Annotated in this window: 53 protein-coding genes and 1 pseudogene (2 of these 54 cut by a window edge); 37 read left to right on the forward strand and 17 right to left on the reverse strand. The window is 74.4% G+C overall.

From position 1 onward, the window contains the following. The 4 genes from ACFYMP_RS12595 to ACFYMP_RS12610 all read left to right on the forward strand — a co-directional run. On the forward strand, nucleotides 1–686 hold the 3' portion of the coding sequence (locus tag ACFYMP_RS12595) for an iron-siderophore ABC transporter substrate-binding protein (protein WP_388854955.1). Its footprint begins 289 nt before the window's first position; the window shows 686 of its 975 coding nt (coding positions 290–975); the start codon falls outside the window, past its left edge; its stop codon occupies nucleotides 684–686. Between the two features lie 2 nt (nucleotides 687–688). Beyond that, nucleotides 689–2833 (forward strand): iron ABC transporter permease, encoded by a 2145-nt coding sequence (locus tag ACFYMP_RS12600; protein WP_388854958.1) that lies wholly within the window; start codon nucleotides 689–691, stop codon nucleotides 2831–2833. A gap of 425 nt (nucleotides 2834–3258) precedes the next feature. Next, on the forward strand, nucleotides 3259–3999 hold the full coding sequence (locus ACFYMP_RS12605; RefSeq protein WP_388854961.1) for a hypothetical protein: 741 nt from the start codon (nucleotides 3259–3261) through the stop codon (nucleotides 3997–3999). A 702-nt stretch (nucleotides 4000–4701) separates the two neighbouring features. Then, nucleotides 4702–5274: a hypothetical protein gene (locus tag ACFYMP_RS12610; RefSeq protein WP_388854964.1), complete on the forward strand. Its 573-nt coding sequence runs from the start codon at nucleotides 4702–4704 to the stop codon at nucleotides 5272–5274. 196 nt (nucleotides 5275–5470) lie between these two features. On the opposite strand, the gene ACFYMP_RS12615 is transcribed toward ACFYMP_RS12610, so the two are convergent. Both ACFYMP_RS12615 and ACFYMP_RS12620 read right to left on the reverse strand, forming a co-directional pair. Further along, nucleotides 5471–5605 carry a hypothetical protein gene (locus ACFYMP_RS12615; RefSeq protein WP_388854967.1) on the reverse strand — a complete coding sequence of 45 codons (135 nt, stop codon included), beginning with the start codon at nucleotides 5603–5605 and terminating at the stop codon, nucleotides 5471–5473. 102 nt (nucleotides 5606–5707) lie between these two features. Further along, nucleotides 5708–6337, reverse strand: coding sequence for a hypothetical protein (locus ACFYMP_RS12620; protein WP_388854970.1), 630 nt, complete (start codon nucleotides 6335–6337; stop codon nucleotides 5708–5710). Between the two features lie 581 nt (nucleotides 6338–6918). Between ACFYMP_RS12620 and ACFYMP_RS12625 the strand changes: the two genes are divergently transcribed. From ACFYMP_RS12625 to ACFYMP_RS12645, 5 genes are read left to right on the forward strand one after another with little or no spacing between them, the layout of a single operon-like run. Beyond that, on the forward strand, nucleotides 6919–8529 hold the full coding sequence (locus ACFYMP_RS12625; protein WP_388854973.1) for an ABC transporter substrate-binding protein: 1611 nt from the start codon (nucleotides 6919–6921) through the stop codon (nucleotides 8527–8529). Next, nucleotides 8526–9500: an ABC transporter permease gene (locus ACFYMP_RS12630; RefSeq protein ID WP_388854976.1), complete on the forward strand. Its 975-nt coding sequence runs from the start codon at nucleotides 8526–8528 to the stop codon at nucleotides 9498–9500. Before ACFYMP_RS12625 ends, ACFYMP_RS12630 begins: the two co-directional genes overlap by 4 nt. Beyond that, nucleotides 9497–10411, forward strand: coding sequence for an ABC transporter permease (locus ACFYMP_RS12635; protein WP_388854980.1), 915 nt, complete (start codon nucleotides 9497–9499; stop codon nucleotides 10409–10411). Before ACFYMP_RS12630 ends, ACFYMP_RS12635 begins: the two co-directional genes overlap by 4 nt. Then, the gene (locus tag ACFYMP_RS12640; protein ID WP_388854983.1) at nucleotides 10408–11490 is read left to right on the forward strand and encodes an ABC transporter ATP-binding protein; all 1083 of its coding nucleotides are present in this window, start codon (nucleotides 10408–10410) and stop codon (nucleotides 11488–11490) included. The genes ACFYMP_RS12635 and ACFYMP_RS12640 overlap by 4 nt, the downstream gene beginning before the upstream one ends. After that, nucleotides 11487–12533: an ABC transporter ATP-binding protein gene (locus ACFYMP_RS12645; protein WP_388854986.1), complete on the forward strand. Its 1047-nt coding sequence runs from the start codon at nucleotides 11487–11489 to the stop codon at nucleotides 12531–12533. Before ACFYMP_RS12640 ends, ACFYMP_RS12645 begins: the two co-directional genes overlap by 4 nt. A 143-nt stretch (nucleotides 12534–12676) precedes the next feature. Here the strand turns inward: ACFYMP_RS12645 and ACFYMP_RS12650 are convergent, their stop codons facing one another. Continuing rightward, nucleotides 12677–13888 carry an amidohydrolase family protein gene (locus ACFYMP_RS12650; protein ID WP_388854989.1) on the reverse strand — a complete coding sequence of 404 codons (1212 nt, stop codon included), beginning with the start codon at nucleotides 13886–13888 and terminating at the stop codon, nucleotides 12677–12679. A gap of 140 nt (nucleotides 13889–14028) precedes the next feature. Then, nucleotides 14029–14700, reverse strand: a complete 672-nt coding sequence (locus ACFYMP_RS12655; protein WP_388854992.1) for a GntR family transcriptional regulator — start codon at nucleotides 14698–14700, stop codon at nucleotides 14029–14031. A 573-nt stretch (nucleotides 14701–15273) separates the two neighbouring features. On the opposite strand from ACFYMP_RS12655, the gene ACFYMP_RS12660 reads away from it, so the two are divergent. The 3 genes from ACFYMP_RS12660 (at nucleotide 15274) to ACFYMP_RS12670 (ending at nucleotide 17085) form a co-directional block, all read left to right on the forward strand. Continuing rightward, a complete protein-coding gene (locus ACFYMP_RS12660) occupies nucleotides 15274–16227 on the forward strand; it encodes an NUDIX domain-containing protein (RefSeq protein WP_388854995.1) in 954 nt (317 codons plus the stop codon). A 76-nt stretch (nucleotides 16228–16303) separates the two neighbouring features. After that, on the forward strand, nucleotides 16304–16558 hold the full coding sequence (locus ACFYMP_RS12665; RefSeq protein WP_388854998.1) for a hypothetical protein: 255 nt from the start codon (nucleotides 16304–16306) through the stop codon (nucleotides 16556–16558). A gap of 113 nt (nucleotides 16559–16671) precedes the next feature. Then, nucleotides 16672–17085: a helix-turn-helix domain-containing protein gene (locus ACFYMP_RS12670; protein WP_388855177.1), complete on the forward strand. Its 414-nt coding sequence runs from the start codon at nucleotides 16672–16674 to the stop codon at nucleotides 17083–17085. Between the two features lie 158 nt (nucleotides 17086–17243). Here ACFYMP_RS12670 and ACFYMP_RS12675 read toward each other — a convergent pair whose 3' ends face one another. After that, a complete protein-coding gene (locus tag ACFYMP_RS12675) occupies nucleotides 17244–17420 on the reverse strand; it encodes a hypothetical protein (protein WP_388855001.1) in 177 nt (58 codons plus the stop codon). 332 nt (nucleotides 17421–17752) lie between these two features. Here ACFYMP_RS12675 and uraD point away from each other — a divergent pair. The 5 genes and pseudogenes from uraD to ACFYMP_RS12700 all read left to right on the forward strand — a co-directional run. Continuing rightward, a pseudogene (uraD, locus tag ACFYMP_RS12680) lies at nucleotides 17753–18256 on the forward strand (2-oxo-4-hydroxy-4-carboxy-5-ureidoimidazoline decarboxylase); the annotation flags it as partial. Between the two features lie 134 nt (nucleotides 18257–18390). Next, on the forward strand, nucleotides 18391–18819 hold the full coding sequence (gene uraH, locus ACFYMP_RS12685) for a hydroxyisourate hydrolase (protein ID WP_388855004.1): 429 nt from the start codon (nucleotides 18391–18393) through the stop codon (nucleotides 18817–18819). A 4-nt stretch (nucleotides 18820–18823) separates the two neighbouring features. Continuing rightward, entirely contained in the window at nucleotides 18824–19783 is a 960-nt protein-coding gene (pucL, locus tag ACFYMP_RS12690) for a factor-independent urate hydroxylase (protein WP_388855007.1), read from the forward strand. A 119-nt stretch (nucleotides 19784–19902) separates the two neighbouring features. Next, nucleotides 19903–21312 carry an 8-oxoguanine deaminase gene (locus ACFYMP_RS12695; protein WP_388855010.1) on the forward strand — a complete coding sequence of 470 codons (1410 nt, stop codon included), beginning with the start codon at nucleotides 19903–19905 and terminating at the stop codon, nucleotides 21310–21312. 270 nt (nucleotides 21313–21582) lie between these two features. Then, complete coding sequence (locus tag ACFYMP_RS12700) at nucleotides 21583–22920, forward strand: nucleobase:cation symporter-2 family protein (protein ID WP_388855180.1); 1338 nt, start codon at nucleotides 21583–21585, stop codon at nucleotides 22918–22920. 51 nt (nucleotides 22921–22971) lie between these two features. Here ACFYMP_RS12700 and ACFYMP_RS12705 read toward each other — a convergent pair whose 3' ends face one another. The 5 genes from ACFYMP_RS12705 to ACFYMP_RS12725 form a co-directional block, all read right to left on the reverse strand. Next, on the reverse strand, nucleotides 22972–25215 hold the full coding sequence (locus tag ACFYMP_RS12705; protein ID WP_388855013.1) for an alpha-N-acetylglucosaminidase: 2244 nt from the start codon (nucleotides 25213–25215) through the stop codon (nucleotides 22972–22974). 217 nt (nucleotides 25216–25432) lie between these two features. Further along, the gene (locus tag ACFYMP_RS12710; RefSeq protein ID WP_388855016.1) at nucleotides 25433–25858 is read right to left on the reverse strand and encodes an acyl-CoA thioesterase; all 426 of its coding nucleotides are present in this window, start codon (nucleotides 25856–25858) and stop codon (nucleotides 25433–25435) included. Between the two features lie 85 nt (nucleotides 25859–25943). Next, a complete protein-coding gene (locus ACFYMP_RS12715; protein ID WP_388855183.1) occupies nucleotides 25944–26636 on the reverse strand; it encodes a hypothetical protein in 693 nt (230 codons plus the stop codon). A 113-nt stretch (nucleotides 26637–26749) separates the two neighbouring features. Beyond that, complete coding sequence (locus ACFYMP_RS12720; RefSeq protein WP_388855019.1) at nucleotides 26750–27313, reverse strand: hypothetical protein; 564 nt, start codon at nucleotides 27311–27313, stop codon at nucleotides 26750–26752. 64 nt (nucleotides 27314–27377) lie between these two features. Next, a complete protein-coding gene (locus tag ACFYMP_RS12725) occupies nucleotides 27378–27776 on the reverse strand; it encodes a VOC family protein (protein WP_388855022.1) in 399 nt (132 codons plus the stop codon). Between the two features lie 63 nt (nucleotides 27777–27839). On the opposite strand from ACFYMP_RS12725, the gene ACFYMP_RS12730 reads away from it, so the two are divergent. Further along, on the forward strand, nucleotides 27840–28826 hold the full coding sequence (locus ACFYMP_RS12730) for a helix-turn-helix transcriptional regulator (RefSeq protein ID WP_388855025.1): 987 nt from the start codon (nucleotides 27840–27842) through the stop codon (nucleotides 28824–28826). 7 nt (nucleotides 28827–28833) lie between these two features. Here the strand turns inward: ACFYMP_RS12730 and ACFYMP_RS12735 are convergent, their stop codons facing one another. Continuing rightward, on the reverse strand, nucleotides 28834–29712 hold the full coding sequence (locus ACFYMP_RS12735) for an SDR family oxidoreductase (protein ID WP_388855028.1): 879 nt from the start codon (nucleotides 29710–29712) through the stop codon (nucleotides 28834–28836). A gap of 268 nt (nucleotides 29713–29980) precedes the next feature. Further along, nucleotides 29981–30910, reverse strand: a complete 930-nt coding sequence (locus ACFYMP_RS12740; RefSeq protein ID WP_388855031.1) for a polysaccharide pyruvyl transferase family protein — start codon at nucleotides 30908–30910, stop codon at nucleotides 29981–29983. 261 nt (nucleotides 30911–31171) lie between these two features. On the opposite strand from ACFYMP_RS12740, the gene ACFYMP_RS12745 reads away from it, so the two are divergent. The 12 genes from ACFYMP_RS12745 to ACFYMP_RS12800 are packed head-to-tail and all read left to right on the forward strand — an operon-like array spanning nucleotide 31172 to nucleotide 43514. Then, nucleotides 31172–32140, forward strand: a complete 969-nt coding sequence (locus ACFYMP_RS12745; RefSeq protein ID WP_388855034.1) for an NAD-dependent epimerase/dehydratase family protein — start codon at nucleotides 31172–31174, stop codon at nucleotides 32138–32140. Nucleotides 32141–32191: 51 nt separating this feature from the next. After that, on the forward strand, nucleotides 32192–33829 hold the full coding sequence (locus ACFYMP_RS12750) for a carbamoyltransferase (protein WP_388855037.1): 1638 nt from the start codon (nucleotides 32192–32194) through the stop codon (nucleotides 33827–33829). After that, complete coding sequence (locus tag ACFYMP_RS12755; RefSeq protein WP_388855040.1) at nucleotides 33826–34827, forward strand: glycosyltransferase family 2 protein; 1002 nt, start codon at nucleotides 33826–33828, stop codon at nucleotides 34825–34827. Before ACFYMP_RS12750 ends, ACFYMP_RS12755 begins: the two co-directional genes overlap by 4 nt. Continuing rightward, nucleotides 34824–35399 carry a D-glycero-alpha-D-manno-heptose-1,7-bisphosphate 7-phosphatase gene (locus ACFYMP_RS12760; RefSeq protein ID WP_388855043.1) on the forward strand — a complete coding sequence of 192 codons (576 nt, stop codon included), beginning with the start codon at nucleotides 34824–34826 and terminating at the stop codon, nucleotides 35397–35399. Before ACFYMP_RS12755 ends, ACFYMP_RS12760 begins: the two co-directional genes overlap by 4 nt. Continuing rightward, a complete protein-coding gene (locus ACFYMP_RS12765; protein WP_388855046.1) occupies nucleotides 35399–36403 on the forward strand; it encodes a glycosyltransferase family 9 protein in 1005 nt (334 codons plus the stop codon). Before ACFYMP_RS12760 ends, ACFYMP_RS12765 begins: the two co-directional genes overlap by 1 nt. Then, nucleotides 36400–37362, forward strand: coding sequence for a glycosyltransferase (locus ACFYMP_RS12770; RefSeq protein ID WP_388855049.1), 963 nt, complete (start codon nucleotides 36400–36402; stop codon nucleotides 37360–37362). Before ACFYMP_RS12765 ends, ACFYMP_RS12770 begins: the two co-directional genes overlap by 4 nt. Next, nucleotides 37359–38615 (forward strand): glycosyltransferase, encoded by a 1257-nt coding sequence (locus tag ACFYMP_RS12775; protein WP_388855052.1) that lies wholly within the window; start codon nucleotides 37359–37361, stop codon nucleotides 38613–38615. Before ACFYMP_RS12770 ends, ACFYMP_RS12775 begins: the two co-directional genes overlap by 4 nt. After that, complete coding sequence (locus tag ACFYMP_RS12780) at nucleotides 38612–39271, forward strand: SIS domain-containing protein (RefSeq protein WP_388855055.1); 660 nt, start codon at nucleotides 38612–38614, stop codon at nucleotides 39269–39271. The genes ACFYMP_RS12775 and ACFYMP_RS12780 overlap by 4 nt, the downstream gene beginning before the upstream one ends. Continuing rightward, entirely contained in the window at nucleotides 39268–40725 is a 1458-nt protein-coding gene (gene rfaE2, locus ACFYMP_RS12785) for a D-glycero-beta-D-manno-heptose 1-phosphate adenylyltransferase (RefSeq protein WP_388855058.1), read from the forward strand. Before ACFYMP_RS12780 ends, rfaE2 begins: the two co-directional genes overlap by 4 nt. Then, nucleotides 40722–41705 carry a glycosyltransferase family 9 protein gene (locus ACFYMP_RS12790; protein WP_388855061.1) on the forward strand — a complete coding sequence of 328 codons (984 nt, stop codon included), beginning with the start codon at nucleotides 40722–40724 and terminating at the stop codon, nucleotides 41703–41705. The genes rfaE2 and ACFYMP_RS12790 overlap by 4 nt, the downstream gene beginning before the upstream one ends. Then, nucleotides 41698–42615, forward strand: coding sequence for a glycosyltransferase family 2 protein (locus ACFYMP_RS12795; protein ID WP_388855064.1), 918 nt, complete (start codon nucleotides 41698–41700; stop codon nucleotides 42613–42615). The genes ACFYMP_RS12790 and ACFYMP_RS12795 overlap by 8 nt, the downstream gene beginning before the upstream one ends. Beyond that, nucleotides 42612–43514: a glycosyltransferase family 2 protein gene (locus ACFYMP_RS12800; protein ID WP_388855067.1), complete on the forward strand. Its 903-nt coding sequence runs from the start codon at nucleotides 42612–42614 to the stop codon at nucleotides 43512–43514. Before ACFYMP_RS12795 ends, ACFYMP_RS12800 begins: the two co-directional genes overlap by 4 nt. Before the next feature lie 70 nt (nucleotides 43515–43584). Here the strand turns inward: ACFYMP_RS12800 and ACFYMP_RS12805 are convergent, their stop codons facing one another. After that, complete coding sequence (locus ACFYMP_RS12805) at nucleotides 43585–44034, reverse strand: SsgA family sporulation/cell division regulator (RefSeq protein ID WP_388855070.1); 450 nt, start codon at nucleotides 44032–44034, stop codon at nucleotides 43585–43587. 303 nt (nucleotides 44035–44337) lie between these two features. Between ACFYMP_RS12805 and ACFYMP_RS12810 the strand changes: the two genes are divergently transcribed. From ACFYMP_RS12810 to ACFYMP_RS12840, 7 genes are all read left to right on the forward strand, one after another. Continuing rightward, nucleotides 44338–46563: a catalase gene (locus ACFYMP_RS12810; RefSeq protein ID WP_388855074.1), complete on the forward strand. Its 2226-nt coding sequence runs from the start codon at nucleotides 44338–44340 to the stop codon at nucleotides 46561–46563. A 166-nt stretch (nucleotides 46564–46729) separates the two neighbouring features. Further along, entirely contained in the window at nucleotides 46730–48208 is a 1479-nt protein-coding gene (locus ACFYMP_RS12815) for an aminotransferase class I/II-fold pyridoxal phosphate-dependent enzyme (protein WP_388855077.1), read from the forward strand. A gap of 258 nt (nucleotides 48209–48466) precedes the next feature. After that, nucleotides 48467–50278, forward strand: a complete 1812-nt coding sequence (locus ACFYMP_RS12820; RefSeq protein ID WP_388855080.1) for a thiamine pyrophosphate-requiring protein — start codon at nucleotides 48467–48469, stop codon at nucleotides 50276–50278. An 81-nt stretch (nucleotides 50279–50359) separates the two neighbouring features. Further along, nucleotides 50360–51556, forward strand: a complete 1197-nt coding sequence (locus tag ACFYMP_RS12825) for an aromatic acid exporter family protein (protein WP_388855083.1) — start codon at nucleotides 50360–50362, stop codon at nucleotides 51554–51556. Nucleotides 51557–51693: 137 nt separating this feature from the next. Then, the gene (locus ACFYMP_RS12830; protein WP_388855086.1) at nucleotides 51694–52860 is read left to right on the forward strand and encodes an ABC transporter ATP-binding protein; all 1167 of its coding nucleotides are present in this window, start codon (nucleotides 51694–51696) and stop codon (nucleotides 52858–52860) included. Further along, nucleotides 52857–53555 (forward strand): ABC transporter permease, encoded by a 699-nt coding sequence (locus ACFYMP_RS12835; RefSeq protein ID WP_388855089.1) that lies wholly within the window; start codon nucleotides 52857–52859, stop codon nucleotides 53553–53555. Before ACFYMP_RS12830 ends, ACFYMP_RS12835 begins: the two co-directional genes overlap by 4 nt. Continuing rightward, nucleotides 53552–54217 carry an ABC transporter permease gene (locus tag ACFYMP_RS12840; RefSeq protein ID WP_388855092.1) on the forward strand — a complete coding sequence of 222 codons (666 nt, stop codon included), beginning with the start codon at nucleotides 53552–53554 and terminating at the stop codon, nucleotides 54215–54217. The genes ACFYMP_RS12835 and ACFYMP_RS12840 overlap by 4 nt, the downstream gene beginning before the upstream one ends. 154 nt (nucleotides 54218–54371) lie before the next feature. On the opposite strand, the gene ACFYMP_RS12845 is transcribed toward ACFYMP_RS12840, so the two are convergent. The 4 genes in view from ACFYMP_RS12845 to ACFYMP_RS12860 are tightly spaced (at most 40 nt apart) and all read right to left on the reverse strand, a layout consistent with a single transcriptional unit that may run on beyond the window. After that, the gene (locus ACFYMP_RS12845) at nucleotides 54372–55031 is read right to left on the reverse strand and encodes an ATP/GTP-binding protein (protein ID WP_388855095.1); all 660 of its coding nucleotides are present in this window, start codon (nucleotides 55029–55031) and stop codon (nucleotides 54372–54374) included. After that, entirely contained in the window at nucleotides 54994–55407 is a 414-nt protein-coding gene (locus ACFYMP_RS12850) for a DUF742 domain-containing protein (protein WP_388855098.1), read from the reverse strand. The genes ACFYMP_RS12845 and ACFYMP_RS12850 overlap by 38 nt, the downstream gene beginning before the upstream one ends. A gap of 40 nt (nucleotides 55408–55447) precedes the next feature. Continuing rightward, complete coding sequence (locus tag ACFYMP_RS12855) at nucleotides 55448–55915, reverse strand: roadblock/LC7 domain-containing protein (protein ID WP_388855100.1); 468 nt, start codon at nucleotides 55913–55915, stop codon at nucleotides 55448–55450. After that, nucleotides 55866–56849, reverse strand: partial view of an ATP-binding protein gene (locus ACFYMP_RS12860; RefSeq protein WP_388855103.1) — the 3' portion only. The gene runs 1584 nt beyond the window's last position; 984 of the gene's 2568 nt are visible here — the last part of the coding sequence; its start codon lies beyond the right edge, outside the window — the gene reads right to left on this strand; it ends in the stop codon at nucleotides 55866–55868. Before ACFYMP_RS12860 ends, ACFYMP_RS12855 begins: the two co-directional genes overlap by 50 nt.

Genomic DNA, 56849 nt, shown 5'->3' on the forward strand with positions numbered 1-56849 from the left:
CCAAGGACATCGGCACCCGCGGCGAACCGAGCCTCGGCACCGTCGCCGCCCTCAAGCCGGATCTGGTCGTCGCCACCACCGACCTGTCCGACTCGGCCATCAAGCAGCTCTCCAAGGTCGCCCCCGTCCTGGTCACGAAGTCCGCCGACGCGAGCCGGCAGATCGACCAGATGCTCGACACCATGGACCTCATAGCCAAGGCCACCGGCAAGGAGAAGGAGGCCAAGGCGGAGACCGCCTCCTTCCGCGAGGCGATCGAGGACGGCCGCGAGAAGCTCGACAAGGCCGGGCTCAAGGGCCAGAAGCTCGCCTTCGCGGACGGCTGGAAGGAGGGCAATCAGGTCTCGGTGCGCCCCTTCGCCAAGGGCTCGCTGCTCTCCGACATCAACACCGAACTCGGCCTGGTCGACCCGTGGACGGTCAAGGGCGACAAGGCGTACGGCCTCGGCTCCACCGACGTCGAGGGCCTCACGAAGATCGGTGACGCGCGCTTCGCGTACATCTTCAACTCCGTCGACGGCAAGGACCCCTTCGCCGACGGGCTCAAGGACAACGCCGTGTGGAAGTCGCTGCCCTTCGTCAAGAAGAAGCAGGTCTACCGACTGCCCGACGGCGTCTGGATGTTCGGCGGCACCGCCGCCGCCAAGGACTACATCGACGCGCTCGTGGGCGCGCTGACCGACTGAGCATGAGCACACCGACCCGTACCCCCCGCCCGGCCACCGCGAGCGGCACGGCGGCCCCCGGGCCCGGCCCGGACACCGCCGCCCCGGCCGTGTCCGGGCCGCGCCGCGGCGGCCGTACGGCCCTGCTCGGACTCGCCGCCCTCCTCGTGCTGCTCGCCCTCTCCGTCGTGCACATCAGTCAGGGCACGGCGCCGGTCAGCCTGCACACCCTGTGGCGCACGATCGTCACCCTCGGATCGGACCGTGAGGGCTCCGACCAGGCCGGGGCGGTGCTGGTCGCCTCCCGGCTGCCCCGGCTGTGCGCGGGGCTCCTCGTCGGCTGCGCCCTCGGCGCGGCCGGCGCGGCCCTCCAGTCGGTGTCGCGCAACGTACTGGCCTCGCCCGACACGCTCGCCGTCAACGCGGGCGCCTACCTCGCGGTCGTCGCCTTCGCCGCCTTCGGTGTCTCGCTGCCCGCGCTGCCCGCCGGGGGCACCGCCTTCCTCGGTGGGCTGATCGCCGCCGCGATCGTCCTCGGCCTGTCGCGGGCCGGCTCCGGAGCGATCCGGCTCGTCCTCGCCGGGTCCGCGCTGACCCTCGCGTTCAGCGGACTGAGCCAGATGCTGCTGCTCCTGCGCTCCCAGGAGACCACCGGCCTGTTCGCGTGGGGCAACGGCAGCCTCGCGCAGTCCGGGATGAGCGGCGTGGCACGGCTCGCCCCGGTCGCCGCCCTCGTCCTGATCGCCCTCGTCGTCCTCGGCAGGCGGCTCGACATCCTCGCGCTCGGCGACGACGGCGCCGCCGTGGTCGGCGTCAACCCGCGCGTCACGCGCGCTGTCGCCGTCGTTCTGGCCGTGCTGCTCTCCGCCGTCGCCGTGACCGTCGCCGGGCCCATCGGCTTCGTCGGCCTGTGCGCCCCGGCCGTCGTCCGGCTCCTGGGCGGCTGGGCACCCGGACTGCTGCGCCACCGCGTCTTCGTCCCGGCCTCGGCGATCGCCGGTGTCCTCGTCCTGCTCGGCGCGGACGTCCTGATGCGCGCCCTGTTCGGCGCGCAGAGCGGGGCGGCGGTCCCGACCGGCATCGTCACCTCCGTGTTCGGCGCCGTCGTCCTCGTCTTCCTCGCCCACCGCTCCCGCGACGCGGGCGACACCGGCAACTCCACGGCCTTCGCGAAGCTGCGCGGCCGCCGCGCGTACGTCGTGACACTCGTCGTCGCGAGTGTCGCGTTGATCGCCGCGGTGATCGCCGCGACCCTGCTCGGGGACGCGACGCTGCGCCTGGGCGACGTCGGCTACTGGCTCAGCGGCCGGTCCGGCCAGTTCGTCACGTACCTGCTCGACACGCGCGTACCCCGGGTCGCCGCGGCCCTCCTGGCGGGCGCGGCGCTCGCCGTCGCGGGCACCGTCGTCCAGGCGGTGTCGCGCAACCCGCTCGCCGAACCCGCCATCCTCGGCGTCGTCGGCGGAGCGGGCGTCGGCGCCGTCGTCACGATCACCGCCGTACCGCTCGCGAGCTTCTGGTTCGTCAACGGCGCGGCCCTCGCCGGGGCCGGGGCGGCGGCCGTGCTCGTCTTCGGACTGGCCGCCCGGCACGGACTGGAGCAGAACCGGCTGGTCCTCATCGGCATCGGTGTCTCCACCGGCACCTCGGCCCTCGTGAGCCTGCTCATCACCCTCACCGACCCGTTCAACAGCACCAAGGCGCTCACCTGGATGTCCGGTTCGACCTACGGGCGCAGCTTCCCCGAGATCGTCCCGGTGCTCGTCGTCCTGGCCCTGGCGCTCCCGCTGCTGCTGTTCAGGCGCCGCGAACTCGACCTCATCGGCCTGGACCCCGACACTCCGCGCCTGCTCGGCATCCGGCTCGGCACGACCCGCCTCCTGCTGCTGACCCTCGCGGTCCTGCTGACGGCCTCCTCGGTCGCGGCGGTCGGCGTGATCGGCTTCGTGGGCCTCGTCGCCCCGCACGCCGCGCGCGCCCTCGTCGGCCAGCGCCACTCCCGCGTACTGCCGGTCTCCGCGCTGCTCGGCGCGCTCCTCGTGGTCGTCGCCGACCTGATCGGGCGGGCCGTCATCGCGCCCGCGCAGATCCCGGTCGGCCTCGTCACCGCCGTGATCGGCGCGCCCTACTTCATGTGGCTGCTGTGGAGGTCGCGCCGGGAGGCATGAGCGCGTGAGCGGGGGAGGGGAAGCGAAAGCGGTCCTGCCCCCGGGACGGAGGGAGGCGGGCACCGACGCGGAGCCCCGGAAACGGCCGGCGGCCGAGGGGCTCCGGTGCGATGCGCGGTGCGGCGGGAGCCCGAGCGGCTCCCCGTGCGACGGGGGCCCGAGGCGTTGATCCGGGAGCCCGCCTTCGTGGGTGCTCCGTCCCCGGCGGCGACCGCACCCCGTCGGTCCCCGGGTGCCGAGGGGAAGAATGGCCCCGTCCGGCGGAACTCCGCTGCCTGCCAGGGGAATTCACGCGGAACGCCGGGCCGACCCGGGCTCCCCGCCATAGGCTTCGGGGCATGCCAAGAGGGGTGGGAAGTGCGACAGGACCACCGGACGGAGCGCGCCCTGTCCATCTGGGACCGCTGGCCAGGTGGGAGCGGCCGGTGGCCGGGGTGGCCGGAAGCCTGCTCGCCGGGGCAGGCGTGGCGGCGGTGTTCGTCTCGAAGAATCAGGTCGGCAGTGCGACTCTGGTGGTGATCGGGGCGCTGTTCCTGCTGATGGCCGTGAGCGGCCGCACCATCGAAAGCGTACGAATCGGCGACTGGGAGTTCACGATGGCGGAATTGCGCAGGCAGGCGGCTGAACAGGCCCGTTCCGGGCTGACGGATCAGGCTCAGGCCACTTTGAGCGTCCTCAGGAAGATCAATCCGGACTCGGACCGGGACCCAGAGGTCCACGCCGTGGAGATCTCGGTCTTCGAGAACCGGGTCGTCGAGGCTGTCGAGGCCGCACGCGCCGAGGGCGAGCAGACGGAGCGCCACCTCGGAGCCGGGCTGGGCGAGCCGCTCGCCGTCCTCGTGGCGCAGCCCGGCGGTCTCCGGGTCGGGGTCTTCGCCGCGTACGCCCTGGACGCCTCCGGCCACATCGCGGAGACCTCCTCGGACAGCTTCGCCCGGCGGGCCAGGGAGGTGGACTGCGTGGCCTTTCTTTTCGTCAACGGCACTCTGCATCAGGAGGATCTCGACCGCCTGGTGGAGGGTATCCAGCGCGACGGGGGCCAGCCGGTGGGCATCGAGACCTGGGAGTCCACCGCGCGACCCGCTCCGCTGCGCCCCGCCATCGACCGTCTGCTGGCCCGGGTGCGCGATGCGCAGGACGGGACGGCGACGATCCCCCGGCAGTGATCGAGTGACGCTCCCGGCCTCCCACGGGCCGTGCGCGGCAGCGACGTCCGGCCGGTGACGGCGCGGGCGGCCCGTGTTCGCCTCAGGTGCGGGCGGGGGCCGGCCGAGGGCGTGTCGCCGCGCGTTGTCCGCAGGCGGAGGAGCCCTGGCCCGTCCCGGACTGCCGTGTCAGGACGAGGCGGGCGCACTCGTCCCGTCCTCGGCCTCCCCGGCCGGGCCGCGCGTCTCCCGGGCCGCGCCCGGGTCCCCCGGGGACCAGCCCTCGACGGTCGGTGAAGGAGCCGGCGGCTCCGGGACGGCCGGTCGTCCACAAGTTCCGGCATCGCGTCGGCACCGGCACCACCGGCCGGACCAGCCCCCACACGCCGCGGCAGCGCGGGAGGAAGTACGCGCGCACCACGCCTCACCGCCCGGGATCAGGTGACGACCGCTCCCCGCCGCGGCGGTGTTCGCGGAAGCGGAGTACGTGGGAGGCGCGGGCCCGCGCGGCGTGCCGGGCGGGACCCCGCCATGCGTGGCACGTCCGCACGGGTGCGTGCCGGGCCCGTCCGGGTGCGCGGCGCACACGGGGTGTGCGCGGGCGGGGGAGGAGTGCGTGCCGCCCGGACGGGCCATGGCGAGCCGGACAGGCGGGGACGACAGTGACAGTCGTGATGCGGACGGCAGCCCGCCGCCCGCACGCGGAACGAGGGGACAACTCCCGTGCGCACTCTCCCCGTCAAACCGTCACCGTCCTCACGGCCCCGCAGAACCCTCGCGGTCCTGTTCGCCGCCCTCGCGCTGGTCCTCGGCGGACTGCTCACCGCCCCCGCCGCCCAGGCCACGCCCGCCGCCCTCGGGGATCTGGTCTGTCCGGCGGGCAACCAGACCGTCTCGTACTCGCCGGGCCTGACGAACACCTCGAAGTCCACGACCATCGCGTACAACGCCACGCTCGGCGTGTGCGCCTCGCTCACGCACCCGGAGATCACGAGCGGCGGCAGCGCCGGCACCGTCGTGGCGCCCTACTCGTGCCTCGACCTGCTCAACACCTCCACCGGTACGCAGACCTTCACCTGGAACACCGGTCAGAGCAGCGTCCTGTCCTTCACGCGGACCGTGACGATCCTGAACGGCCAGACCGTCATCACGCTCACCGGCACCATCACCTCGGGGCTGTTCACCGGGGGCCACGCGGTGTTCACGGTGGTGGAGCCCGCGCTCCAGCTGACCGCCTGCGAAACCCCGCAGGGGCTGACCAGCCTGGCCGGGGTGACGACCCTCGTCATCACCTGAGACCAGGCCGGGGCCCGGGGTTCCCGCCCCGGGCCCCGGCCTGGCTCTCCCCTCAGCCGACCGAGCCCGCCTCCACCGCTCCGAGGAACACGCCCCAGCCGAGGTCGCCGAACAGAGGGCGGGTGCGGTGGGGTTCCTGTCGCGGACGGGGGTGCGGCCGGTGAGCCGGCCGATGGCCGTCTCGACACGGTCGCTGTTACCCGACCGCGTCCATGCCGAGCGTGCGGAACATCTGGCCCGCCCGGACTCCGAGGTCCTGGAGTACGGGCGGGCCCGGGGGCCCGGCGGGGCGGATGGGCGCGGGCATGCGCGTGGGCATGGGCATGGGCATGGGCGGTGTCTACGAAGACCTCGTGCTCGCGGTCCGGGCACGGGGCGGGAACCGGTGGCGGCTCGGCAGGGGGAACCGCTCGCCGAAAGCCGCTCCCGAAGGTCACTTCCCGCCCGAGGCCGCGAGCCGGTCGGCGGGCGGATTGCACGGGCGCGCCTCTCCGGAGCGCTGGAGGTGGAACAGGGGCACCCCCAACTCCTCGGCGCTCTGTGCCGCTTCAGGGCTCGGGCCGCCCAGGGTGAAGCCCACCGGGGTGACCGAGGCGGCCAGGCTCGCGAGCCACAGGCACTCCACGTCGCGGCCCCGCACCTGCCGGGGCGAGGGCTCGACGTGGGCGAGCAGCCCCTTCGCCGCGAGCGCCACCCCGTGCGGGGGCGGCTCCTCGGCGCGGCGGATCTCGCCGTACCCGAGCCAGCCCAGGTACAGCGCGGCAGCCGTCACCGCGCCCCTGGCGTCCGTGATCGGCACCGGGCGGAACGGCGTACGCGAGGGCACCGGGCCACCGCCCCGCTCCCCCTCCTCCACCGCGACCCGCAGCAACAGGCCGCAGGAACAGGCCAGTTCGGGATAAGGCCAGTGGCCGGTGCGATCGCAGGCGCGGCAGCGCACCGCGATCCAGTCCTCGGCCCAGGTCCGGTGCTCCAGTACGGTGCCCTCCGCCCCGTCCACGAGCGCCGGGGCCACCGGCTGCCCGCAGGCGCAGGGCAGAGCGGGCGGAACATACCGGCCCACGCTGCGGCAGACCGGACAGCGGACCGACACTCCGGCGGCCATGACGCGCTCCAAGACCTCGGGAACAGACCCCTCCATCATCCCGCACCCACCCGGCGCGCGGACGCGGGTTGGTCAGACCCGGGGGCGAATACCCCGGCCTCCGGCGCCCTCTCACGCCCCGGTACGCGGCGGGCGGGGCCGCCCCGGGCGCGACATCCCCAGAGCCGAGCCGAGTCGGACAGTACCGAGCCGTAACGAGCCGAGCCGTACCGTCTCCTCTCGGCCACACGCACCGCCCCGTCCGCGCCTTCGGCCACTCTCCGGAGGCTGACGGAGGCTGACGGAGAACTGGGTGGAGGACAGGGCGGTGGACCCCACGCGCCCCACTCGGTATACCAAGTAGGTATCGGGCGCGAGGGCGCCGCGGGGCGAGTTGTGCCGGACTGCCCGCCTTGAGCTGCCAAGTAGCCCAACATTTGGGGCAATACGACATGGACGGCCCGCGCGGGCTCCGGCGGCTTGGTATACCGTGTCGCCTCAACGCGTACCGGCCGCCGGTCCGCGTCCTCCCCTGCCGTCCCGAAGGAGGTCCCTTCGCCGTGCGTCGTATACCGGCCACTGTCGTGGCGGTCGCCCTGTTGGCGATCACCACCGCGTGCAGCACCCTCTCCCCGCCCGGCGAGGGGACCGTCGCCCAGCCGCGCCTCGCCGACACCCGCCCCGTCAAGGACGGCGGCACACTCACGATCGCCCTCAAGTCCGATCCGGACATGCTGGACCCGAGCCTGACCTCGACCCTCGTCGCCCGGACCGTCTTCTCGTCCATGTGCGAGCAGCTCTACGACGTCGACCAGGACAACAAGTTCGTCCCGCAACTGGCCGCCTCGATGCCGAGGATCACCAACGGCGGGAAGACCTTCACCTTCACCGTCCGCGAGGACGCCCACTTCAGCGACGGAACCCCGCTGGACGCGCGCGCCGTCAAGACCTCCCTCGACCGCCACCTGCACCTGCGCGGCTCCGGGCGCGCCTCCGAGATCGACTCGGTGAAGAAGGTCAGCACCCCCGGCAAGTACACGGTGCGGCTCGACCTCAAGCACGCGGACGTCCCGCTCCTGGGGCGGCTCGCCAACACCGCCGGGCTGATCATGTCGCCCAAGGCGATCAGGACCTACGGCAGGAAGTTCGCGAGCCACCCCTCCTGCGTGGGCCCCTTCAAGTACGTCAAGCGCGTCATCGGCGACCGCGTCGAACTCACCAAGGACCCGCTCTACTACGACGCGGACAAGGTCCACCTCGCCGGAGTGACCTACAAGACGATCACCGACGGCAACATCCGGATGGCCAACATCAGGTCGGGAGACGTGCAGATCGGCGACCAGATGGGCCCGGTGGAGGTGCGCGGCTCCCTCGGCGAGAAGGGCATCACCCTCCTCAACACCCCCTCGCTCGGCTACATGGCGCTCACCCTGAACGTCGGCAACGTCCACGGCATCGACAAGAAGCCCGGCCGGGTCGACTCGCCCTTCGGACGCGACGTCCGGGTCCGGGAGGCCTTCGACCTCTCCCTCGACCGCGAGCTGATCAACAAACTCGTCTTCCAGGGCATGTACGCCCCCGCCTGCGGGCCGGTGCCCCCGGGCACCCCGCTCAGCTCGCCGGTCACCTGCCCCGGGCGGGACCTGCCCAAGGCCAGGCGGCTGCTCAAGGCGGCCGGGGTGAAGACGCCCGTGCCGCTCGAACTGATGATCAACACGACGCCGGACGACAGCCGCCTCGGCCAGGTCGTCCAGGCCATGGCCGCCGAGGCCGGTTTCGACGTACGGCTGCGGCCCACCGAGTTCGCCACCGGACTGACCCGCACCCTGGCCGGGGACTTCCAGGCCAGGACCGGCGGCTGGGGCGGACAGCCCGACCCGGCCGGCAACATCGACAGCCTCGTCGGCACCACCGGCAGCAACAACCAGGGGAAGCTCTCCGACCCGGAGGTCGACCGGCTGATCGTGGAGGGCCGCAGCACGACGGACATCGCGAAACGGCGTGACGTCTACCGCCGGCTCACCCGGGCGATCAACCGGCTGCACGGCGTCATCTACCTCTACCGGCCGGTCAACTACGTCTCCGCGTCCACGGACGTCAGCGGCGTCAAGCTCTCCGGGGACGGCCTGATCAAGGCGAAGGAAGCCGGATACGTGAAGGGGAGCCGGTGAACCACCTCCGCAAGCTGCTGACCTCCTACATCAGCCGCAGGCTCGGCATGTCGCTGATCACCATGGGACTCGTCAGCATCGCCGTCTTCCTCGGCGTACGCGCCATGCCCGGCGACACCGCGCAGGCCCTCGCGGGCGAACAGACCTCCCCCGAGGTGCTCGCCGCGATCCGCCAGGAGTACGGGCTGAACGACAACATCGCCGTGCAGTACTGGCGGTACGTCAGCAACGCCGCCACCGGCGACTTCGGCACCTCCGCACGCACCGGGCTGCCGGTGCTCGACTCGATCACCCAGGCCCTGCCCATCACCCTCGAACTCGCGGCCCTGTCCCTGGTCCTGGCCGTCGTCGTCGGGATCGGCGCCGGTGTGCTGGCCGCCGTACGGCGCGGGAAGCCCGAGGAGTGGCTCGCCAATGGCATCGCCCTGCTCGGCATGTCCGTCCCCTCCTTCTGGCTCGGCATCGTCCTCCTCCTCGCCTTCGCCATCGCCGTGCCCGTCTTCGCCGCCTCCGGCTTCGTGCCCTTCGGCACCGACCCACTGGAGAACCTGCGGCGCCTGACCCTCCCGGCGATCGTGCTGGGCTCCGGACTCGCCGCCGTCGTCATGCGGCAGACCAGAGCCGCGATGATCGACTCCCTGTCCTCCGACTACACCCGCACCGCCCGCGCCAAGGGGCTCGCCCCGCGCACCGTCATCGGCCGGCACGCCCTGCGCAACTCACTCGTCACCGTCGTCACCGTGCTCGGCCTGCAACTCGGCCAGCTCATCTCGGGCGCCGTCGTCACCGAACAGGTCTTCGTCCTGCCCGGCTTCGGCAAGCTCACCATCGACGCGGTCTTCACCCGCGACTACGCGATGGTCCAGGGCGTGGTGCTCTTCACCTCGGCCGCCTACATCCTGATCAACCTGCTGGTCGACTTCCTCTACTCCGTCGTCGACCCGCGTATCCGGCTCGGAGGTTCCCGATGACCGTCGCCCCCTCCCCGGCGCCGGCCGCCCCCGCCGTCACCGCGCCCGCGCCGAAGCCGGGCCCCGGGCGCGGCCGGTGGCGCTCCGGACTGCGCCGGCTGCGCCGCAACCGCCTCGCCCTCGTCGGCGCCGTCCTCGCCACGCTGTTCGTGTGCGTGGCCCTCCTCGCGCCCCTGCTCGCCCCCTACGACCCGGCCCGGCCCGACTTCGGCGCCGCGCTCGCCGAACCGTCCTGGTCGCACTGGCTGGGCACCGACGACCTGGGACGCGACCAGCTCTCCCGCGTCCTGGTCGGGGTCACCGCCTCCATGCAGGTCGGCGTCCTCGCCGTCGCCCTCGCCTTCGTCGTCGCCGTCCCCCTCGGACTGGTCGCCGGCTACTACGGCCGCTTCGCGGACTCGGCGGTCTCCCGGCTCACCGACACCCTGCTCGCCTTCCCGTTCCTCGTACTGGCCGTCGGCCTCGCCGCGATCCTCGGGCCCTCGCTGGAGAACGCCACCATCGCCATCGGCATCTCGCAGATCCCGGCGATCATCCGCATCACCCGCGCCGAGACCCTGCGCCTCAAACACCTCGACTACGTCGGCGCGGCCCTCGCCAACGGCGGCAACGACCGGGTGATCCTCTTCCGGCACATCCTGCCGAACGCCACCTCGGCGCTCATCGTCCAGGCCACCGTGGGCATCCCCTCCGCCATCATCGGCGAGGCCGTCCTCAGCTTCCTCGGCCTCGGCGTCCAGCCGCCCTCGCCCTCCCTCGGCGTGATGCTCTCCAGCGCCCAGCCCTTCATCGCCGACGCCCCCTGGATGGCCGTCTTCCCCGGCCTCGTTATCGTCCTGGCCACCCTCGCCTTCAACCTGCTCGGCGACGGCGTACGCGACATCCTCGACCCCCGCGGAGGTACCCGGTGACCCGAACCGACACGGCCACCGCCGCCCGGCCCGCCCCGGGACAGAACGAACCCGTCCTCAGCGTCCGGGACCTCACGGTCGCCTTCCACGGGCAGGACCGCACCGTGCACGCCGTCGACGGCGTCTCCTACGACCTGGCCCCCGGCGAAGTACTCGCCGTCGTCGGGGAGTCGGGCTGCGGGAAGTCCGTCACCTCCATGGCCGTCATGGGCCTGCTGCCGCCCACCGCCCACGTCGGCGGATCGATCCGCCTCGACGGACGCGAACTGGTCGGCGCCCCCGAGAGGGAACTGCGCTCGCTGCGTGGCCGCCGTCTCTCGATGATCTTCCAGGAGCCCATGACCTCCCTCAACCCGGTGCTCACCGTCGGCCGGCAGATCACCGAGGTGCTCAGCCGCCACCAGGGCCTCGGGCGGCGGGAGGCCCGGGAACGCGCCGTCGAACTCCTCGACCTCGTGGGCATCCCCGCCCCGCGCACCCGCGTCGACGAGTACCCGCACCAGCTCTCCGGCGGTATGCGCCAGCGCGTCATGATCGCCATCGCCGTCGCCTGCGACCCGGCCGTCCTGATCGCCGACGAACCCACCACCGCCCTCGACGTCACCGTCCAGGCCGGCATCCTCGACGTGCTCCGCTCCCTGCGCGACCGCCTCGGCACCGCGATCGTGCTCATCACCCACGACCTCGGCGTCGTCGCGGACACCGCCGACCGGGTCCTCGTCATGTACGCCGGACGCCCCGTCGAACAGGCTCCGGTGGACGAGCTGTTCGGCGCGCCCCGGCACCCGTACACCAACGGGCTGCTCGGCGCGGTCCTGCGCCCCGGCAGCCGCACCGCGGGCGGCCGGGCCCGGCTCAACGAGATCCCCGGGCTCGTCCCCGACCTGAGCGAACAGCCGCGGGGCTGCGGATTCGCCCCCCGCTGCGCCCACGCGAGCGCCGACTGCCTCACCGTCCGCCCCGCACCGCGCGCACTGTCCACCACCCACCGCGTCGCCTGCCACCACCCGGTCACGGCCGCCGCCGCGGCGGACCCACAGCCCCACCACCCCGACACCTCCGAGGGAGCCGCGCGATGACCGGCAGTCCCCGTCCCACCGAAGCACCCGTGCTCGCGGTACGGGACCTCACCCGTCACTTCACCGCGGCCGGCGGCGGCACCGTACGCGCCGTGGACGGCGTGACCCTGACCATCGAACCCGGTGAAGTCCTCGGCCTCGTCGGCGAGTCGGGCAGCGGGAAGTCCACGGTCGGACGCTGCGTGGTCCGCCTCGACCAGCCGACCGGCGGCAGCGTACGGATCAACGGGACCGACGTCACGACGCTGTCCGCGCGCGCCCTGCGGCCCCTGCGCAAGGACTTCCACCTCGTCTTCCAGGACCCCTCCTCCTCCCTCAACCCGCGTATGACGATCCGGCGGATCATCGCCGAACCGCTGCGCCTGCACGGGATGGCGAGCCGGCAGGAGGCGGCGGACCGGGTCGACGCCCTCCTCGCTCAGGTCGGGCTGCGCCCCGAACTCGCCGACCGCGGCCCCCACGAACTCTCCGGCGGCCAGCGCCAGCGCGTCTCCATCGCCCGCGCGCTCTCCGTCGACCCGAGCCTGCTCGTGGCCGACGAGCCGACCTCCGCGCTCGACGTCTCGGTCCAGGCGTCCGTCCTCAACCTGCTGGCCGACCTCCAGCAAGAGCGCGGCTTCGGCTGCCTGTTCATCACGCACGACCTCGCCGCCGTCGAGTACCTCGCCGACCGCATCGCCGTCATGTACCTCGGCCGTATCGTCGAACAGGCGCCCGCCGCCGACCTGTTCGCGGCGCCCAAGCACCCGTACACGCAGGCGCTGCTGTCGGCCGCGCCGGTCCCGGACCCGGCCGAACAGCGCGGACGCAGCCGCATCGTGCTCGGCGGGGACCTGCCCAGCCCCCTCGACCCGCCGCCCGGCTGCCACTTCCACACCCGCTGCCCCCTGGCCACCGACCGCTGCCGCGCCGAGGCGCCCGCGCTGCGCACGGTGGCCGCCTCGCAGACCGGGCCCGCCGCGGGACGCCAGGTCGCCTGCCACCTCGTGGCGGACGACGGCACCGTGCCGGACGCCGCGCACGCGGCGACCACAGCCGCCTGAGACGGCCCGTCGGCCGCCGGTACACGCAGAGGCCAGCCCCCACGAAGAGGCCCGCCGGCGCCAAGCGGCAGGCCGGCAAACACGAAGCGGCCCTGTCCCCCTCCTGTGAGAGGGGGGCAGGGCCGCTTCGTACCGGCCGGCTCTCAGCCGACGAGCCGCAGGCCGTCCGCGACCACGCGACCGGCGTGCAGGACCGTCCGGTCCTCGCCGCGGTCCATCACGGCGGAGGCGACCGTCTCGCCCTCCACCAGCAGCAGGTCGGCGCGGTCACCCACGGCCAGGGCGGGACGGTCGGCCACCGAACTCAGCCTCGGCAGCCCGGGGTCCAGGATCGAGGCACCACCGCGCGAGGCGACGGCCACGCAGTGCTCGATCAGCTCGTCCTTGCGGTACCGGTTGGTGAAGGCGAGCTGCCAGGTACGGTCCAGCATGTCCGCGTTGCCGTAGGGCGACCAGAAGTCGCGCTGCCCGTCCTCGCCCAGACCGACCCGGACGCCCGCCCGCGTCAGCTCCGCCAGCGGCAGGGCGTGGAGCTGCTGCGCGGGAGCGATCGTCGCCATCGAGATGTCCAGCTCGGCGAACTCCTCGATGAGCCGGCGCGTCGTCGCCTCGTCCACGGCGCCCAGTTCGTAGGCGTGGGACAGCGTCACCTTTCCGGCCATGCCGAGCGCGCGGACCCGCTCCAGGATGAGATCGACACTGAACACACCGAGGTGGCCGGGCTCGTGCAGGTGGACGTCGATGGGCGCCTGGTGCTTCTCGGCCAGGCCGAAGAGGATGTCGAGGTGGCGCACCGGGTCACGGTCCAGGGTGCAGGGATCGATCCCGCCCACGACCGCCGCGCCGGAGGACAGCGCCTCGTCCATCAGCTCCGGCACCCCCTTCTCCCGCAACAGCCCGGCCTGCGGGAACGCCATGATCTCGACCTCGCAGCGGTCGGCGTGCGCCTCCTTCGCGGCCAGTACGCCCTCGAAGCGCTCCAGGCCGCAGTCGGCGTCGATCTGCGCGTAGCTGCGCACCCGGGTCGTACCGCGCTCGATCATCCGGCCCAGCGTGTACGTGGCCCGTTCGGCGACGCTCCACTCGTCCTCGCGCCAGTGCGCCCGGTCGTTCATCGTCAGGCCCCAGACCCCGGGCGCCCCCGTGTGCGGGCGGAAGGGCAGCCCGATCCGGGTCGAGTCCAGGTGGCAGTGGACGTCGGAGAAGGAGGGCAGCGCGAGCCGGCCCCGCCCGTCCACCGAGGCGCCCGCCGTGGCGCGACCGGGCTCGTGTGGGTGCAGTGCGGCTATCGCGCCGTCCCGGATCTCGATGTCCTGCGACGGGCCGCCCCAGGGGCGGACGTTGGTGATGAGCATGCGGACGTGTTCCGTTCCTTGTGGGGCTGAGGTGGGTTGGGGGCGGGGGTGGACGACACCGGCCCGCAGGGGGCACGGTGCGGTTCCGGTACGGCCCGGCGCGGGTCCGGTACGGGCGGCTGCCCGGGGGGCGCGGTCCGTCACTCGGCCGGGAGGATTCTGGCCAGGGTCGCGAGAGAGGGGCCGCGGCCCCGTTCGATGTGGGCGTACGCGACGGCGCCGGCCAGCTCCGCGTTCCCGGAGTGGATCGCGGCGCACAGGTCCCGGTGCTCGGCGCACTGCACGGCGGGGTCGAGGTTCCCGGTGAGGGTGAAGACCCACTGCATGAGCCCCAGCGAGGGGTGCAGCGCCGTCTGGAGGAGGTGGTTCCCCGTCATCGCGACGATCCCGGCGTGCAGGGCGGTGTTCGCGCCGGGAATCTCCTCGACCGCTCCGCGACGCGTGGCGTCCTCGGCACACTCCATCAGCTCCCGCAGCCGCCGCGCGGCCGGTCCCGAGGCGTCCGCCTGGGCCGCCCGGCGCGCGGCGAAGACCTCCAGGCTCAGACGGAGGTCGAAGAGTTCGTTGACGTCGCGCAGCGACAACCGCCGTACCGAGGCGCCGCGCCGGGGCGAGAGTTCCACGAGACCGTCGGCGGCGAGCCGGGTCAGCGCCTCGCGGACCGGGATACGGGAGTAACCGAGGGTCTGCGACAGTTCGCGCTCACGCAGCCGGGTGCCCGGCGGGTACGCGCCGGAGAGCACCCCGTCCCGGATCACGCGTTCGGCGTGCACGACGTGCGAGCCCCCCGCGTCCGGCGCCGGGGAACTCACCGACCGGCCCTGCCGAGGTCCACGGGTGGGCGGGTGCGCATGGAGCCTCCTGAAGACGACGCCCCGGCCGAAGCGGCTCCGGCCGGCCGGCCGTCACGCTGCCAAGGACGCAGGCGACACTAACACTTGGCATACCAAGGGGAAATGTTCTCGGGTGATACGCGGCCTAATCCCGAAATGAGACAGGCGATTCGTCGCTTCCGGGGTGGCTCCGGGGCCTTAAGGTATACCAGCGTGGTGGCCGGTGGCCGGTGGCCGGTGGCTGTGATGGCGACCCCGGCTCGTGATCATGGTGTCTGGGGCGTGGCCGGGAGCCGGCCGGTCCCGGTGCCCCGCCGCTCTCCGGTGTCCCGGCCCCGGCGCGGCAGGACGCCGCCCGGCCGTACCGGGGCCGGTACCGGTACGCCCGCTTCGTGATCCGTCCGCTCCGCGACCCCGCGCGCGGGCGGGTCGTCGCGCCCGTGGCGTGCCACCTTGCGCCACATCCGCCACCCTCGTCCCGGAATCCCCCTCCGTCCCGTTGGGCAGGCTTTCCTCCCGTCCGTCCTCCCTCCCCCCTCAGAAAGGCCGTTCATGACGTTCGCCACCCGCGACGACGACCTGCGCGCCGAGCCGGTAAGCCTCGCGCCCGAGGAGTACGCCCGCTCCCGTGCCGCCTTCTGGGGCGGCTCAGCCGTCCTGTTCACCGATGCGGACGGGCGTGTGCTGGTCGTCGAACCCCGCTACCGCGAAGGGCTGTTGCTGCCCGGCGGCGGGATGGACCCCGGGGAGCGGCCCTCCCGCAGCGCCGCCCGCGAGGTGGCGGAGGAACTGGCGCTCGTCGTACGGCCCTCCCGCCTGCTGGTCGTGGAATGGGTCAGCGGCGACCACGAGGAGTACGCCGAGTTCGGCTGCTTCCCCGGCGAGACCCTGTACGTGTGGGACGGCGGGGTGCTCGGACCGGGCGCGCTGGCCCGCATCGTGCTGCCCCCGGCCGAACTCGGCGCCCACCACCTGCTGCCCGCCGCCGAGGCCGCCGCGCGGATGGGCCCGCTGGACGGCGCCCGGATGCTCGCCGCCTACCGCGCCCGGGTCGACGCGAGCGGCCCCGCGGTGCTGGAGGACGGCAGGGCCACGGCCCCGGGGGTGCTCGAACGGCACGGTGTCGTCCCGGGGGCCGCCCCGGCCGGGAGTGCCGCCACCGGGGTGTGGGCCTTCGACCCGCAGGGCCGCGTCCTGCTCCTCGTGGACTCCGAGGGCAGGCACTGCACACTGCCGAGCGCCCACCACGGCGGTCTCTTCCACGACATCCCGTCGGCGCTGCCCGGCCGGGCCGGGGCGGTGGCCCGGCTCGCTCCCGGCCTGACCGTCCCGTCCGGTGGCCCCGCCCATCTGCTCGCGCCGCCCGCACAGGCGGCCGCCCTGCTCGGCCCCGGCGGCGGGACCCGCGAGCGGGCGCGGGCCGCCGCCGATCTCGCCGCCGACCGCTGGGGCCTGCCCCGGGCGGCCCCCAGGCCGGTGGAGGAGATCGCCCCGGGCCGGGGGTGAGCGATTCCTGTTCGGTTAGGGTCGGGTGCGGTGCCGGACCCCGGCGCCGTACGACGGTCGAGTCCGGGGAGGCACCGTGCGATTGCGGGTCGAGTTCACCACCGAGCCCTTCGACCTGGACGAGACGCCGCGGCACGCGCTCGTGGCCCGGCAGGTGATCGACGGCGCCGACCTCGACGCCGTCGACGTGGGCCCGTTCGGCAACACCGCGGACGGCCGCGCCGACGTGGTGCTCGACTCCGTCGCCCGCCTGCTCAGGAAGACCCTGGAGGCCGGGGCGAACCGGGTGTCCCTCCAGGTCAGCGTCCTCGACGAGGAGGACGGTCGGTGAGTACGCCCCCCAAGCGGCCAAGCGGCCCCACCGGGCGTCCGGAGCTTCCCGAGCGTCCGGAGCTTCCCGGGCATCCGGAGCTTCCCGGGCATCCGGAGTTCCCCCGGCATCCGCTGCTCGACGCCGTGAAGCCGCTCGTCGACGCCCTCGGCGCGCAGGTCCTCGAACCGCGTGCGGCCGGACCCGAGGACGTGATGCTGAGCTGGGAGGGCGAGGAGGTCTTCGCCGTCCGCCTGCCCCGCCTCGCGGAATCCCTGGACCGGATACTCGCCGGGCTCGAACGGGTCCACGGGCCGCTCGCCGCACTCGACCGCAGGACCAAACAGGACGTCGTGAAGCAGTTGGAGGGGCGCGGCGCCTTCACCGTCCGCCACGGCGTCGAAACGGTCGCGAGCGCGCTCGGCGTCAGCCGTTTCACCGTCTACAACTACATCAACTACGCGAACGAGCAGCGCGCCAAGGGGGAGCGGAGCGCGGAAGGCGAGCGGGGCGCGGAAGGCGGCCGGGACGCGTCGCGGAAGCCGTAACGGCCGTCGGGCGTCGGACGCGGGGCCGGTAACGGCCGTCGGGCGTCGGAGGCGGCGCCGGACCGGGGAGCGGGCGGTGTCCGCCGCCCGGCCGCGGATCGCCCGGATGCGGACGGCCGAGGCGTGGTCCGCGCGGGCGCGCTCCGCTTCAGGCGGCTTCAGGCGGCCGTGACGACCTCCGCGCGTATCGCCGCCGACCACTCCGCGAGCAGGTCCTCGTACTCCTCGCGACGCTCGCGCGAGAGCCGGCCGCCGCTCGCCCACAGCGCGCGGATCTCGGCGTTGACGATCGCCGCGGAACGGGGCGGAGTGACGGGCCTGTGCGTATGAGGCATGAGTGCAGCCTAGGGGCGGGCACTGACAGTGGGGCTACAGCGATGTGAACGTCGCGCGAGGCCACACGGCCGGCCCGAACCGCCGCCCGCGAGCAGGTGCCGTATACAACCAGGGCCCTGCGGTGTCCGGCAACTGAGGCCCCGTCAGTCCGGTGCCCTGACCAGGGCGGACGCGCCACCGGCCTCCCGACGCGCGGCCGCGACGTGCTCCAAGAGGGGCCGGAACGTGTGCGTTACCGCCCGGTATCGGCCTCGTTTCCCGCCGCCGCGCGCCTTCAACAAAGTGTTGACGCGGCCGGGTGGAGGGTCTTAGCTATGCGCAGCCGTACCGCATCAGGCCCCGGAGGTCCCCCGTGCCGATCGACCGGTTCAACTCCCTCTCCACGTCCCACGCGAGCGCCGTACTGCGTGAGGTGTGCGCGAGCCGGGCCTGGGGGGCCGCACTGCTCGCGAAACGGCCCTACCGGCACGCCGGGGAGCTGTTCGAGGCGAGCGACACCGCCACCTCGGCGCTCGACGGCGCCGACCTCGACGAGGCCCTCGCCGGTCACCCGCCGATCGGCCGCCCCACGCCGGGCGACCCCACCTCGGCGCGTGAACAGCGCGGCATGGCGGGCGCGCCGGAGGAGCTGCGGGAAAGGATGCTCGCGCTGAACCTGGCCTACCAGGAGAGGTTCGGGCACGTCTTCCTGATCTGTGCCACCGGGGCGAGCGCCGAGGACATGCTGGCCGCGCTGGAGGAACGTCTCGGCAACGCCCCCGCGCGGGAGCGGGAGGTCGCCCGCGCCGAACTCGCCAGGATTCACCGCGTCCGGCTCGACCGGCTGCTGACCGAACCGGGGCCGGGGCCCGGACCGGAACCGCGACCAGAGCCAGACCCCGGACCCGAACGCGTCGCCACCGACTCACCGGCCGCTGAGCCGGCCGCCGTCGCCCGCCCGACGACCCGCCCCCACGAAGGGACCCCGTCATGACCAGCGGTCACCATCCCGGCCGCCGTACGCGTCCTTCCGTGTCGACCCACGTCCTCGACACGAGCCTCGGGCGTCCGGCCACCGCCGTCCCCGTCACCGTCCACGCCCGCCCCGGGCCGGCGGCGGCCTGGACGGAGATCGGCGCGTCCCGCACCGACGCCGACGGCCGGTGCAAGGATCTGCCCGAACTCCCGCCGGACACCGCGCAGGTACGGCTCGTCTTCGACACCGCCGGCCACCTGCGCGCCACCGCAAGCACCGCCCCAGCACCGGACGGCACACGGCAGGACAGCAGCGGGGAAGGAGGCGAGGCCGCCGTGTTCTTCCCCGAGGTGAGCCTCGTCTTCACCGTCTCCCCGGGCGAGCACTACCACGTGCCCCTGCTGCTCAGCCCGTTCGGCTACTCCGCATACCGAGGGAGCTAGCGACATGACCGACCCCACCGCCCCGGCCACCCACCCCACCCCTCCGGCCGCCGCCCGGCCCGCGGGACCGGCCGTGCTCGGCCCCAACCAGTACGGGAAGGCCGACGTGCGCGTGGTGCGCGTCGTCCGCTCCGGCGACACCCACCACATCAAGGACCTGAACGTGTCCATCGCCCTCTCCGGCGCCATGGACGACGTGCACTACTCGGGTTCGAACGCGAACTGCCTGCCCACCGACACCACCAAGAACACCGTGTACGCCTTCGCCAAGGAACACGGCATCGCCTCCCCCGAGGAGTTCGCCATCCTCCTGGCCCGGCACTTCGTCGGCAGCCAGGAGTCCGTCCACCGAGCCCGGGTCCGCGTCGAGGAGTACGCCTGGGACCGTATCGGCCGCGAGGGGGAGGGGCCCGCCCACTCCTTCGTCCGCAAGGGCGGCGGAGTCCGGCTGACCCAGGTCACGCACGAGGGCGGCCGCTGGGAGGTCGTCTCGGGGGTCAAGGGGCTCACCGTCCTCAACTCCACCGACTCCGAGTTCTGGGGCTTCGTCAAGGACAAGTACACGACGCTGCCCGAGACCCACGACCGCATCCTCGCCACCGACGTGTCCGGACGCTGGCGCTTCGGCTGGCACGAGGACGCCGCCGAGGCGCCCGACTGGGACACCTCCTGGACCCAGGTGCGCCGCCACCTGCTCGACGCCTTCGCCGGCACCTACTCGCTCTCCCTCCAGCAGACGATGTTCGAGATGGGCTCGCGGATCATCGCGCACCGGCCGGAGATCGACGAGGTGCGCTTCTCCCTCCCCAACAAACACCACTTCCTCGTCGACCTCGAACCCTTCGGCCTCAAGAACGACAACGAGGTGTTCTTCGCGGCCGACCGGCCCTACGGCCTCATCGAGGCGACCATCCTGCGCGAGGGCCACGAGGCCCGCATACCCGCCGATCTCAGCAACCTCTGAGCAGCCGGCCGCGGTCCCGCCGCCGGCGCCGCCGTCAGCCGGCCCCGGCAGACAAGCGGGGCCGGCCACCCGCCCTCGCAAGCTCCGAGCAGTCCGCGCCAGCACCGAGGGGACACCTCGTGACACCAGCCAGTACCGAGCCGGCCCGCCCCGCCGCCCCGGCCGGCCGCCTCGTGATCGAGAACGCCGCGATCGCCACCGTCGACTCCGCCGGTACCGAGTACGCCTCGGGCCATCTCGTCCTCGCCCAGGACCGTATCGAGTCGCTCGGCCCGGGGCCCGCGCCCGCCGGTCTGCGCGACGTCGTCCGCCGCGTCGACGCCACCGGACACCTCGTCACCCCGGGCCTGGTCAACACCCACCACCACTTCTACCAGTGGCTCACCCGGGGCCTGGCCACCGATCACAAACTCTTCGACTGGCTCGTGGCCCTCTACCCGACCTGGGCCCGCATCGACGAGCCCATGGTGCGGGCCGGAGCGCGGGGCTCCCTCGCCATGATGGCCAAGGGCGGCGTCACCACGGCCATGGACCACCACTACGTCTACCCGCGCGGCAGCGGCGACTTGGCCGGAGCCGTCGTCGCCGCCGCCCGCGAACTCGGCGTGCGCCTCACACTGGCGCGCGGCTCCATGGACCGGGGCGCCTCCCAGGGAGGGCTGCCCCCCGACTTCGCCGTCGAGTCCCTGGAGGAAGCCCTCGCCGCGACCGAGGAGACCATCGACCGGCACCACGACACGTCCTTCGGCGCGATGACCCAGATCGCCGTCGCCCCCTGCTCCCCGTTCTCCGTCTCCACCGACCTGCTCAAGCAGGGCGCGGAACTCGCCCGCCGCAAAGGGGTCAGGCTGCACACCCACGGCTCGGAGACGCGGGAGGAGGAGCAGTTCTGCCGGGAGCTGTTCGGCATGGGGCCCACCGACTACTTCGACTCCACCGGCTGGCTCGGCGAGGACGTGTGGATGGCGCACTGCGTCCACATGAACGACGCCGACATCGCGGCCTTCGCCCGCACCGGAACCGGCGTCGCGCACTGCCCCTCCTCCAACGCCCGGCTCGCCGCCGGTATCGCCCGCGTCCCCGACCTGCTCGCGGCGGGCGTCCCGGTCGGCCTCGGGGTGGACGGCACCGCCTCCAACGAAGCGGGCGAACTGCACACCGAATTGCGCAACGCCGTGCTCGTCAGCCGGCTCGGCCCGCACCGCGAGGCCGCCATGACCGCGCGACAGGCCCTGCGCCTTGGCACGTACGGGGGCGCTCAAGTCCTGGGCCGCGCCGCGCAGATCGGCTCCCTCGAACCCGGGAAACTCGCCGACCTCGTGCTGTGGCGCATGGACACCCTCGCGCACTCCTCGATCGCCGACCCCGTCGCCGCGCTCGTCCTCGGCGCCCCCGCCCCCGTCACCCTCTCCCTCGTCGGCGGCCGGCCCGTCGTCGAACACGGCCGTCTCGTGCACGCCGACGAGGAGAGCCTCGCCCGGGAGACCCGGCAGGAGGCCCGGCGGCTGGCCCGCCTCGCGGCGGGCTGAGCCGGACGCCGCCCGCCGGGGACCGGGGAAGAGCCGCCCCCCGCCCCGCCCGCGCGCGTCTCGCGCGCGGACTCACGCGCACCACCTCCCTGACCCCCGTGTCACCGCCGACACGTACCCGACCGGAGGAGCCGCCTCGTGACCACCGAACCCCCCGCGCGCACCCGGACCGACCGCGAGCGCCGGCCCCTCAGTACGCCACCCCCACACCCGCTCCACATCGACGGGCCGACAGGGGAGGCGCCCGCCGAGGAGGAGGACCCGCCCGGCATACCGGACCGCCCGGCCGGCGCCCCGCACCCCGTGGACGAGAAGCCGCCCCCGCTGCGCATGATCGCCAGCGGGCTCCAGCACGTCGCCGCGATGTACGCCGGGGTCGTCGCCCCGCCCATGGTGGTGGGACCCGCCGTGGGCCTCGACGCGAGGGACACCGCCTTCCTCATGGGCGCGAGCCTGTTCACCGCGGGACTCGCGACGCTGCTCCAGACCCTCGGCATAGGGAAGATCGGCGCGCGACTGCCGTTCGTCAACGGAGTCTCCTTCGCCGGCGTCACCCCGATGGTCGCGATCGGCAGGGACCGGGGCGCCGAAGGGCTCACCGTGATCTTCGGCGCGATCCTCGTCGCCGGACTCCTCGGCTTCCTGCTCACCCCCTGGTTCTCGCGGCTGGTCCGCTTCTTCCCGCCCGTCGTCACCGGCACCGTCATCACCCTCATCGGGGTGTCCCTGCTCCCGGTCTCCTTCGACTGGGCGCAGGGCGGGGCCGCCGCGGGCGCCGGCCACGGCTCGATGCGGAACATCGGCATGGCAGCCCTCACCCTCGTCATCGTGCTGGCCCTGCGGGGGCTCCTGACCGGATTCCTCCAGCAGATCGCCGTCCTGCTCGGACTCGTCGCGGGCACCCTGCTCTCGATCCCGCTCGGCATGACGAACCTGGACGCGCTGCGCGCCGCCGACCCGGTCGGCTTCCCCACGCCCTTCCACTTCGGCGCCCCGCACTTCGAGGCCGCGGCGATCGTCTCGATGTGCGTCGTCATGCTCGTGTGCATGACGGAGTCCACCGCCGACATGCTCGCGCTCGGCAAGGTCGTGGACAGGCCCTGCGACGAGCACACCATCAAACGGGGACTGCGCGCCGACACCCTCGGCAGCGCCCTCAGCCCCTTGTTCAACGGCTTCATGGCGAGCGCCTTCGCGCAGAACATCGGGCTCGTCGCGATGACCAGGGTGCGCAGCCGGTTCGTCGTCGCGACCGGCGGCCTCATCCTCGTCGTCCTCGGCCTGTGCCCGGTCGCGGCCTCCGTCATCGCGCTCGTACCGCTCCCGGTCCTCGGCGGCGCGGGCGTCGTCCTGTTCGGCACAGTCGCCGCGAGCGGCGTGCAGACGCTCGCCGGGGCCGCCCTGGAGAAGGGCGAGAACGCGCTCATCGTCGCCGTCGCCCTCGGTGTGGGCCTCGTCCCCATCGTGGCGCCCGACTTCTACCGCGCCTTCCCGCACGACGCCCTCGTCGTGCTCGACTCCGGCATCAGCACCGGCTGCGTCGTCGCCCTCCTGCTCAACCTGGCCTTCAACCACGTGACGTGGCGCCGCGCACCCGCACCGGAGTGAGGAGGGCGGGGGCGGGCCGGTGCGCGCCCCCCGCCCCCGCCCCCACCGCTCTCAGTCCTTGCGGGCCAGCGCGTCCCTGACCTCCCGCGCCACCAGATACGTGTCGCCCTGCGGCTCGACGTGCAGCCGCCCCGGGGCGCGGGTCCACCGGTCCTCCAGGGCGAACCAGTCCACGGCGGCCGGCTCGCGGCCCTCCTCCAGGGCCCCGGTCAGCTCCTTGAAGTACGTGGACCAGCGCAACCGGTACAGGCCGCCGACCAGCCCCGACCACTCCCGGTTCGCGTAGTCGCGCAGGCCCGCGTCGGCGCCCTGGCGGGTACCCCAGGTCGTGAGCAGGGACAGCGCGTCGTACTGGAGCCGGTCCTTCTCCGCGCGGTCCGCGCCCCACACCCGCGCCTGCTCGACCCAGCGCCCCAGCAGGTGGTCCGCGTCCGTCGCGACCAGCCGCTCCAGCAGGTCGACGAGGCCGAGCCAGCGACGGGTCAGCCGAGCGAACTCCGCCGGGTTCCCGGCCGCGTACGCGCTGTTCAGCTTCGGCAGCAGCACCCTGCTCCGGTTGGCGAGCGCCTGCCGCGCCACGTCCAGCAGGTCCCGCCGGTAGGCGCTCGACCCCCGCAAGCCGGCCCGGACGACGAGCAGTTCGCCGAGCGCGGGCTCGAAGGACTCCGGCGGGTAACGCAGCGCCTTGGGCGACCACTTGCCGGCCGACACCGCGTTCAGCGCGGGCCGCGCCGCGAACAGCCCGTCGGCGGGCTCCGACCAGCGGTCCGCGCGCGTCGTCCCGTACGCCGTGCGGCGCAGGACGTCCCAGGCCGCCTCGGCGTGCGGATCGCTCGCCCCGTAACGGGAGCGCGCGTACTGGCGGAACCAGTCGGCCAGGTCGATCTCCCCCTCCGTCCAGGGGAGTTCACCGAACAGCTCGAAGGCCGCCGGGTTGTTGTCCGCCGCCTCCGGCATGAGCGCGGTCCCGCGCAGCGCGCTGCCCGGCCGGTCCCGCCAGCGCCCGTACGAGGAGACCCACTCGGGCGTGTTCGCGCCGAGCGCGGTGTGCCCGCCGAAGTTCCAGATGGAACCGAAGGCGTACGGGGTGCCCCGCCAGTCGCTCTCCCGGTCGGCGACCTCGGGGAAACGGTCCGAGAGACCGTCCACCACGAGCATCTTCGAGCGGTCCGCCGCGTCGATCACCGCCTTCGGCGGGTTCTTCTGCCAGCCGAGGATCACCCACAGCGCGTCCGGCCGGGCCGCGAGCAGCGCCCGCTGCACCCCCCGCGTCGCCTCCTCGACCGGTACGTCCCCGGCCTTGCCGCCCTCGTGCAGCAGATCCATCTTGTACAGCGTGCTGACGCCGAACAGCTCCTCCTGAACCCGGTAGAAGGCGGCGGCCACCCGCGCGAAGCTCTCCGTGCGCGGGTCGAGCCAGTCGGGCCGGCCGAAGCCCATCCAGGTGCCCTGCGGCACGGTCCGCGCCCCCGGGACACGGTCCGCGAAACCGGGTGGGACCGTCCCGAAATAGCCCGGCAGCACCGGCGTCATGCCCAGCTCCCGCAGCCGCCCCACGATCCGCCGGCCGAGCGCCGCGCGCTGGTCGAGCAACTGCCGCGACAGTGGTGAAGGGAAGGCCGCGAGGTTCTGGAGCAGCCACCACGGCTGGTGCGCGGGCCCCGGAATCCACGACCGCAGCTCCTCCTCGCCGTAACCGAACTCCTGGAACAGCCGGTGGTAGACGGCGTCGGCGCCCGCGTACACGAGGACCTCGTTGAAGCCGTGCAGGGCCAGGACGTCGATCTCCCGCTCCCAGTACGCCCAGTCGTGGTACGGGCCGGTGTAGGCGTCGTTCGTGTCGTTGAGCACGAAACGGTGCGGGACGTCCGCGCGCCCCTCAAGGCCCGCCCGTCCCGGTGCGGGCAGCAGGCGCGGCAGAGCGGTCTGGCTGCCCGCCCAGCTGATGGTGGCGTGCGCGACGTGCTTCAGGTAGTGCCGGACCCCCGTGAGCTGCGCGGCCGGTGTGGTGCCCGCGACGGTGATCCCGCCCTCCCGGCCACTCACCCGGAACCGGTCGCCGCCGCCCGCCTCCGGCGGGAGGTCCTCGAAGGCCAGTTGACCGGCGTGGTCGGGCAGCAGCCTGCGCACGGCGGCCCGCGCGGCACCGGTCGCGGGCGCCCGGCCCCGGCCGTCCTCGGTCACGGGCCGCCCGCCCGGCGTACCCCCGCGCCCGGCCGCCGCCGGTGAACACGCGACGACGGCCCCGGTCGTACCGGCGACCGCTCCCAGGAAAGTGCGGCGTCCCCACGACATATGACGGCTCCTCGAATCGACGCCCCGGCCGCCTCCTGCCGGCGACCGGCCTGCCGCAGCCAGGGATACCCCCGCCGCGCCGCCCGTGCGCGCCTCCACCCCGAGAACGTCCGCCGGATGGCCGCCCGAAGGCCACCGCGAGCGGGCGCGTGGGAGGTCATGACGCCTCGTCAGGCGGGCCACCGGGCCGCCGCCGTGGCCGCGGGCCGCCGGGGACTCACAGGCCGAGAACCGACGCATCCCGCGCCAGGTCCCGCAGGCGGCCTGCCGGGTCCGCCAGGAGCCGCCGCTCCCGCAGGTCCAGCAGCCCGGCGAGACCCGAGATCCGCGCCGACTCCGTCCCGTCGGTCTTCCGGACCGTCTGCTCGACCCCGAAGGTCTTCCGTTCGCCCCACAGGAACGCGCAGCTCACCTCGGCCTCCTCCCCGGCCCGCAGCTCGCGCAGATACCGGATCGTGGTCTCCAGGACGACGGGCCCCATTCCCGCCGCCAGCAGGTCCTGCTGCCGGATGCCGGCCGCCGCGAACAGCGACCAGCGCGCGTGTTCCGCGTACTGGAGGTACACGCTCTGGTTGAGATGGCCCTGGACATCGGTCTCGTACCCGCGTACGGCGAGCGCGACGGTGAAGGGGGACTCGGACACGACAACTCCTCGCGCGACTACGGAATCCGGCGGTTCAGTCCTACGGCATCGAGGGGGCGAGGAGGAACACCGGGTCCGGACACGCCTAGACGCGGCGTGGTGAGGCCAGAAGCCAGCGCGCGCCGCCCCGCGCCTCCCGGTGCTCGCTGACCTGCCAGCCGGCCGCCGTCAGCGCCGCCGCCCAGCCCTCGACCGCGCCCCCCGGCAACGCGGTGCCCGCCGCCGCCCCGCCGCGCACGGCCACCGCCTCCGGCTGCGGGGACAGGGCGACCCGGTAGCCCGCGCCGCCCGCGCCGGCCGGGGTGCAGCCCGCCGCCTCCAGCGCCAGCGCCGCCGCCCGCACGAGGTGCGCCCGCTCCCAGGCGCAGGGCCGGTCGGTCGCCCCGTCGCGGTCGGTCATCCGGCGCAGCTCCAGCAGCCCCTGCCACGCGCTGTGCACCTCCCGCTCGCGGCCCGGCCCCGGGGCGGGCCCGTCCTCCTCGTGCCCCGTACGCGCGGCGAAGCCACCGGAGGGGGCGGGGGAGGGGCCGGTCACACCGGCCCCGGACGCCGGGCCGGTCCCGGGGTCACCGGTCGCGGGCCCGCTCTCCTCTCGCCCCTCGCGCAGCCGGTGCCCCGCCGGAGTCAGGAAGTACGCGTGCGGAGGACGGGGATGCCGGAAGGCCAGCCCCAGCTTCGTGAGCCGCTCCAGGACCGTGGCGGCGCCCCGCAGCCGGCCGGTCACCGGCTCGGCCGCCTCGACGACCCGCCGCTGGGCGGCGGTGACATGACGCACCACGACGCGCTCCCTCCGCACTGCGCTCACGGCCCGCCCGTACGGGCCGCGACTCCCGCCGATGGTGCCGCACGGCACTGACAACGCGGGCGCCGTACGGCCGGCCGGGACGCCGCTCAGCGCTCGCGCCGCTCCTCGGCCCACCCGCGCAGGGCCGCCCAGTCCGCCGCGCGCAGCCCCTTGCGCGGGTCGACGCGCAGCAGCAGCGCGTGGGGGCCGTGCTCACGCGCCACGTAAGCGGAGTCCAGATCGGTGATCATGTCGTCGATCCAGGCGAAGGGCCGCCCCGCCGCCCACGCGACCAGATGCCGCGTCTTCCAGTACAGCCCGTCCGGGTCGGCCTCGAACATGCGGGGCCACTCGATGACCGGCAGCGGCTCCGGCAGCCCGATCGCCGGGCCGATCAGCTCGTTGGCCTCGTGCATCCACGTCGTCGCCCACGCCGGTTCGTACGGCAGGTCCAGCACCCTTCTGCCGTCTCCCGGGTGCAGGCGCACGAGCAGTCCCCGGCGCAGGGCGCGCGAGCCGGGCTCCTGGCGCGCCGACCAGTTCGCCGGGCGCATCCGGTGGCGCGCGTAGCCCCGGTGCCGGGTCAGCCGGGCACCGTAGGGGTTGAGCGGTCCGTCGACGTCGATCAGCAGCAGGGGCCGGAGCGGGGGCCCGGGAGCGGTGTCCGTCATGCCCGGGTCCTACCCGCCGGACGGGGCACGTGACCCCCCCCCGCTCGCCGCCGCGCCTTCTCCGTCAGACCATGGCCGACACACAGAACGGGTGGCCCGCCGGGTCCAGCAGGACCCGCCACCGGCCGGGCTCCGGCTGGTGCGCCGGCTCGGTCGCGCCGAGGGCGAGCAGCCGCTCCCGCGCGGCGTCCAGGTCGTCGACGCCGAAGTCGAGGTGCGCCTGCTTCTCCGTGGCGGGATCGGGCCACGTGGGACGCCGGTAGCCCGCCAGCCGGCTGAAGCCGAGGCCGGGCGACCCCTCCCGGCCGAGCATGACGAAGTCCTCGGAGGAGAAGGCCACGGGCAGGCCGAGGACCTCCCCGTAGAAGCGGGCCAGTTCGCCCGGGTCCGGGCAGTCGAAGGTGACGGCCGCGTAGCGGAAGGCGGCCGGGGGGACGGTCGTGGAGCTGGTGTCTTCACTCATGGACGCGACGCTACGACCCGACCAGGACAGTTCCGGTCCGGGTCGTGGGGGAAACTGGGCCGGGTGATCAGCACCTCCGCGCGCCTCCTGCGGCTCGCCTCCCTGCTGTCGGCCCGGCCCTCGTGGACCTGCCGGGAACTCGCCGAACGCACCCGGGTCACCGAACGCACCGTGCGCCGCGACGTGGCGCGGCTGCGCGAACTGGGCTACTCCGTCGAGTCCGACCCCGGCCCGTGGGGCGGCTACCGCCTGCGCCCGGGGGCCGGGGTGGTGCCCCTGGACCTCGACGACGGGGAGGCACTCGCCGTCGCGGTGGGCCTGCGCGAGGCCGCGTTCGGCGGGGTGCTCGGCGGCGGCCAGGAGGCGCTGACGGCCCTGCTGAAGCTCCGGCAGGTACTGCCCCGGAGGATCGCCGAGCGGCTCGGCGCGATGGACGCCGCACTCGCGCACACCCCGCGCCCCGAGGAGCCGCAGATCGCGCCCGGCCTGCTGCTCGAACTCGCCGCCGCCTGCCGCCAGGCCGAGCGCTGCACCCTCGCGTACGAGGACGGGCAGGGCAGGGCGACCGTGCGCGAGGCCGACCCGTACCGCCTCGTGCACACCGGGCGCCGCTGGTACTTCGTCGCCCGGGACGTGGCGCGCGGGCAGTGGCGGACCTTCCGGGCCGACCGGGTCACCCGGATACGGTCCACGGGGCGCCCCGTGGAGATCCCCGACCCGCCCGACGCCGCCCATCTGGTCTCCCGCGCCGTCCGGGCGGCCCCCTACCCGATGACCGTGACGATCCGGCTGCCGCTGCCCCTGGAGCAGGCGCTCCGGCTGGTCCCGGCCGCGGTCGGCAGCCACCGCGCGCACGGACCGGAGGCCACGCTCGTGGAGATCGGCGGCCCCGACGCGGACGGCCTCGCCCGCTACCTCCTCGGACTCGGCACCCCGCTGCGTGTCCTGGCGCCCGAAGAGGTCCGCCGCGCGGTGCTGCGCCGCGCCCGGGAGCTGCTCCAGGAGAACGCCGACGGGCCGGGCGACTCAGGCGCCGCGCCGCCCCCGTGAGGCCGGGCTACGGCAGCGGCGTGCCGCCGGTCGCGTTGAGGATCTCGCCGGTGATGTAACGCGCCTGCGGGGAGGCGAGGAAGACGTAGGCGGGCGCCAGCTCAGCCGGCTGCGCCGGGCGGCCCAGAGGTGACTGCTTCCCGAACGAGGCCGTGTCCGGCATCGTCGACGGAATCAGGGGCGTCCACACCGGTCCCGGCGCCACGGCGTTGACGCGGATGCCGTCGCCGGCGACCGTCTGCGCGAGCCCGTGGGTGAAGCTGACGATGCCCCCCTTCGTCATCGCGTAGTCGAGCAGGTGCGGGCTGGGCTGGTACGCCTGCACCGACGTGGTGTTGATGATCGATCCGCCCTCCGGCATGTGCGGGAGGGCCAGCTTCGACAGCCAGAACATGCCGTAGAGGTTGGTGCGGACCACCCGGTCGAACTGCTCAGTGCTGATACCGGCGATACCGTCCGGCTGCGCCATCTGGTACGCCGCGTTGTTCACCAGTACGTCGACGCGGCCGAACTCGGCGCGGGCGCGGTCGATCAGCCGGACGCACTGTTCCTCCTCCCGGATGTCGCAGGGCACGGCGACCGCCGTACGTCCGGCCGCCTCCACCAGCTGTGCCGTACGCGCCGCCTCCTCACCCTCCTCGGGCAGGTAGGTGAACAGGACGTCGGCGCCCTCCCGGGCGAAGGCGAGGGCGACCGCCCGGCCGATCCCCGAGTCGCCGCCGGTCAGTACGGTCTTGAAGCCGTCGAGCAGGCCACTGCCCCGGTAGGAGTGCTCGCCGTGGTCGGGCGGCGGGTCCATCTCCCCCGTACTGCCCGGATGCTCCTGCGACTGCTGCGGGAAGTCCGGCTCGGGCCGGCGCGGTTCGTACTGGGAAGGTTCGGGCATCGCGTACTCCATCTCGTGACGGGCCGGGCAACGGACGGTCCCGTCTCCACGGACGGTCTCGGACTCTCCTGTGGTCGGCACCGGCGTCGGCCCGCGGGCCGACGGCGCCGTTTCGTGCGCCGCGCGGCCACCGCCCGGACGTTCCGGTACGGACCGCCCGGCACCACCGGTCTCGCGTGTGCCCCCGGGTACGCGGGGCATGCAAAGCGACATAAAGCACCTCATGGGGTGGCAGGGACGCGTGAGACGGAGGTGCCGGCCCGCCCGCTCACCGCACGCGGCCCGCCGCCCTCGCGCGGGCCCGGTCCATGAGCCGGGCACGCCGCGCGGCAGCCGTACGGCCCGCTGCGGAGAGGCACCACCTCCACCACCCCTCCAGCGCGTCGGCGCTCACCTCGCCCGCCCCCAGAACGGCCGGCCAGCGCAGCGCGCGGGCCTGGGCGGTCACCTTCGCCCCACCGCCGACCGGGTCCACCGCGAGCACCGGGACCCCGGCGCGCAGGGCGAGCACCAGTCCGTGCAGGCGTGTGGTGAGGACGGCGTCGCAGCGTGAGACGACGGACAGGAACTGCTCGGCCGTGGCGCACAGCCGCCAGTCGTCGACGGCCAGCCGCGTGTCCACCGGCAGGCGCGCGCAGTCCCGCGCGCCGATCCAGGCCGTGAGGATGTCGCTCACCTCCTCGTGGCGGCGGCGCCCCGCGTACTCGCCCTGCCCCCCGGTGAGCACCACCGCGACCAGCGGGGGAGTGGGCCCGGCCGGGGCGAGGGCGGCGAGGTCGGGGCGCGGCGGGGACGCCGGGTCGCCGTCCCGTGCGACGACCCGGTGGAAGCCGGTGGCCTCCGGGCCGTGCGGGTCCAGGACGCTGACGTCCACGGCGAGGCGTACGCAGTCCGCGTAGCGGCGGTGCAGGCGCAGGATCTGCTCGCCGTGCAGCGGCCCGCAGACGAAGAGCAGGTGCCGGTAGCCGGCCGGACGGGCCGCGTCCAGGGAGAGGGCGCCGGGCGCGAAGCCCGCGCTCCACGCCGAGTGGTGCGCGATGCCGGCCGCGTCGAGCGCCGCGGCCGCCGCCGAGCGGGCGAGCAGATCCCCCGCGGTCACCTCGCCGTCCAGGAAGCTGAACCACCCGGTGAGCAGGACCCGGCCTGGGCCGTTCGGGTGGGTGCGGAGCGTACGCACGATCTCATCCATCGCTTCCATCGCGGTGTTCCTCCAGTTCAGGGGCGTGGGTCGCGAGGAAATCACGTTCGGTGACGGAAGCTCCGGAAGGCCGGGGCGAGTGTTCCCGTGTCAAGGTCGACGTGCTGGTTGTCCCCGTGTACGGCCGCCGGAACCGGTCCCCGTGGAACACCTCCCGGCCCGTTCCGTCCGGAACAAACCCGCGTCCACTCCGTACGGAACGGACCGCGCGCGGGACGGGACGAGGACCCGGACAACCCTGTCCGCGAGAAAGGGGCTTCCATGTCTCCCACGCTCAGCCGAGCCGACTGGCGCCGCGCCGTGGTGACGGGCGGGGCGGGCTTCCTCGGCTCGCACCTGTGCGAGCGGCTGCTGGAGGCGGGTCTGGAGGTCGACTGCGCCGACAACCTGCTCACCGGTGACCGCGCGAACATCGCGCATCTGCTGGAGCGCCCCGGATTCCGTTTCGTGGAGTGCGACCTGTCCGCCCCCGAGAGCGTTCAGGCGCTCGCCGGCCCCTACGATCTGGTGCTGCACTTCGCGTGCCCGGCCTCGCCCGTGGACTACCTCAACCACCCGCTGGAGACCCTCGACGTGGGCAGCGCGGGCACCCGCAACGCCCTGGAGCTGGCCCACCGGGACGGCGCGCGCTTCCTGCTCGCCTCGACCTCGGAGGTGTACGGGGACCCGCTGGTCCATCCGCAGTCCGAGAGCTACTGGGGAAACGTCAACCCGATCGGCCCCCGCAGTGTCTACGACGAGTCGAAACGCTTCGCGGAGGCCCTGGTCACCGCCCACGCGGCCAAACGCCGCACCGACGCGGGCATCGTGCGGGTCTTCAACACCTACGGCCCCCGGATGCGGCGCGCCGACGGCCGGGTGGTGCCCACCTTCGTGTGCCAGGCCATCGCCAACGAGCCCCTGACGGTCGCGGGCGACGGGTCCCAGACCCGGTCGCTGTGCTTCGTGGACGACACGGTGGACGGGGTGCTGCTGGTGGCCGCGAGCCGCGCGGTGCGCCCGGTCAACATCGGCGGCAGCGAGGAGGTCTCGGTGCGGCAGATCGCCGAGAAGATCCTGGAACTGACCGGCTCCACGTCCCGGATCAGCTACGTGGACCGGCCCGTCGACGATCCCGAGCGCCGCCGGGCCGACACCACTCTCGCCCGTGAACTCCTGCGCTGGTCCCCGTCCGTGGGCTGGGAGGAAGGGCTCAAGCGCACGATCTCGCACTTCGCCGCGGTCGGCTGAGAGGCCGCGCACCGGCCGTCCCTCCCGCCTCCCCGTCCCCCCGGAGTCCCCATGCGCGTACTCGGCGTCAACTCCCTCTTCCACGACCCGGCCGCCGCCCTCGTCATCGACGGGGAGGTGGTGGCCGCCGCCGAGGAGGAACGCTTCAGCCGCCGCAAGCACGGCAAGCGCCCGCTGCCCTTCTCCGCCTGGGAACTGCCCGAACTCTCCGCCCGCTGGTGCCTGGAACAGGCCGGGCTCACCCCCGGGGACCTCGACGCCGTCGCCTACTCCTACGACCCGGCGCTGGCCCGCCCCGCCGAGCGACTGGGCCTGCACGACCCGTACGACTGGCTGCGCCAGGACTACGCCCGGCAGGCCCCCGGCTTCCTCGCCGAGGCCCTGCCCGGACTCGACCCGGAGACGGTGCGCTTCGTGCCCCACCACGTCGCGCACGCCGCCTCGGCCGGACTCGCCGGCCCCCACCCCGACAGCGCGGTCCTCGTCCTGGACGGGCGCGGGGAGTGCGGGGCGCACCTGGCCGGGCACTACCGGGACGGCGCCCTGGAAGTGCTGGCCGCCCAGGAACTGCCCGACTCGCTCGGCCTGTTCTACGAGGACCTGACCGAGCACCTCGGCTTCCTGCGCAGCAGCGACGAGTTCAAGGTGATGGCCCTCGCCTCGTACGGCACCCCGCGGTTCGCGCGCGGCCTGGCCGAGTACGTCGGCGCCCGGCCCGAGGGCGGCTTCCGGGCCCACCCCGTGCCGTGGACCGAGTTCACGGCGCCCCGCCCCGCCACGGTGCCCTGGCGCCAGGAACACGCGGACCTCGCGGCCAGTGCCCAGCAGGTCCTGGAGGAGACCCAGCTCGCCCTGGCCCGCGAACTGCACGAGCGCACCGGCGAGGACGTGCTGTGTCTGGCCGGCGGCGTCGCCCTCAACTGCGTGGCCAACTCCCGCCTGCACCGCGAAGCGCCGTTCCGCGAGATCTGGGTGCAGCCCGCCGCCGGGGACGCCGGCACCGCGCTGGGCGCCGCCCTGCACGTGGCGAGCCAGTCCGGCCCCGTCAAACCGATGGGCACCGCGGCGCTCGGGCGCGGCTGGAGCGACGAGGAACTGCGCGACTGGCTGGAGCGGGCCGAAGTGCCCTACGAGGAGCCGGACGACATCGCGGAGACCGTCGCCGAGGTCCTGGCCGACAACGGCGTCGTGGCCTGGTTCCAGGGCCGCAGCGAGTACGGCCCCCGCGCCCTCGGGCACCGCTCCCTGCTGGCCCACCCCGGCCACGCCGAGAACCTGGAGCGGCTCAACGCGGTCAAGGGACGCGAGGAGTTCCGGCCGGTGGCGCCCATGGTGCTCGCCGAGCGGGCCGCCGAACTCTTCCGCGGCGGCCCCCTGCCCAGCCCCTACATGCTGTTCGTGCACGAGGTCGCCGAGGAGTGGCGCCCGCGTCTGGCGGCGGTCGTGCACGTCGACGGCACCGCCCGGGTGCAGACCGTGGACGCCGCCGACGAACCCCTCGTGGCCCGCATGATCCGGGCCTTCGAACGGCGCACCGGACTGCCCGCCGTCGTCAACACGAGCCTCAACACGGCGGGCCGCCCGATGGTCGACGACCCCAGGGACGCGCTGGAGTGCTTCGGGTCCGCGCCCGTCGACCTGCTCGCGCTCGGGCCGTTCGCCGTGCGCCGCGCCGGGATGTACGCGTGAGCGCCCCGGAAGGAGAGCCCCCGGTCTACGGCGTGGTCGTGCCGACGATCGGCCGGCCCTGCCTGCGGCAGTGCCTCCAGGCGCTGGACCGCTCCACCGGCCCCCGGCCGCGCGAGGTCGTCGTGGTGGACGACCGGCCCGGCGAACCGGCCCCCCTGGAGGTCCCGCCGGTCGACGGCCGCCCGGTCCGGGTGCTGCGCAGTGCCGGACGCGGGCCCGCCGCCGCCCGCAACACCGGGCTGCGCGCCCTCGACACCCCGTGGGTGGTGTTCCTGGACGACGACGTACGCGTGGGAGAGGACTGGGCCGAGAGGCTCGCCGCCGACCTGTCCGCCGCCGGACCGCGTACCGGCGGGGTCCAGGGCGTTCTGCGCGTCCCGCTGCCCGCCGACCGCGCGCCCACCGACTGGGAGCGGGGCACCGCGGGCCTGGAGGGCGCCGCCTGGGCCACCGCCGACATGGCCTACCGGGCCGAGGCGCTGCGTCAGACGGGCGGTTTCGACGAACGCTTCCCGCGCGCCTTCCGCGAGGACGCCGACCTGGCGCTGCGCGTCCTGGACGCGGGCTGGGAACTTTGCCGGGGCACCCGGCGGACACTGCACCCGGTGCGCCCCGCGGACCGCTGGGTGTCGGTGCGCGCCCAGCGCGGCAACGCCGACGACGCCCTCATGCGCCGCCTGCACGGACCCGGCTGGTGGGAACGGGCCGGGGCGCCGCGCGGACGCCTGCGCCGGCACCTCGCCGTGACCGGGGCCGGGGTCCTCGCCGCCCTGTCCGCCCTCACCGGACGGCGCGGGAGCGCCGCCCTCGCGGGGGCGGTGTGGGCCCTGGGCACGGCGGAGTTCGCCTGGGCCCGGCTACGGCCCGGCCCCTGGACCCGCGAGGAGGCCGTGACGATGCTCGCCACGAGCGCCGTCATCCCGCCGCTCGCCGTACGGCACCGGATCGAAGGGCACCTGCGGCACCGGCACGCCCCGGCCTGGGAGGCGGTGTCGTGAACGCACCGCGGCCACCGCAACCCGTCGCGGTGCTCTTCGACCGCGACGGCACGCTCATCGAGGACGTCCCCTACAACGGCGACCCCGACAGGGTCGCGCTGCTGCCGGGCGCGGTCGAGGCACTGGAACTGCTGCGCCTGCGCGGTGTACGCACCGGCGTGGTCAGCAACCAGTCGGGTGTCGGACGGGGCCTGCTGACCGCCCGGCAGGTCCTCGCCGTCAACCTGCGCGTCGACGAACTGCTCGGCGGGCTCGACGTGTGGGAGTTCTGCCCGCACGCCCCGGACGCGGGCTGCCCCTGCCGCAAACCACGGCCCGGACTCGTCCTCGCCGCCGCCCGCCGGCTCGGCGTCGACCCGCGCCGCTGCGCCGTCGTCGGCGACATCGCGGCGGACCTCGGAGCGGCCGAGGCCGCCGGGGCGACGGGCGTGCTCGTACCGAACGCCGCGACCCGGCCGCGGGAAGTGGCCGCCGCCCGGCACCGCCACCCCGACCTGCCAAGCGCCGTACGCGCCCTGCTCGGCGAGGAACCCGCCGCGCGGCCCGCCGCCCCCGCGGGGAGGTGGTCGTGATGCGCTCCCTCGTCGTACGGCTCGACAGTTTCGGCGACGTCCTGCTCGCCGGCCCCGCCGTGCGCGCCGTCGCGGCCGGCTCCGCCCACGTCACGCTGTGGTGCGGACCGCGCGGGGCGCCCGCCGCGCGCCTGCTGCCGGGCGTCGACGAGGTCCTGGAGTGGGAGGCGCCCTGGGAGGGCGTCGACCCGCCGCCGGTGGACGCGGACGACGTGGCCCGCGTGACGGAGCGGCTGCGGGCGGGCGCCCACGACACCGCGGTCGTCCTCACCTCCTTCCACCAGAGCCCGCTCCCGGCCGCGCTGCTCCTGCGGCTCGCCGGAGTGCGGCACATCGGGGCGGACTGCGCCGACGCCCCCGGGCGGCTGCTCGACGTGCGCCACCACCGGCGCCCCGGACGGCACGAGGCGGAGGCCGCCCTCGACACCGCCCTCGCGACCGGGTTCGCCCCGCCGCGCGGCGACACCGGACGCCTGAAGGTCCTGCCGGGGCCGGACACGGCGGCGCTCACCGGCAACGGCCCCTACGTCGTCGTGCACCCCGGGGCGAGCGCCCCGGCCCGCGCGTGGAGCCCCGACAAGTGCGCGGAGGCCGTCCTCGCCCTCGCCGACGAGGGACACCGCGTCGTGGTCACCGGCACCGGCGGCGAACGGGCCCTGACCCGGTACGTCAGCGGGGCGGTGGCCGTGGACCTCGGCGGCCGCACCGATCCGCGCACCCTCACCGGTGTGCTGGCCGGCGCCGACGTCGTGGTGTGCGGCAACACCGGGCCCGCCCACCTGGCGGCGGCGGTGGGCGTGCCCGTGGTCTCCCTGTACTCACCGGTGGTGCCCGCCGAACGCTGGGCGCCGTACGGGGTCGACTCGATCCTGCTCGGCGACCAGCGGGCGCCGTGCGCCGGCACCCGGGCGCGCGTCTGCCCGGTGCCGGGCCACCCCTGTCTGGAGGGCGTCACCGCGCAGGACGTGGTGGCGGCCGTCGGCAAGCTCATGGAGGCGGCGTGAACATCCTCGTCTGGCACGTCCACGGTTCGTGGCTCACCTCGTTCCTGCGGGGCGGCCACACCTACCTGCTGCCGGTCACCGCGGACCGGGACGGCGACGGGCTCGGCAGGGCCAGGACCTGGAACTGGCCCGAGTCCGCGCGCGAGGTGAGCCCCGCACAACTGCGCGAGGCCGACATCGACCTGATGGTCCTGCAACGCCCCCACGAGCCGGAACTCGCCCGGCGGTGGACGGGCCGGACACCCGGCCGCGACGTCCCCGCCGTCTACGTCGAGCACAACACGCCCGACGGGCCCGCCGAACACACCCGCCACCCCCTCGCGGACCGCTCGGACATCCCCGTCGTCCACGTCACCCACTTCAACCGCCTCATGTGGGACACCGGCAAGGCGCCCACGGCGGTGGTCGAACACGGCATCGTGGACCCCGGACCGCGGTGGACCGGGGACATCGAACGCGCCGCCGTCGTCGTCAACGAGCCGGTACGGCGCGGCCGGACCACCGGCACCGACCTGCTCCCCGGCTTCGCCCGCGAGGTGCCGCTCGACGTGTTCGGCATGGGCACCGAGGGGCTGCCCGAACACCTCGGGCTCAGCCCCGGACGGTGCCGGGCGCGGGACCTGCCGCAGTCCGCGCTGCACGGGGCGATGGCCCGGCGCCGCCTCTACCTGCACCCCGTGCGCTGGACCTCGCTCGGACTGTCCCTCCTGGAGGCGATGTTCCTCGGGATGCCCGTGGTCGCCCTCGACACCACGGAGGCCCGCGAGGCGGTGCCACCGGGTGCGGGAGTGGTGTCCAACCGGCCCGAAGTCCTGCGCGAGGCGGTCCGGCGGCTCCTCGCGGACCGGGCGCACGCCCAGGTGACGGGCGCCGCGGCCCGCGCGGCCGTACTCGAACGGTACGGCCTGCGGCGCTTCCTGGACGACTGGGACCAGCTGATGAAAGAGGTCGTGCGATGAGGCAACCGTCCTTCCTCCACCGGCGTATCGCCATGGTGTCCGAGCACGCCAGCCCCCTGGCGGCCCTCGGTGGCGCCGACGCGGGCGGCCAGAACGTCTACGTGGCACGGCTCGCCGAACACCTCGTACGGCGCGGCCACGAGGTGACCGTCTACACCCGGCGCGACGACCCCCGGCTGCCACCGCTGGTCACGACCCCGGAGGGGGTACGCGTCGCCCTCGTGGACGCCGGGCCGCCCAGCAGCGTCCCCAAGGACGAACTCCTGCCCCACATACCGGCGTTCGCCGCCCGGCTGCATCGCGACTTCAGCCTCAGGCCCCCGCATCTGGTGCACACCCACTTCTGGATGTCGGGGCTCGCCGCGGTGGCCGCCACCCGCACCCTGAACGTGCCGGTCGTGCACACCTACCACGCGCTCGGCACGGTCAAGCGGCGCCACCAGGGCGAGGCCGACACGAGCCCGGCGCAGCGCGAGTCCATCGAGACCACCGTGGGGCTCTCCGCCCGCCACCTCCTGGCCACCTGCGCCGACGAGGTACGCGAACTCCTCGCGATGGGCCTGCCGCCCGAGCGGATCACCGTGGTGCCCTGCGGCGTCGACACCGGACACTTCGCCCCGCGCCCGGAGGACACCGCGCGCTCCGGCCGCCCGGCCACCCTCCTGTCGGTCGGCCGGCTCGTACCGCGCAAGGGCTTCGACCGGGCGATCCGCGCCCTGCGCGAACTGCCCGGCGCCCGGCTCGTGATCGCCGGGGGCCCGCCCGACGGGGAACTGGCGGCCGACCCGGAGGCGGAGCGGCTGCGCAAGGTGGCCGCCGAATGCGGCGTCACCGACCGGGTGACGCTGCTGGGCGCCGTACGCCACGCGGACATGCCCGCGCTGATGTCCCGCGCCGATCTGGTGCTGTCCCTGCCGCGCTACGAGCCCTTCGGCATCGTCCCCGTCGAGGCGATGGCCTGCGGCACGCCCGTCGTCGCCACCGCCGTGGGCGGACAGCTCGACACCGTCGTCGATCAGGTGACCGGGGCGCACGTCCCGCCCACCGCCGACCACGAGGGGACCGGCGGCGACCCGCGCCTGGTCTCGGCCGTCCGCTCCCTGCTCGCCGATCCCGGGCGGCTGCGCCGGCTCGGCGTCGCCGGCCGGCGCCGGGCCCTCGACCTCTACACCTGGGAACGCGTCGCCCACGACGCGAGCCGGGTCTACGAGCTGGCCGTGAAGACTTCCCCCGTACCGGAGGCCGCACGATGACTTCGCTCTCCTCACCCCCCTCCCACGGCACCGGACCCGGGCACCGCCCCGGAGCGGCGCACTGCGAGGAACTGGGCCGCGCCCTGCGGCACTTCAGCGCCCGCACCGACCTGCTCCACTCCTGGGGCACGACGCTGGCACAGCGCCTCACCGCGGGCGGCCGGCTGCTCGTCGCGGGCAACGGCGGATCGGCCGCGCAGGCCCAGCACCTGACGGCGGAACTCGTCGGCCGCTACCGCGACGACCGCCCCGCCTACTCGGCGCTCTCCCTGCACGCCGACACCTCCTCCACGACGGCCATCGCCAACGACTACGGCGTCCAGGCCGTCTTCGCCCGGCAGGTACGCGCGCACGGCAGACCCGGCGACGTCCTCATCCTCCTGTCCACCAGCGGGGCGAGCGCCAACCTCGTCTCCGCCGCCGAGGAGGCACGCGCCCTGGACCTGCCGGTGTGGTCGCTGACCGGGCCCGCGCCCAACCCGCTGGCCTCCGCGAGCGACGAGGCGCTGTGCGTGGAGGCCCCCGTCTCCGCGACGGTGCAGGAACTCCACCTCGTCGCCGTCCACCTGCTGTGCGAGTCCTTCGACGCCGCCGTGGCCGCCCGCCGCCCCGCCGTGGCCGCCGAACTGCCCGAGACCACCGGGGAACCGGCATGAGCGGCCCGGCCCCGCTCCTCGTGGTGGGCGACGCGCTGCTCGACGAGGACCTCGACGGCCACGTCGGACGCCTCGCGCCCGACGCGCCCGTCCCCGTGCTCGACCGCGCCGTCAGCCACAAGCGGCCCGGCGGGGCCGCGCTCGCCGCGCTGCTCGCCGCCCGCGAGGGGCGCGAGGTCACCTTCGTGACGGCGCTCGGCGAGGACCCCGCGAGCACCGAGCTGCGCCGGCTCCTGGACGGTGAGGTCCGGCTGATCGCCCTCCCGCTGAGCGGCCCCCTCGCCCGCAAGACCCGGGTGCGCGGCGACGGGCACTGCCTGCTGCGGCTCGACGAGGGCGACGGCCGGGCCCGGGAGAGCACCGGGGAGGCCCGCGCCGCGCTGGAGCGGGCCGCGACCGTCCTGGTCTCCGACTACGGCCGGGGCACCGCCCACGTACTGCGCGAGGCGCTGACGGCGGCGGCCGCCCGGGGCACCGTCGTATGGGACCCGCACCCGCGCGGCGCCCGGCCGGTGCGCGGCGCCCGGCTGGTGACCCCGTCCGCGGCGGAGGCGGCGCACTGGGCCGCCCGCGCCGAGCGGGACGGGCCCGGCGCGGGCTCCGCCACCAACCCGCGCGGGGCAGCCCCCGACGCACTCGACGCCGCCGTCGGCGCGGGCCGCGTCCTCGTACAGAGCTGGGAGACCGCCTCCGTCTGCGTCACCCTCGGCCGCAGGGGCGCCGTCCTCACCCACGGGGACGACGCGCCCCTCTACGTCCCCGCCCCCTGGGAGGCGGACGGCGACCCCTGCGGAGCCGGGGACCGCTTCGCCTCGGCCGCCGCGGGTCTGCTGGCCGACGGGGCGCTCACCGAGGAGGCGGTCGTCGGCGCCGTCACGGCGGCGGCGCGCTACGTGGCCGAGGGCGGGGCCGCGGCCGTCCGCCCCGGCCCGTCCGGCGCCCCGTCAGGGGACGGCCGGCGGGCGGCGAAGGACGCGTACGAGGTCGCCGCCCGCACCCGCGCCGCCGGCGGCCGTGTCGTCGCCACCGGCGGCTGCTTCGACCTGCTGCACGCGGGCCACGTGGCGCTCCTCCAGGCCGCCCGCAAGGCCGGCGACTGCCTCGTCGTGTGCGTCAACTCCGACGCCTCGGTCCGGCGCGGCAAGGGACCGGGCCGCCCCCTCGTCGCGGAGTCCGACCGCGTCCGGGTGCTGCGCGCCCTCGGATGCGTCGACGCCGTCCTGGTCTTCGACGAGGACACCCCCGCGCGGGTGCTGCGCTCCCTGCGCCCGGACGTGTGGGCCAAGGGCGGCGACTACGTCCGGGCCGAACTGCCCGAGGCCGACCTCGTGGAGAGCTGGGGCGGGCAGGTGCTGCTCGTGCCCTACCTCGACGGCCGCTCCACCACCGCACTCGCCCGCCGGGCCGCCGCGCCCCACGACCCGCCCGCCTCCGTACGCGGAGGGGGACGGTGAGCGCCCCCGCCCGCGCAAACGCCCCGGCCGTGCTCGTCCTGCGCGCGCTGGGCCTGGGCGACCTGCTCGCCGGGGTGCCCGCGCTGCGCGGACTGCGGCGCGCGCTGCCCGGCCACCGGATCGTGCTCGCCGCCCCGTCCGCGCTGCGCGAGGCCGCCCTCGCCACCGGCACCGTCGACGCCCTCTTCCCCGCCGAGGCGCCCGGCCGCGCCGTACCCTCCCTCGGCCACTGGCCGGAGGCCCCGCCCGAACTGGCCGTCGACCTGCACGGCACCGGCATCGCCAGCCACCGCGCCCTCGCCGCCCTCCGGCCGGGCCGCCTCCTGTCGTACGCCCAGCCGCCCCCGCCCGGCGAGCGGCTACGGCCACGGGAGGGCGAGCACGAACGGGTCCGCTGGTGCCGCCTGGTCGGCGCCTACGGAATGCCGGGCGACGCGGACGACGTCCGCCTGCCGGCCCCCGAGGAGCCCTCCCCGGCCCCGGGAGCCGTCGTCGTCCACCCCGGAGCGGACGCCGCCGCCCGCCGCTGGCCCGTCGAGAGGTGGGCCGAGGTGATCCGCGCCCTGCGCGCGCGAGGACACCGCGTCGTGGTCACCGGCGGCCCCGGCGAGGAGGAGCTGGTCGCCGCCCTCGGGCGGGCCGCCGGCCTGCCGGAGGCCGCACTGTTCTCGGGCGGGCTGCCGTTCGCGCGCCTGTCCGCGCTCGTCGCCGGAGCCGCCCTGCTGCTCAGCTCCGACACCGGCCCCGCCCATCTCGCCGCCGCCCACGCCACGCCCTCCGTCACGCTCTTCGGCCCCGTGGCGCCCTCCCGGTGGGGGCCGCCCGAGCACCGCGCGCACACCGCGCTGTGGCACCCCGGCCCGCCCGGCGACCCGCACGGGAGCAAGCCCGATCCGCGACTGCTGCGCGTCACCGTCCACGAGGTGCTGGAGGCGGCCCGCCTGCGGCTGCGCGCACCGGAGACGGGGCCCCGTGTCTGACCCCGGCCGCCCCGCGTCCCCGACAGGACCACTCGTCACCGTCGCGGTGATCACCCGCGACCGTCCCGAAAGCCTCCGGCGCACCCTCGACCGGCTCTCCGCGCTGCCCTCGCGCCCACCGGTGATCGTCGTCGACAACGGCGAGGACCCGGCCGCCGCCCGCGTCCTGGACGCACACCCCGCCCGCCCCCGGGTGCTGCGGCCCGGCCGCAACACCGGCGCGCTGGGCCGCAACCTCGCGGTGCGCCGGGCGCGGACGCCGTACGTGGCGTTCAGCGACGACGACTCCTGGTGGGACCCGGACGCGCTCGACACGGCGGCCGCGCAGTTCGAACGCCACCCGGCGCTCGGCCTGCTCGCCGCCCGCACCCTCGTGGAGCCGGGCGGCGCCCAGGACCCGCTCAACGAGGTGCTCGCCGCCTCGCCCCTGCCCCGGGACGCGCGCCTGCCCGGCGTACCCGTCCTCGGCTTCCTCGCCTGCGCGGCGGTGGTGCGCCGCTCCGCGTTCCTGGACGCGGGAGGCTTCCACCCGCTGCTGTTCTTCGGCGCGGAGGAGTCCCTGCTCGCCCTCGACCTCGCCGCGCGCGGCTGGGGCCTCGCCCACGTGCCCGAGGTGATCGCCCGGCACGCCCCCGAGGGCGGGCCGCGACCGGGCCGGGCCGCGCTCCAACGCCGCAACGCGCTGCTCGCCGACTGGCTGCGCCGCCCGCTGCCGCTCGCCGCCCGCCGCACCCTCGCGCTCGCCGCCGACGCGGCCCGGGGGCAGCCCGGAGCGGCCCCCGCCCTCGGCGGCGTCCTCGTACGACTGCCGCGCGCCCTGCCCCGCTACCGCCGGCCGCTGCCGGAAAAGGTCGAGACCGCCGTACGGCTCGTCGAGGCCGGGCCCCCGCCCAGGAGGGAACTGACATGAGCGCCGACGCCTCCGAGGTCACCGTCGTCGTCATCACCCACAACCGGCGCGCGGAACTCCTGGGCACCCTGGAGCGGCTGGCCGCGCTGCCCGAGCGGCCCGCCGTCGTGGTCGCCGACAACGCCTCGGGCGACGGTTCCGCCGACGCCGTGGCCGAGCACTTCCCCGGGATGCGGCTGCTGCGGCTGGAGGACAACCACGGGGCGGTGGCCCGCAACCTCGCGGTGCGCCACGTGCACACCCCGTACGTCGCCTTCTGCGACGACGACACGTGGTGGGAGCCCGGTTCACTGCCGCGCGCCGTGACCCTGCTCGCCGCCCGCCCGGAACTCGCCGCGGTCACCGCGCGGATCGTCGTCGAGCCGGAGGGCCGGGAGGACCCGGTCGTGACCGAACTGCGCGCCTCACCGCTGCGCGGCCCGGACTGGCTGCCGGGACCGGCGCTCGGCTCCTTCCTCGCCGCCGCCACGGTGCTGCGCACCGCCGCCTTCCGGGACGCCGGAGGCTTCCATCCGGCGCTGTGGCTGGGCGGCGAGGAGGAACTGCTCGCCACCGACCTGCTCAGCCGCGGCTGGTGGCTCGCCTTCGCCGAGGAGCTCACCGTCCATCACGCGCCCTCCACGGCCCGCGACGCGACCGCGCGCCGGGTGCTCGGCCTGCGCAACACCCTGTGGTTCACGTGGCTGCGCCGCCCCCTGCTGCCAGCCGTGCGCCGTACCTGCTACCTCGCCACGACGGTCCCCCGGGACACCGCCTCCCTGCGCGCCTTCGCGCAGGCCGCGGCCGGAGTGCCCTGGCTGCTGCGGGTGCGCGCCCCCGTACCCGGCTTCGTGGAGGAACAGCTCGCGACACTGGAGACGGCCCAGCGGGCGGGCTCCTCACGTCGCTACGTCGGCTGAGGCGCCGCCCGTCCAAGGCGCGAACGGGGAAACGGCCACGCACGTCCCGCCGGGAGACCGGGCCCGCACGTCAGCGCAGCAACCGCGTGATCAGCGCGTCCCAGTCGACGCGGCCGGACTCCTCGCCGGGCGGCACGACCCGCTCGGTCCGGGCCAGCCAGTCGGCCAGTTCGGCGCGGTCGGCGCAGAAGACGGCGTCGGCCTCGGGCGGGCCGAGCCGCAGCAGGACGAGCCCGCCCCGGCCGGGACCGGGCACCGGCGCCAGCCGGACGTCCCCGAGACCGCACCGCGCCCGGGTGCCCGCGCGCAGCAGCTCCCGCGAGAGGACCCAGCGCACGGCGGGCCCGCCCGGGGGCACCAGGCGCAGCGTCACCTCGTACGGCCGGGTGGCGTCGTAGTCCAGGCGGGCCGGCAGCGGAATCCGCGGACCCGTGGGCTGGACCTGCCGGAAGACGGTCTCCAGGACGGTTCCGCGCCCCTCCCTGTCGCGCACCTCCGGGTGACTCGACGGCTCCGCCATACGGCTCTCCCTCCCGGCCGGGCACGCCCGGACTGTGATTCGCTGTCGAAAACTGAGTGCCCCCGCTCACGAGTCGAAACATGCGGACGCTCACGAGCCGGAGGCCGCCGCCGCGGCGGCGGAGCGAGAAACAGCCCGGGTGTCACCCGCGCGCAGCAGCCCGGAGGACCGGGACGCTTGAGTACCGCGCATCGGGGGTACCCCGGGCTCGTCGGCACCGGCCGCGAGCCGGTCGACCGCACCAGGCAGACCGAAGCGACCCTTCGTGAGCTCCCCCAGCCACCGAAAGGCCCGGAACCACTCATGCCAGCACAACCGCAGGACGGCAGTGGCGAGCAGCAGATCCCCGGCGTTCCCTCCACCGTGACGCCGAGCGTGGAGGAGCCCCGCGAGCCGCGCGGCCCCGAGCCGCTCAAGGCGGACCAGAGCGGACCGGCCACCGGCAGCCCCACCGGCGCCCCCACCGGAGCCCCGCCGGAGGCGGTCGCCCAGCAGGGCGCGTACCTCACCACGGCGCAGGGCGACCGCCTGTACGACACCGACCACTCGCTCAAGGCCGGGCCGCGCGGTCCCGTCCTGCTCCAGGACCACCACCTGCGCGAGAAGATCACCCACTTCGACCACGAGCGCATCCCGGAGCGCGTCGTGCACGCCCGGGGCGCGGCCGCCCACGGCGTCTTCCACGGGTACGGCACGGCCGCCGGGGTCACCAAGGCCGCCTTCCTCGCCGAAGGCGTGGAGACACCGGTGTTCGTGCGCTTCTCGACGGTGCTCGGCTCCCGGGGCTCCGCGGACTCGGTCCGGGACACCCGCGGTTTCGCCACGAAGTTCTACACCGAACAGGGCACCTTCGACCTCGTCGGCAACAACATCCCGGTGTTCTTCATCCAGGACGCCATCAAGTTCCCCGACGTGATCCACGCCGGGAAGCCGCATCCCGACCGGGAGATCCCGCAGGCCCAGAGCGCCCACGACACCTTCTGGGACTTCGTCAGCCTGCACACCGAGGCCACCCACCACACCCTGTGGAACATGTCCGACCGGGGCATCCCGCGCTCCTTCCGGATGATGGAGGGCTTCGGCGTCCACACCTTCCGGCTGGAGAACGCCGCCGGGGAGACGACGCTCGTCAAGTTCCACTGGAAGCCGAGGCTCGGCGTCCACTCCCTCGTGTGGGAGGAGGCGCAGCTCGCCTCGGGCGTCGACCCCGACTTCCACCGGCGCGACCTCGCCGACGCGATCGAGGCCGGCGCCTACCCGGAGTGGGAACTCGGGGTGCAGACCTTCCCCGACACCCCGGAGCAGACCTTCGAGGGCATCGACCTGCTCGACCCGACGAAGATCGTGCCGGAGGAACTGGCCCCCGTGCGGCCCGTCGGCCGGCTCGTGCTCAACCGGAACCCCACGAACTACTTCGCCGAGACCGAGCAGGTCGCCTTCCACCCCGGACACCTCGTCCCGGGCATCGACGTCACGGACGACCCGCTGCTCCAGGGACGGCTCTTCTCGTACCTGGACACCCAGATCAGCCGGCTGGGCGGCCCGAACTTCGCGCAGATCCCGGTCAACCGGACGCACGCCCCGGTCAACGACATGCTCCGCGACGGCATGCACCAGACCGCCGTGCACTCCGGCGTCGCCCCCTACCGGCCCAACTCGCTCGACGGCGGCTGCCCCTTCCTGGCCGGGGCCGACACCGGCGCGGACATCGAGGTGCCCGTCGAACTGCCCGCCTCCCGCAAGGAGCGCGCGGCCCCCGAGTCCTTCGACGACCACTTCAGCCAGCCCCGGATGTTCTGGCGCAGCATGACCGCGACGGAGCAGGAGCACATCATCGGCGCCTACAGCTTCGAGCTGGGCAAGTGCTACGAGCAGGCCGTCAAGGAACGCGCGCTGCGCACCCTCGCCAACATCGACGAGCGGCTGTGCGCCGAGGTGGCGGCGGGCCTGGGCCTGCCCGCCCCCGCGCCGACCGTCGCCCCCGGCGAGGTCACCGTCAGCCCCGCGCTCTCCCAGCTCGGGCGGGAATGGCCCACCGAAGGACGCACTGTCGCGATCGTCGTCGGCCCGGACGCCGATCCCGCGGCGGTGGGCCGGGTACGGGACGCCGTGTTCGCGGTGGACATGGTGCCCCTCGTCGTCGCCCCGGCGGGCGGCACGATCGGCTCGGGCGAGGAGGCGGTCACGGTGCAGCGCACCTTCGCCACCGCCCGCTCCGTCGAGTTCGACGCGGTGCTCCTCGCCGGAGCCCCGGCCCCCGCGCCCGACGCCCTCACCGCGCGCGACGCGAAAGCCGGCCCGGCGGGCCCGGGTGTCGACCCGCGCCTGGCACTGCTGACCGGCGAGGCGTACCGGCACGGCAAGGCGCTCGGCGGCTGGGCGGGCGCCGAGGCGGTGTTCTCGGCGGCCGGCGTCCCGCAGGACGCCCCCGGCGTCGTGCTCGCCGGGGACGGCGAGGAGGTGTTCGCGCGCATCGGCACGCTGCTGCGCACCCACCGTGTGTGGGAGAGGTTCGAGGGCACCAGCTGAGTGGTGGTCCACCGGGCGGGGGGAGACGGTCGCCGTCTCCCCCCTTCCCGTCGGCGCGGGACCACCGCGCCCCGCACGCGCGGCCGGACACGACCCCCACGGGCCCGGGACCGGCCGCACGACCCGCCCACTGGTTTCCCCACCGGTCTTCGGGAAGGAGAACCCCATGTCCGATCGCCCCGACCACCGCGGCGCCCCCGTACTGGAGGCGCTCGCCGAGTACCACGAACGCGGCCGCCTCTCCTTCACCCCGCCGGGCCACAAACAGGCCCGTGGCGCGGACCCGGAGGTACGGCGGGTCCTCGGTGACGCCGTCTTCCACGGTGACGTCCTGGCCTCGGGCGGGCTGGACGACCGGCGGACCCGCGGCCGGGTGCTGGAGCGCGCCGAGCACCTGATGGCGGACGCCGTGCACGCCGCGCACACCTTCTTCTCGACCTGCGGCAGTTCCCTGTCGGTCAAGGCCGCGATCCTGTCCGTGGCGGGGCCGCACGAGAAGCTGCTGATCGGCCGGGACGCGCACAAGGCGGTCGTCTCGGGCCTGATCATCTCCGGGGTGCGGCCCATCTGGGTCGAGCCCAACTGGGACGCCGGACGCCACCTCGCGCACCCGCCGTCCGCCGCCGCCTACGAGGCCGCCTTCGCCGCACACCCGGACGCCAAGGGCGCCCTGATCACGAGCCCCACGCCGTACGGCACCGCCGCCGACGTCCGGGCCGTGGCCGAGGTCTGTCACCAGCGGTCCAAGCCCCTGATCGTCGACGAGGCGTGGGGTGCCCACCTCCCCTTCCACCCCGACCTGCCGTCCTGGGCGATGGACGCCGGGGCGGACGTGTGCGTCACCAGCATCCACAAGATGGGCAGCGGCCTCGAACAGGGCTCGGTCTTCCACCTCGGCGGCGACCTGATCGACCCGGCGGTGCTCGCGTCCCGCGCCGACCTGCTCGGCACGACCAGCCCCTCGGTGCCGCTCTACGCCGGGATGGACGGCTGGCGGCGTCAGATGGTGCTGCACGGCCGTGAACTGCTGGGCGAGGCGCTGCGGCTGGCGGCCGGCGTCCGGGCCGCGATCGAGGAGATCGACGGGCTGCACGTCAACGACCGCGCCGACTTCTGCGGAAAGGGGCTGGGCCACGACCTGGACCCGCTGCCCGTGATCATCGACGTGAGCGGCCTCGGGACGACCGGCTACCGGGCGGCGGACTGGCTGCGCGAACACCACGGCATCGACAGCCACCTGGCCGACCACCGCAGGATCAGCAGCCAGCTCACGCACGCCGACGACGAGTCCACGACCCGTCCACTGCTCGCCGCGCTGCGCGCACTCTCCCGGGCGGCCGACACCCTGCGGCCCGCGCCCCGGGTCCACGTGCCACCGCCGGACCATCTACGGCTGGAACAGGTGATGCTGCCCCGGGACGCGTACTTCGGGCCGGTCGAGGACGTTCCGGTGGCCGAGGCCGCCGGCCGGGTGACCGCCGAGATGCTCACGCCCTACCCGCCCGGCATCCCCGCCGCCCTCCCCGGGGAACGCCTCACCTCCCCCCTGCTCGACTACCTCACCAGCGGTATCAGGGCCGGCATGAACCTGCCGGACGCGGTGGACACCGAACTGGGAACGGTGCGCGTGGCGATCGAGGAGTGACCACGACGCCGGGCCGTCCCTCCGGACGGTGGGCCCGCCCGGCACCGCGCCGCCGCATCCGGCAGCCCGTGGCGACGGCAGGAGCGGTGGCACGCCGTGGTGATATGTCCCCATGACGAGGTATGTGTCGCGCGTCGGGGGAGGGGTACCCGGGCCGGGCCCGGTCACCTCGGGCGTGGCGCCCCACCAGCGCACTCGCGGCGGGAGTGCCCGTCCCGGCGCGCTCCCGACCGACGCCCACCACCGAGAGGACCCGCCATGTCGATGAAGGTCTCCGACTACGTACTCCAGCGGCTGCGCGAGTGGGAGGTAGAGCACGTCTTCTCCTACGCGGGCGACGGCATCAACGGCCTGCTCGCCGCCTGGGGGCGCGCCGACAACCAGCCCAAGTTCGTCCAGGCCCGGCACGAGGAGATGGCCGCGTTCGAGGCCGTCGGCTACGCCAAGTTCTCCGGCAAGGTCGGCGTGTGCGCCGCCACCTCCGGGCCCGGCGCCATCCACCTCCTCAACGGCCTCTACGACGCCAAGCTCGACCACGTGCCGGTCGTCGCGATCGTCGGCCAGACCAACCGCAGCGCGATGGGCGGCTCCTACCAGCAGGAGGTCGACCTCCTGAGCCTCTACAAGGACGTCGCCTCCGACTACTGCGAGATGGTGACCGTCCCCGAGCAACTCCCCAACGTCATCGACCGAGCGATCCGCACCGCCTACGGGCGACGTACCGTCACCGCCGTCATCATCCCGGCCGACGTGCAGGAACTGGAGTACACCCCGCCCGGCCACGCCTTCAAGATGGTGCCCTCCAGCCTGGGCGCGTCACACTCCACCGCCGTCCCGGCCGAAGAGGACCTGCGGCGCGCCGCCGAGGTCCTGAACGCCGGGGAGAAGGTGGCCGTCCTCGTCGGGCAGGGCGCCCGCGGGGCCCGCGCCCAGGTCGAGCGGATCGCCGAGGTCCTCGGCGCGGGCGTCGCCAAGGCGCTGCTCGGCAAGGACGTCCTCTCCGACGAACTGCCGTACGTCACCGGGGCCATCGGCCTGCTCGGCACCCGCCCGAGCTGGGAGCTGATGCAGGGATGCGACACCCTGCTGGTGATCGGCTCCAACCTGCCGTACTCCCAGTTCCTGCCGGAGTACGGGCAGGCCCGAGCGGTCCAGATCGACATCGACCCGACGATGATCGGCCTGCGCTACCCCTTCGAGGTCAACCTCGTGGGCGACGCCACCGCCACCCTCGACCGGCTGCTGCCGCTGCTGACACCGAAGAAGCACGGCGCCTGGCGCGAAAGCGTCGAGTCGGACACCAGGCGGTGGTGGGAGGTCATGCGAGGGCGGGCCGCGCTGGAGGCCGACCCGGTCAACCCCGAGTACGTGGTCCACGCCCTGGACGCGCTCCTGCCCGACGACGCGATCCTCGCGGCCGACTCGGGCTCGGCCGCCAACTGGTACGCCCGGCACCTGCGGATGCGCGGATCGATGCGGGGCTCCCTGTCGGGGACGCTGGCCACCATGGGCCCCGGGGTGCCGTACGTGATCGGCGCGAAGTTCGCGCACCCGGACCGCCCCGCCATCGCGATCGTCGGGGACGGGGCCATGCAGATGAACGGCCTCGCCGAGATGATCACGGCGAGCAAGTACTACCCCGAGTGGAGCGATCCGCGGCTGATCGTCGCGGTCCTCAACAACCAGGACCTCAATCAGGTCACCTGGGAGATGCGCTCCATGTCCGGCGCCCCCCAGTTCCTGGAGTCCCAGCACCTGCCCGACGTGCGCTACGCCGACTTCGCCCGCTCCCTCGGTCTCGGCGGCCTCCGCGTGGAGTCCCCCGACGGGGTCGAGGACGCCTGGCGGCAGGCGCTCGCGGCGGACCGGCCCTTCCTCCTGGAGTTCGTCACCGACCCCGACGTACCGCCGATCCCGCCGCACGCCACCTGGGAACAGGCTCAGGCGACGGCCAAGGCCCTGCTGAAGGGCGACTCCGCCGCCGCGGGCGTCGTCAAACAGGGCGTCAAGGCGAAGATCCAGGACATCCTGCCCGGCGGTAAACGCGGGCAGGACGAGGACGGGAGCTGAAGGCCGCGCGTCAAGGGGTGGATGCCGGCGTCGCCGCGCCCCGACACGGCTCTGAGGTTCTGAGGTGGAGGACGGGAACAGGTGACAGTGAGGGAAGAGGCGACGGCCGCCGCGGACCGGGTGCGCTGGGAGGCGGCGGCCGTGGGGCGCACCGCGCGCAACGCCGTCCGGTACTCGGGCCCCGAGCGCGACACCATGGTGCAGTCGCTGAAGGCGGCCGGGGCCGCGATCGCCGCCTGGGCGCTGGTCGGCTGGTGGCTCAGGGCGCCCCAGGCCCTGCTCGCCCCGTGGACCGCGCTCGCCCTGGTCGACGCGACGGTCTACCGCTCGCTGCGCTCCGGTCTCCAGCAGTACGCCGTCATCCTGGTGGGCACGCTGGCGGCGGCGGCCGCGCTGTCCCTCACGGGAGAGAACACGCTCGGGTCCATGGCCCTCGTCCTTCCACCGCTGGTCCTGATCGGTACCTACCGCCGCCTGGGCACCCAGGGGATCTACGGGGCGACGACCGCCCTGTTCGTGATCACCTACAGTTCGAACGACTCCTCGCAGATCGGCAACCGGCTCCTGGAGACCGCGGTCGGCGCGGCCATCGGCATCGCCGTCAACGCGCTGATCCTGCCGCCCGTGCACCTGCGCAGCGTGCGCGACCAGCTCCAGCGGCTGCCCCGGGAGAGCGCCGACCTCCTGCACGCCATCGCCGAGGGCTCCCGGGAGGGCTGGTCACCGGCCGACGCGCAGGGCTGGCACGACCGGGCCCGCAGACTGGAGACGATCCTCTCGGCCGTCAAGGAGGCCCGCAGCCGCAGCGCCGAGAGCACCCGCCTCAACCCGGCCCGCAAACTGCGCCGCCTCGAAACGCTCCAGCCACCACCGGCCGCCGACGACCGGTGGAGCTCCGTCGCCGACCACCTGCGCGCGATCACCCGCACCCTGGGGGCCGTGGCGGGGGAGGACAGCCCCCTCACCCCGCCCGGGGAGGCGTTCTTCACCTGCTACGCCGACCTGGCCGACGGACTCGCGGACCTGTGCGCCGTCGAGGCAAGGGAGTTGGGTGACCCGGGGACGTCCGGCGAGGACGCCGGCCAGGGGGAGGAGACACGCGAGGAGGCCGCCCGGCGGGCGAGAGAGGCGTACAGGGAGGTGGCCGAGTCCTTCCGCGGCCAGGCCGGCACGGCCGCCGCGGTGGGCGGCGGCCTCCTCGTCGAGACCAGGCAACTGCTCAGCACCCTCGCGGGCTTGGAGCAGGAAGAGCAGGAAGGGCAGGGAGAAGCGGAATAGGTCCTCGGTTCACGTCCAGGAGCGGCGGCGCGGCCGACGGGGGCCACGGCCCGCAGAGCGCGGAGGGCGGCGCGATACGGTAGGTCCGGGCGTCCGGGAAGGCCGGAACTGGACCACGCCGAAGGGTACTTGACACCTTGATAAGCATTGAAGCGGTGACAAAGCGGTATGCCGACGGCGCGGTCGCTGTGGACCGGTTGTCCATGGAGATACCCGACGGCTCGATCACCGTCCTCGTAGGGCCTTCGGGCTGTGGCAAGACGACGACGCTGCGGATGATCAACCGCATGATCGAGCCGAGCGAGGGGCGCGTCCTGCTCGACGGGCAGGACATCCGCCAGCAGCCGGTGAACGCGCTGCGCCGTTCGATGGGTTACGTCATCCAGAACGCCGGCCTCTTCCAGCACCGCAGTGTCCTGGACAACATCGCGACCGTGCCGCGCATGCTCGGCTGGGGCAAGGAACGCGCGCGCGAGCGGGCGGTGGAGCTGATGGGCCGGGTCGGGCTCGACCCCGCCATGGCCAAGCGCTACCCCTACCAGCTCTCCGGCGGCCAGCAGCAGCGGGTGGGAGTGGCCAGGGCTCTCGCGGCAGACCCGCCGGTACTGCTGATGGACGAGCCGTTCTCTGCGGTCGACCCCGTGGTCCGCAAAGGACTTCAGGAAGAACTGCTGCGCATACAGTCGGAGTTGGGCAAGACGATCGTCTTCGTCACCCACGACATCGACGAGGCCATCAAGATCGGCGACCGTATCGCCGTGATGCGCACCGGCGGGAAGATCGCCCAGCTCGCGCCCCCCGGTGAACTGCTCTCCGCGCCCGCCGACGCCTTCGTCGAGGACTTCCTCGGCAGCGACCGGGGCGTGCGGCGGCTGTCCTTCTTCAGCTCGACGGGACTGGAACTGGCACCGGCCCCCACGGTGGTCCAGGGCGCCGCGGCCTCCGCCCGGACGGCGGCCGGGGACCCGGGCGAGAAAGCGGCCGGGCGCGCCGCCGTCCCGTACCTGCTGGTCACCGACGCGGCGGGCAGACCGCTCGGCTGGAGCGACCCGGCGGCCCCGGAGTCCGGCCCCGGGGGGCTGATCCCGTGCGGCAGGCCCTTCTCGGTCCACCGGGACTCGCTACGGGCGGCGCTGGACGGCGCGGTGCTGTCCCCGACCGGCTGGGCCGTCGCCGTGGACACGGCGGGCCGCGCCGTCGGCGTCGCCTCGCAGGAGATGATCGCCGCGGCGATCCGCACCGCGCACGCCCGGCACCAGGACCCGGCGTCCCCGTCCGGCCGGCCAGTGGCGGCCGGCCGATGAGCGGTTTCTTCGATGTGCCGAGCGACCTCCAGCACAGCTACGCGGGCCTCGTGGCCTGGCACCTGGAGGAGGCGCTGATCCCGGTGGCCGTCGGCCTGGTGCTCGCGCTGCTGGTCGGCCAGTTGTGCGTGCGCTACTCCTGGGTCTACCCGCCGGTGCTGTGGGGCACCACGATCTTCTACGCGATCCCGTCACTGGCCATCTTCGTCATCCTGATCGACTACACGGGCCAGAGCCAGATCACCGTGATGATCCCGCTGACCCTCTACAGCCTCGTGGTCCTCGTCCCCGCCATCGTCGACGGCGTCCGCGCGGTGCCCGAGGAGACGCAGGCGGCGGCCACGGCCATGGGCTTCGGCCCGTGGCGCCGCTACCTGCGGGTGGAACTGCCCATCGCCGTCCCGGCGATCTTCGCGGGGCTGCGCGGCGCCACCGTCGCGAGTATCAGCCTGGTCAGCGTGGGGGCGCTGATCGGCAACCAGGGGGCGCTGGGCAACCTGCTGGCCGACGCGATGTTCTACCACCGGCCCATGCTGGCCGTCAGCTCCGTGGTCACCACGGCCGTGCTGGCGATCGCCGCCGACCTCCTGCTGCTCCTGCTGCGGAACGTACTGACCCCGTGGCTGCCGCGCGGCAGGGCCACGGCCCCCGAGACGTCGGCGGACGCCCGGTCCGCGCTGGAGAGTGCCCGGTGAACATCGTCCACTTCGTCACCTCGTTCTTCGGCGACGGCGCCCACTGGCACGGCTACGACGGAGTGCCGCGCCGGGTGTGGGAGCACATCGACTACTCGCTGATCGCGCTGGGCATCGCCGCCGGGATCGGGCTGCCGGTCGGTCTGGTCACCGGCCACACCGGCCGGGGCGGCAACGTGCTGGCGGTCATCGCCGTCGCCGCGCGGGCGCTGCCCAGTTTCGGCCTGCTGGTGCTGATGTTCGTCGCGATCGGCATCGGGCTGACCCCCGTGATGATCCCGCTCGTGGTGCTCGCGATCCCGCCGATCCTGGTGACCACGTACGAGGCCGTGCGCAGCGTCGACCCGGCGCCCGTCGACGCGGCGCGCGGCATGGGCATGCACCCGGCGCACGTGCTGTTGCGGGTCGAGCTGCCGGCGGCGCTGCCGCTCGTGCTCAGCGGTCTGCGCTCCGCGGCGATCCAGATCATCTCGACGGCGACCATCGCCGCGTACGTGAGCCTCGGCGGGCTCGGCCGGTTCATCGTGGACGGCCTGTACCAGCGCGACTACGAGAAGGTCGTGGGCGGGGCCACGCTCGTCGCCCTCCTCGCGCTCCTGGCCCTGGCCGTCTTCTGGCTGGCCGGCCGGCTGGCCGTCTCCCCGGGCGTCCGCCGCCGCTGACGTTCACGGCGGAACCCCTCTTGTCCGTCGGGCACCACCCGGAGCCCCGGGTGGTGCCCGACGGACAAGAGGCCCCGGCCCGGCGTACGGGACGTGCCCACTCCGCCGTACGAGAGGTACCCGGCGGGCCGTACGGGAGGTGCCCGGCCGGCCGCTACGCGCCGTTCTCGGGGCCGGACCGGCGGCCGGGCGCCGTCGCACCGGCCAGCGCGACCTTCAGGACCGTCAGCAGCGCGTCGCGCACCGAACCGCGCTCCCGGGCGTCGAAGGCGAACAGCGGCACCCGGGTCTCGACATCGAGTGCCCAGCGCACCTCGTCCAGCGAGTGGCTGGTCCTCCCGTCGAAGCTGTTCACCCCGATGGCGAACGGGATGCCCCGCGCCTCGAAGTAGTCGACGGCCACGTAGCAGTCGTCCAGTCTGCGGGTGTCGACGATCACCAGCGCGCCCAGCGCGCCCTCCACGAGGTCGTCCCACATGAACTTGAAGCGGTCCTGGCCCGGCGTGCCGAACAGGTACAGCTTCAGCGTCGGGTCGATGGTGATGCAGCCGAAGTCCATGGCGACCGTGGTGGTCGTCTTCCGCGGCGTGTGGGCGAGATCGTCCACACCGGCGGAGACGGAGGTGATCGACGCCTCGGTGGTGAGCGGCCTGATCTCGGAGATCGAGGCGACCGTGGTCGTCTTGCCCACCCCGAAGCCGCCCGCGATCACCATCTTCACGGGCAGCGGCGGCTGGACGGCCGGCCGGGCGGCGCCGGCCTCGGCGCCCGAGGGGTCATGCCTCGGGGGAGTCGGGGATGGCGAGTAGCCCATCGATAACCCTTTGCAGAATCGAGGGGTCCCGGGCGGTTCCGGTACCCGGCTCGTACACGGCCAGATGTCCTTTGACCCGGAGGTCTTCGGCCAGAACGCGGACCACGTTGAGGTGGAGACGGAGATGGGCCGCGATCTCGGCGAGGGACTGCGGCTGCCGGCAGACGGAGACGATGGCCAGCGGTTCGAAGGAGAGGGTGTCGAGCACGGCGAGGGCCCGCGCCGTGGCCACCACCTGGGTCTCGACGGGCAGCGCGCTGCTCGCGTCGGCCACCCTGCCCGCTGTCAGCAGGAAGGGGCGGATCGCCGGGGCGCGGGTGACCGGGCCGGGCCGCGGTTCCCCGGTCTCGTCGGCTGCGGGTTCACCGGCCGGCATGGCGGTACGTCCTCCTCGCTCCCTGGTTTTCTTCGCCGGCTCATCTTGCCGGCGCCGAGGTGACCTGCTTCTGGAGCTCGACGATCAGCTCCGGGCTGATCACCGCTCCGGCCCGCTCGGTGAAGAGCGTCATCTCGTAGGCGACATCGGCCAGTTTGGCCTCCGTGGAGGCGACGACGCCGAGCACCGCGCCGCTGCCGAGCGCCGTCACCAGCAGCCGCCCGCCCTGGTAGTCCATGATGATCCGGCCCAGATCGCCGAGCCCGTAGTTGGCGCTGGCCCCGGCGGCGAGGCTGAGCATGCCCGAGATCACCGCCCCCAGGCGCTCCGAGTCGTCCTGCCCGTCCGGCCGGGACACGGCGATGAGCAGACCGTCGGAGGAGACGGCGATGGCGTCCACGACGCCCGCCGATTCGGTGGCGAAGCGTTCGAGGAGCCAGGTGAACCTCGCCGCGGATTCACCGAGCCCGTCGGCTGTCGCCGGGTTCGTGGTGAGGTCGTCCGTCATTGCCAGATCCTTCCGGAGTGTGCGGTGCCCGAGGCACCGGGACTGTCGTTTCGCGGGTGGAGTCCGCTCGTGCCCGCTCCGTCGCGGCCTCAAGGTCCTCCAGTTCGCTGCGCACCCGCGCGGGGTCGACCGGGCCACGCCGCTCCAGGGAGGCGCCGGCCGGCCGGTCCGCGGCCGGGGTCAGGGTCGCCCCGCGCACCCGGCGGCGCAGGGGCCGGGGACCGTCGCCGGGGCCCCGGTCGCTCCGTGCCTCCTCGGGGTGGGCCGGATCGCGCCGGGCCTGGTCGTGCCGCGGCTGGTCCCCGGACCCCCGGGGAGCCGGGGCGGGGACGGGGGCCGCGGGGGCGTTCACGTCCTGAGCGGTCTCCGGGCGGGCGGACCGCTCCGCGCCGCGGCGTGAGACGCGCTTGGGCAGGCCGCTCTCGTGCGGGGTCGCGGCCACCAGGGCCGGCCGGGGGAGCCCGGAAGGGCCCGCGGGCGGCGTGGGGGCGGGAGGCGGGCCGGCCGGCGCGGGTACGACCTCGGCGGGCAGGAGCAGTTCGGCGGGGATCGTGACGGTACTGGTGAGGCCCTCGCCCGGAGTGCGGGTGAGGACGACCCCGATGCCGAAACGCCGGGCGATACGCCCCACGACGAACAGACCGAGCACGTTGGTCGGCGCGAGGTCCAGCCGTTCCCGGCTGAGCAACCGGGCGTTCTCCTCGACGAGCTGGTCGGCCGGGATGCCGAGGCCGTGGTCGATGATCTCGATCACGGCGCCCTCGGCCGGCAGCCGCACCTGCACGGCGACGTCGACCGTGGTGTGCGCGGGCGAGAAGTACACGCCGTTCTGGAGGAGTTCGGCCAGCATCAGCGTCAGGTCGCCGACGGCGGCCGGCGCGACCGCCACCTCGGCCGAGGGACGCAGGGTGACCCGCTCGTACCCCTCGATGGT

Origin of the sequence: Streptomyces sp. NPDC007088, assembly GCF_042869355.1 — a bacterium.
Classification (GTDB): Bacteria; Actinomycetota; Actinomycetes; order Streptomycetales; family Streptomycetaceae; genus Streptomyces.

Coding starts and splice junctions, on each gene's coding strand:
- pucL (WP_388855007.1), top strand. CDS start 18,824: ATGACCGACCCCACCGCCCCGGCCACCCACCCCACCCCTCCGGCCGCC.
- ACFYMP_RS12850 (WP_388855098.1), bottom strand. CDS start 55,407: ATGCCGGCCGGTGAACCCGCAGCCGACGAGACCGGGGAACCGCGGCCC.
- ACFYMP_RS12855 (WP_388855100.1), bottom strand. CDS start 55,915: ATGACGGACGACCTCACCACGAACCCGGCGACAGCCGACGGGCTCGGT.
- ACFYMP_RS12745 (WP_388855034.1), top strand. CDS start 31,172: ATGTCTCCCACGCTCAGCCGAGCCGACTGGCGCCGCGCCGTGGTGACG.
- ACFYMP_RS12750 (WP_388855037.1), top strand. CDS start 32,192: ATGCGCGTACTCGGCGTCAACTCCCTCTTCCACGACCCGGCCGCCGCC.
- ACFYMP_RS12775 (WP_388855052.1), top strand. CDS start 37,359: ATGAGGCAACCGTCCTTCCTCCACCGGCGTATCGCCATGGTGTCCGAG.
- ACFYMP_RS12805 (WP_388855070.1), bottom strand. CDS start 44,034: ATGGCGGAGCCGTCGAGTCACCCGGAGGTGCGCGACAGGGAGGGGCGC.
- ACFYMP_RS12815 (WP_388855077.1), top strand. CDS start 46,730: ATGTCCGATCGCCCCGACCACCGCGGCGCCCCCGTACTGGAGGCGCTC.
- ACFYMP_RS12800 (WP_388855067.1), top strand. CDS start 42,612: ATGAGCGCCGACGCCTCCGAGGTCACCGTCGTCGTCATCACCCACAAC.
- ACFYMP_RS12660 (WP_388854995.1), top strand. CDS start 15,274: ATGACGTTCGCCACCCGCGACGACGACCTGCGCGCCGAGCCGGTAAGC.
- ACFYMP_RS12635 (WP_388854980.1), top strand. CDS start 9,497: ATGACCGTCGCCCCCTCCCCGGCGCCGGCCGCCCCCGCCGTCACCGCG.
- ACFYMP_RS12645 (WP_388854986.1), top strand. CDS start 11,487: ATGACCGGCAGTCCCCGTCCCACCGAAGCACCCGTGCTCGCGGTACGG.
- ACFYMP_RS12765 (WP_388855046.1), top strand. CDS start 35,399: ATGCGCTCCCTCGTCGTACGGCTCGACAGTTTCGGCGACGTCCTGCTC.
- rfaE2 (WP_388855058.1), top strand. CDS start 39,268: ATGAGCGGCCCGGCCCCGCTCCTCGTGGTGGGCGACGCGCTGCTCGAC.
- ACFYMP_RS12820 (WP_388855080.1), top strand. CDS start 48,467: ATGTCGATGAAGGTCTCCGACTACGTACTCCAGCGGCTGCGCGAGTGG.
- ACFYMP_RS12615 (WP_388854967.1), bottom strand. CDS start 5,605: ATGCCCATGCCCATGCCCACGCGCATGCCCGCGCCCATCCGCCCCGCC.
- ACFYMP_RS12835 (WP_388855089.1), top strand. CDS start 52,857: ATGAGCGGTTTCTTCGATGTGCCGAGCGACCTCCAGCACAGCTACGCG.
- ACFYMP_RS12675 (WP_388855001.1), bottom strand. CDS start 17,420: ATGCCTCATACGCACAGGCCCGTCACTCCGCCCCGTTCCGCGGCGATC.
- ACFYMP_RS12735 (WP_388855028.1), bottom strand. CDS start 29,712: ATGCCCGAACCTTCCCAGTACGAACCGCGCCGGCCCGAGCCGGACTTC.
- uraH (WP_388855004.1), top strand. CDS start 18,391: ATGACCAGCGGTCACCATCCCGGCCGCCGTACGCGTCCTTCCGTGTCG.
- ACFYMP_RS12810 (WP_388855074.1), top strand. CDS start 44,338: ATGCCAGCACAACCGCAGGACGGCAGTGGCGAGCAGCAGATCCCCGGC.
- ACFYMP_RS12780 (WP_388855055.1), top strand. CDS start 38,612: ATGACTTCGCTCTCCTCACCCCCCTCCCACGGCACCGGACCCGGGCAC.
- ACFYMP_RS12650 (WP_388854989.1), bottom strand. CDS start 13,888: ATGCTCATCACCAACGTCCGCCCCTGGGGCGGCCCGTCGCAGGACATC.
- ACFYMP_RS12740 (WP_388855031.1), bottom strand. CDS start 30,910: ATGGAAGCGATGGATGAGATCGTGCGTACGCTCCGCACCCACCCGAAC.
- ACFYMP_RS12705 (WP_388855013.1), bottom strand. CDS start 25,215: ATGTCGTGGGGACGCCGCACTTTCCTGGGAGCGGTCGCCGGTACGACC.
- ACFYMP_RS12725 (WP_388855022.1), bottom strand. CDS start 27,776: ATGAGTGAAGACACCAGCTCCACGACCGTCCCCCCGGCCGCCTTCCGC.
- ACFYMP_RS12720 (WP_388855019.1), bottom strand. CDS start 27,313: ATGACGGACACCGCTCCCGGGCCCCCGCTCCGGCCCCTGCTGCTGATC.
- ACFYMP_RS12600 (WP_388854958.1), top strand. CDS start 689: ATGAGCACACCGACCCGTACCCCCCGCCCGGCCACCGCGAGCGGCACG.
- ACFYMP_RS12845 (WP_388855095.1), bottom strand. CDS start 55,031: ATGGGCTACTCGCCATCCCCGACTCCCCCGAGGCATGACCCCTCGGGC.